A 57,671-nucleotide genomic window follows, 5' to 3' on the forward strand; every position below is an offset into this window, starting at 1 on the left:
AGGCGAGCACCGTGCACAGCGGGCTGCTGGCCGCCCGGCACGTGCTGCGCGCCGACGTGGCGATCGTCGCCCAGGGGCCGGGCAACCTGGGCACCGGCACCCGGTGGGGCTTCTCCGGGGTGGCCGTCGGCGAGGCCGTCAACGCCGTCGCCACGCTGGGCGGGCGCCCGATCGGTTCGCTGCGGATCTCCGACGCGGACCCCCGCCCCCGCCACCGCGGCGTGTCACACCACAGCCTCACCGCGTACGGCCGGGTGGCCCTCGCCCCCGCCGAGCTGGTCGTGCCCGACGGCCTGGCCCCGGCGCTGGCCGGCGAGGTGGACGCGGCACTGGCGCCCCTCACGGCGCGGCACACCGTCGTCCGGGTGCCGACCGACGGGCTCGACGCCGCGCTGCGGGCCGCGCCGGTGCCGCTGTCCACCATGGGCCGGGGCCTCGACGCCGACCACGCCTACTTCCTGGCCGCCGCCGCGGCCGGCCGGCACGCCGCGCGCCTGCTGTCCTGAGCCGCCCGTCCCCCGGGTGCCCCCGCGACGCTCCTCGGCGGCGGGGCGGGGCCGACGCTTCGGCGGACGGGGCGGGGTCCGCTTCGAGGCGGGCGGAGCGCAGGCCGGCCCGGCGGCGGTCCGGTCAGCCCGCGCCGTAGCCGTAGCGCACGATGTGCTCGGCGGTCCGCTCGTACACCGCCGGGTCCTCCGGGGCCAGCGTGCCCAGCCCGTCGACGTACCGGTTGAACATGCAGAACGCGGCCGCGATCAGGACCGTGTCGTGGATCTCCAGATCCGTCGCGCCGGCGACCCGGGCGGCCTTGACCAGCTCCGCCGTCACGTCCCGGCCGCTGCGCTGCACGGCACCGGCGATCTCCAGCAGCGCCCGCAACTTGTCGTTGACCTCGGCGGTCGCCGGATCGGCCCGGACCTGGTCGACGAGCCGCATGCCCGAGGGCAGCTGCGCCGCCGCGAACGCCGAGTGCGACGCGCAGCAGAACCGGCACTCGTTGAGCCCCGACACGTACGCCGCGATCAGTTCCCGCTCCCCCGGGGTCAGCGTCGGGTGCGGGGCGCGCAGCAGCGTCTCCGCCAGTTCGTTGAGCGGCTTGGCCGTCTCGGGGCGGAACCGCATCGGGCCGGTGATGCCCGGATGCGCCCGCTCGTCGAGGCCGAGGTCGATGTGTGCCATGCGGTCACCCTCCCTGCCGCGACCACGCAGCGTGCGCGGCCGGTCACCCGACAAAGTCGAACGGGCACGACGCTGCCAGTTTCGCCGCGGTCGGCACAACTTCGATGTTGCGGAGTTGCCGGGGCGGCAGGAACGGCGCCGGGGTGGCTCAGGACAGGAAGATCAGGGCCAGCCAGGCGCCCACGATCAACACCAGTGCGAGCGCCAGCACCCAGGTGGGCACCGTGTACTCGCCGCGCCGGTTGCGCTCGATCTCGGCGCGGATCTTCTCGCGGCGGCGCTCGGCCCAGTTCTGTCGCTGGCGGCCGCTCTCGGGAGGTTCGGAAGTCGTCATGGCGCGGTCAGCCTACCGGCCGGGCCGGCCCGGACGGCGGTCAGCACCGCACCGGGCCGGCGGCACCGTCACATGCTGGCGATCAGCCGCTCCACCCGCTCGTCGTACGCCCGGAACGGGTCCTTGCAGAGCACGGTGCGCTGCGCCTGGTCGTTGAGCTTCAGGTGCACCCAGTCGACGGTGAAGTCGCGCCGCTTCTCCTGGGCGTGCCGGATGAACTCCCCGCGCAACCGGGCCCGGGTCGTCTGCGGCGGGGTCTCCTTGGCCTCGAAGATCTCCGGGTCGGTTGCCACCCGGTCCACCTCGCCGCGCCGCTCCAGCAGCCCGTAGAGGCCCCGGCCCCGGCGCAGGTCGTGGTAGGCCAGATCCATCTGGGCCACCCGTGGGTGCGACAGCGGCAGGTCGTGCTTGCGCTGGTAGCGCTCGATGAGCCGCAGCTTGGTCACCCAGTCGATCTCCCGCGACACCGGTTCCAGGTCGCCGGTCTCCACCGCGCGCAGCACCCGGCCCCACAGCTCCACCACCCGCTTGGCGGTCTGGTCGCCGCCGCGCCGCTCCACGAACTCGGTCGCCTTGGCCAGGTATTCCTGCTGGATCTCCAGCGCGCTGACCTCCTTGCCCGAGGAGAGCCGCACCTTGCGCCGGCCGGTGATGTCGTGCGACACCTCGCGGATCGCCCGGATCGGGTTCTCCAGCGTCAGGTCACGCATCACCACCCCGGCCTCGATCATCCGCAGCACGATGTCGGCGGTGCCGACCTTGAGCAGCGTGGTGACCTCGTTCATGTTGGAGTCGCCGACGATGACGTGCAGCCGGCGGTAGCGCTCCGCGTCCGCGTGCGGCTCGTCGCGGGTGTTGATGATCGGCCGGCTCCGGGTCGTCGCCGACGAGACGCCCTCCCAGATGTGCTCGGCCCGCTGCGAGAGGCAGTAGACCGCCCCGCGCGGCGTCTGCAGGACCTTGCCCGCGCCGCAGATCAACTGCCGGGTGACCAGGAACGGGATCAGCACGTCGGCCAGCCGGCCGAACTCCCCGTGTCGCGACACCAGGTAGTTCTCGTGGCAGCCGTACGAGTTGCCGGCCGAGTCGGTGTTGTTCTTGAAAAGGTAGATCTCGCCCGCGATGCCCTCGTCGTGCAGCCGCTTCTCCGCGTCGATGAGCAGACCCTCCAGGATCCGCTCGCCGGCCCGGTCGTGCGCGACCAGGTCCACCACGGAGTCGCACTCCGGGGTGGCGTACTCCGGGTGCGAGCCGACGTCCAGATAGAGCCGGGCGCCGTTGCGCAGGAAAACGTTGCTCGACCGGCCCCACGACACCACACGGCGGAAGAGGTACCGGGCGACCTCGTCAGGGGACAGCCGCCGCTGCCCACGGTAGGTGCAGGTGACGCCGTACTCGGTCTCGAGGCCGAAGATTCGCCGCTCCATGATGAGACATTAGCCGCCCGAGGCCCCAGATGGGCAGCGCACACCGTGCCCGTCTCACACGGGATCGACGACGGTCTGCCCCGGGGCACCGCAGCGACAGGCCCGGCGAGCGCGCGACGGCCACGAGGCGCGGGATGGCCGGTCGCTCACGTACGCCCGCCGGGTGGGGGCGCCGCCACGCCGAGCGTCCCCGGTGGACCCTCGGCGCTGCGGACCCGCTCACGGGCGGCCGGGTTCGCACGTCGACGTCGGAGGCCCTGCGACGCCCCGGGTGAGGTCGGTGACCAGCTCGACGATCGCCGCACCGCGCCCGTGGTCCAGCGCGCTTCCGGGACGTAGGCGCCGGCCGGTGGTTGCGCGACGCGCGGGCCGGAGCCGACCGCTGGCAGGCCGGGCCCGGGAGGACGGTCCGGACGTGTCCACGCCCGGACCGTCCTCCCGGCACGTGCCCCGCTACGCCTCGGTGGTGTCCCGGCCCTCCAGGTCCGCCGAGCCGGCCGACGTGGTGGGCTTCTTCGCCTCCTCGGTCGGCGAGGTCGGCGTCTCCGGGCGGGCCGACACCGGGTCCTCGGCCTTGTCGCCGTCGAGCAGCGCGGTCAACGCGGCCCCGGTGATACGGCGGAACGTCCGCCCCACCCGGCGACGGTCCAGGACCGCCACCTCCAACTGGTTGGCGGCGATGGTCCGGGCGGCGCCGCCCTCTCCCCCGACGCTGCTCAGCGCCTGCATCGCGACCTTCACCGCCTCGCCCAGCGACATGTCCGGACGGTGGTGTGACTTCAGCACGCCGGTGATCGCCTCGGCCTGCCCGCCCATCGCCATCCGGCCCGGCTCGTCGTTGACGGATCCGTCGTAGGTGAGCCGGTAGAGCTCGTCGTCCTCGGCGGTGGTGCCGACCTCGGCCACGCAGATCTCCACCTCGAAGGGCTTCGACTGCTCGGTGAAGATGGCACCCAGGGTCTGCGCGAAGGCGTTCGCCAGGGCCCGGCCGGTGACGTCACGCCGGTCGTAGCTGAGGCCGTTCAGGTCGGCCATCCGCACGCCGGCGCGGCGCAGGTTCTCGAACTCGTTGTAACGGCCGACGGCGGCGAAGCCGATCCGGTCGTAGATCTCACTGACCTTGTGCAGGGCGCTGGAGAGGTTCTCGGCGACGAAGAGCACCCCGCCTTCGTAGCTCAGGACCACCGCGCTGCGGCCCCGGGCGATGCCCTTGCGGGCCAGCTCGGAGCGGTCGCGCATGATCTGCTCGGGCGAGGCGTAGAACTGCATGGCCACGGCGGCGGTTCTCCTTAGGGCGCTGTGCTGACGGCTGCTGACTGGTGCGGACGGGAACGGCTCAACCGCCCGGGTTCTCCATCCGGCCGGAGACCACGCTCTCGGCGATGGCCGACATCTCCTCGTCGTCGAGCCGGTGGGTGCCCTCCGCCGTCGCCGTCATCACCACCGGGTAGATCCGCCGGATCAGGTCCGGGCCGCCGGTCGCGGTGTCGTCGTCGGCCGCGTCGTAGAGCGCCTCGACCGCTAGCCGGACCGCCTCGTCGATGGAGAGCCCCGGCTGGAAGCGCTTCTTCAGCGCCGACCGGGCGAAGAGCGATCCGGAGCCGATCGCGTCGTAGCCGGTCTCCTCGTAGGGGCCACCGGTGACGTCGAAGCTGAAGATGCGGCCTGCCCGCGCCGGGTCCTTCGCGGCCAGGTCGTAGCCGGCGAAGAGCGGAATCACCGCGAGACCCTGCATCGCGGCGCCCAGGTTGCCACGGATCATGGAGGCGAGCCGGTTGGCCTTGCCGTCGAGCGAGAGCATCGCGCCCTCGATCTTCTCGTAGTGCTCCAGCTCCACCTGGAACAGTCGCATCAGCTCGATGCCGATCCCCGCCGTGCCGGCGATGCCGACCAGGGAGTACGCGTCGGCCGGGTGCACCTTCTCGATGTCGCGCTGGGCGATCAGGTTGCCCATGGTCGCCCGCCGGTCGCCGGCCATCACGACACCGCCGGCGGCCGAGATGGCCACGATGGTCGTCGCGTGCGGCGCCATGTCAGCGGCCATGCCCGGCGGCAGCGGCCGGCGGCCGGGCAGCATCTCGGGGGCCACCTTGCTCAGGAACGAGGTGAAGGAGGACGTCCCCGCGTTGGTGAACACATCTGGTAGACGCCCGGATGGATCAAAACCCGCTGCCACGTGGTTCCTCTCAGATATGTGATCGCCCCGGCCGGCCGCGACTGATCGTCACGGAACTGGCCGAGACCACCGTTGCAGTTGAAGCACAATATCCCGCGCACCCACCCGGTGCGATGATCGTGGTCGAGATGTTGGGGATCCGGCGTGCCGCAGACCGCGCAGACCCCGCCCTGCTCGGCCGGGAGCTCCTGGAACTCCTTCTCCCCGATGCCGTAGCGCCGCCGCAGGTGGTACTCGCGCGTGCCGCCGTACAGGCGCTGAGCGGTCTCCTGGCCACGCGCGTCGTGGCAGGGAGTGCAGTAGCCGTGCCGGCCGCTGCTCGTGGTGGCGCGCGGAAACTCGTCGACCGGCTTGACCTGGTCGCAGCCCGGGCACCGCCTGAACCCTTCGCCGACCGGGGCGGCCGACCGCTTCCGCGGCACGATGCCACGCCTGCGGCGGCCCGCCGTCGAGCGAGCCGCCGCACACGACTTGCCGTAGTGGGCGAGCCCGTCCGCCCGTCGCCGGTTGCGGTGGAACCCGGCGGCGGGCAGCAATCGGTCACACTGGGGGCATACCTTGCCCGACGCTTGGAGCGAATCGGGCATAAAGTATCACTCCCCCCCTTTCTGGACGTAGCCGCGCACGAACTCCTCGGCGTTCTCCTCGAGGACGGAGTCGATCTCGTCGAGCAGGTCGTCGACGTCCTCGGTGATCTCGGCGTGCCGCTCGGCGACCTCCGGGTTCGCCTCCGTGGTGACGTCCTCGATCTCCTCGCCCTGACGCGACTTGCCCGACTGCGACTGCCCGCCGCTGTCACGAGTGGCCATTGCTGCCTCCTCCACGATCGCCCTGCGATCAACTTACCTCGCGGAGGCGACGAAAAGCCCGCCGCGCGCCGGCTTCGGCACGCGACGGGCGTCCTGCGACGACGCCTCAGCCGCCGGTGAGGGTCTCCAACAGGTCCTTCGCGCTGGGGCAGCGGTCGAAGAGCGCGCCCACGTGCTTGCGGGTGCCGCGCTCCGGCTCCATCATCGGCACCCGCACCAGCGACTCCCGGCCGACGTCGAAGATGACCGAGTCCCAGCTGGCCGCGACGACCTCGGAGGCGTACTGGGCCAGGCAGCGGCCGCGGAAGTAGGCCCGGGTGTCCTCCGGCGGTTCGGTCATCGCGGTACGGGTCTGCTCGTCGTCGAGCAGCGTCTTCATCGCGCCCCGGGAGACCAGCCGGTGGTAGAGGCCCTTCTCCGGGCGGACGTCGGAGTACTGGAGGTCGACCAGTTGCAGCTTGTGCGAGCCCCAGCCGAGCTGCTCCCGCTCCCGGTAGCCCTCCAGCAGCCGCAGCTTGGCCACCCAGTCCAGCTCGTCGGCGCAGAGCATGACGTCGCGGCCCAGCCTGTCCAGCACGCGCTCCCAGCGGGCGAGCACGTCGAGGGTCTGCTCGTCGGCGTCGGTGCCGTAGCGGTCGTCCACGAAGGACCGGACCCGCTCGTAGTAGGCCCACTGCACGTCCAGGGCGGTCAGCCGCCGCCCGTCACGCAGCCGCATCCGGTGCGTCAGGCTCGGGTCGTGGCTGACGGCACGCAGCTCGCTGACCGGGTCGGCGATGCCCAGGTCGGGGCCGAGCGCCTTCTCCTCGATCATCGTGAGGATCAGCGCCGTGGTGCCGACCTTGAGGTAGGTGGAGATCTCCGACAGGTTGGCGTCGCCGATGATGACGTGCAGCCGGCGGTACTTGTCGGCGTCGGCGTGCGGCTCGTCGCGGGTGTTGATGATCGGCCGCTTGAGGGTGGTCTCCAGGCCGACCTCGACCTCGAAGAAGTCCGCACGCTGGGAGATCTGGAAGCCGCTCTGCCCGCCGTCCTGGCCGATGCCGACCCGGCCGGCGCCGCAGACGATCTGCCGGGTCACGAAGAACGGCGTCAGGTACGCGACGATGTCGGCGAACGGCGTCTGCCGGCGCATCAGGTAGTTCTCGTGCGAGCCGTAGCTGGCGCCCTTGTTGTCGGTGTTGTTCTTGTAGAGGTGGATCGGCTGGGTGCCGGGGATGGTGGCGGCGCGGCGGGCCGCCTCGGCCATCACCCGCTCCCCCGCCTTGTCCCAGCGCACCACGTCCAGCGGGTTGGTCACCTCCGGTGTGGAGTATTCCGGGTGGGCGTGGTCGACGTAGAGGCGTGCGCCGTTGGTGAGTATCACGTTGGCCAGCCCGAGGTCCTCGTCGGCGAGCGCCTCGGCCGGGTCGTACGCGGCGCCGGAGTAGGTGAAACCGCGCGCGTCCCGCAGCGGCGACTCCTCCTCGTAGTCCCAGCGGGCACGGCCGCCCCGGTTGAGTTCCGGGCGCGCCCCGTAGGCGTTGACCACCTGGGAGGAGGTGACCATGGGGTTAGCCCCGGCCTGGCCGGGAACGGAGATGCCGTACTCGACCTCGGTGCCCATGATCCGTCTTACGCTCATCGACCTACCTGCTTCGCTCGCCCGACCCGGTCCCCCGTCACGTCGAGCGTAGTCGGCCGCGCGGCGGAAGGGGGCGCGGCGGACCGGGGCGACGGGGCGGGGAGGCGGGCGCGCACGGGACGGGGCCCGTGACGCGTCGCGTCACGGGCCCCGTGCGGGTGTCCGTCAGAGGTACTGGCCGGTGTTGCTGGCGGTCTCGATGGACCGGCCGGCCTCCGCGCCCTTGCCGCCGGAGACGAGCGTGCGGATGTAGACGATCCGCTCGCCCTTCTTGCCGGAGATCCGGGCCCAGTCGTCGGGGTTGGTGGTGTTGGGCAGGTCCTCGTTCTCCCGGAACTCGTCGACGCAGGCGTCGAGGAGGTGCTGCAGGCGCAGGCCCTTGCGTCCGGAGGTGAGGAACTCCTTGATGGCCATCTTCTTGCCCCGGTCGACGATGTTCTGGATCATCGCGCCGGAGTTGAAGTCCTTGAAGTAGAGGACTTCCTTGTCGCCGTTGGCATAGGTGACCTCGAGGAAGCGGTTCTCCTCGGTCTCCGAGTACATCCGCAGCACGACCGCGTCGATCATCGCCGCGACGGTGGCCTGGGGGTCGCCGCCGTGCTCGGCCAGGTCGTCCGGGTGCAGCGGCAGCCCGGAGAGGATGTACTTGCTGAAGATGTCCTTGGCCGCCTCGGCGTCCGGCCGCTCGATCTTGATCTTGACGTCGAGTCGGCCGGGGCGCAGGATCGCCGGGTCGATCATGTCTTCCCGGTTGGAGGCGCCGATGACGATGACGTTCTCCAGCCCCTCGACGCCGTCGATCTCGCTGAGCAGCTGCGGGACGATGGTGTTCTCCACGTCGGAGGAGACGCCGGAGCCGCGGGTCCGGAAGATCGAGTCCATCTCGTCGAAGAACACGATCACCGGGGTGCCCTCGCCGGCTTTCTCGCGGGCCCGCTGGAAGATCAGCCGGATGTGCCGCTCGGTCTCGCCGACGTACTTGTTGAGCAGCTCCGGGCCCTTGATGTTGAGGAAGAAGCTGGTGTGCTTCTCCTTGCCCTCCCGCTCGGCGATCTTCTTCGCCAGCGAGTTGGCCACCGCCTTGGCGATCAGCGTCTTGCCGCAGCCGGGCGGACCGTAGAGCAGGATGCCCTTCGGCGGGCGGAGCTGGTGCTCGCGGAACAGGTCGGCGTGCAGGAAGGGCAGTTCCACCGCGTCGCGGATCTGCTCGATCTGCGAGTGGAGGCCACCGATGTCGGTGTAGTCGACGTCGGGCACCTCCTCCAGGACCAGTTCCTCGACCTCGCTCTTTGGGATCCGCTCGTACGCGTACGCCGAGCGGGGCTCGATCATGAGCGAGTCGCCGGCCCGGATCGGCGCACCGATCAGGGTGTCGGCGAGGTGCACGATGCGCTCCTCGTCGGAGTGCGAGACCACGAGGGCCCGGTCGCCCGGGCCGCCGTCGGGACCCGCGAGGATCTCCTTGAGCATCGCCACCTCGCCGACCCGCTCGAACCCGAACGCGTCGACGATGTTGAGCGCATCGTTGAGCAGGACCTCCTGGCCGCGCCGCAGTTCGGCGACGTCCAGCGAGGGCGAGACGGCGACACGGAGCTTGCGTCCGCCGGTGAAGACGTCCACCGTGCCGTCGTCGTGCCGCGCAAGGAAGACGCCGTAACCACTCGGCGGTTGCGCGAGGCGGTCGATCTCCTCCTTGAGCGTCACGATCTGCGCGCGAGCCTCCTTGAGGGTGCTCACGAGCCGGTCGTTGTTCTCGGTCAGCCGCGCCAACTGTGCCTGGGTGGCCGCCAGCCGCTCTTCGAGCTGCCGGACGTGTCGGGGGCTTTCGGTCAACTTGCGCCGCACCAGAGCGAGTTCCTCTTGAAGGAACGCGACCTGCGTGGAGAGATCGTGGGCCTCCTTCTCCCACCGTGCGGCGCGCGAGTCCGCGTCGTCGCTGCGTGCCACGTCCCACCTCCCCGGGGGGCTTGAACGTTCTGCCCTAACACTAGCCGCTATGAGGCCGATTCGGTCCCACGCAACGCGCTCGTCACCGAACCTTGATCGCGAAGGGTGGCCCGGGGGGCCGGTACGGGCGTTCGGGTACCGTCGGGGCGTGGGACGGGAGAACATGGGGGGTGCGCCGTGGCCGAGGTCGTGACGGACGAGTTGCAGGTCTGGGTCGACCAGGATCTCTGCACGGGCGACGGGCTCTGCGTGCAGTACGCGCCCGAGGTCTTCGAGTTCGACGTCGACGGGCTGGCGTACGTCAAGGGCCCCGACGGCGAGCTGCGGATGGCGCCGGGCAGCCGGGTCGACGTGCCGGAGCACCTGCGCCTCGAGGTGATCGACTCGGCGAAGGAGTGCCCGGGCGAGTGCATCCACGTGGTGCGCGGCAGCGACGGCGTCGAGGTGGCCGGCCCGGAGGCCGAGGAGGACTGACGGCCCGGTCCTCCCGCGCCGTCGGGCGCGGGAGGACGACACGTCCGGGAACCCCGCTCGACGCGGCCCACCCGGGCGTACGGCTTTCAGAGCATCGGGCGGCCGACCACCGAGGCGACGAGGCGGGCGAACTCCTCCAGGCGGGCGATCTGTCCGGCGCCGCCGTCGTCGAGGGTCTTGCCGAAGCGCAGCGCGTCGTGGCGGGGCGCGCCCACCGCCTCGTCGCTGGGCGGCGCCTCGTCCAACGACGTGAGCAGCAGATAGACGTCGATGCTGTCGACCCTGATCCCGCCGTCGTCGGCGCGGGTCAGCCGGCGCCGGCAGCCGACCTCGGTCACCGTGGAGACCGGCACCACCCGCAGCGACGAGGTCATCGACCCCGGTGGCCCGTCCTCCGGCGGCACGTCCTCGCCGTGCCAGAGGACGAGGCGGCTGCCGTCGCAGACCACGACCTCCTGCCACACCCCGTTGACCTCGTTGACGAAGCGTTCCAGGGTGAAGCCCAGCACCGAAGCGCCGCGCAGCACCCCGCCGAGCGCCTCGAGCGCGACGTCCGGGTCGCGCAGGTACGCCCGGGCCGCCGATTCGAGGTCCTGGTAGGGCGACCAGTCCGGGAACACCGCCGGCAGGTCACCCCCGCCGAAGCCGGGCCGGCTCATGCCACCTCCCCGTGCCCGGCCCGCCAGCACGCGCCGACGGGCGGGATCCGTCCGTTCACTCCTCGTCGCCCCGCCGCGCCGTCACGGCCGTTCCGGGTCCCCGGCGGCCGTGACCTGCCCTGTCCCGGTCGGCGCCCGCAGGGCCTCGGCCGCCGCCTGCCGTGGGGCCTCGGCGTCGGCCACCGGCGGGGCCTCGGCCGCCGCGCGCTTGGCGGCCTCGGCCTCGCGCAGCGCCTGGCGACGTTCGGCGTACGCCTCGGCGCCCTTGCTGGGCTTGCGGCGCCGCGGCGGTGCGGTGACGCCGGGGGCGAGCTTACGCGCGGAGACGAGGAACGCGGTGTGCGCGATCATGCGGTGGTCCGGTCGCACGGCCAGGCCCTCGGCGTGCCAGTCGCGCACCAGCGACTCCCAGGCCCGCGGCTCGGTCCAGCCGCCGCGCTCGCGCAGCGCCTCGACCAGCTCGGACAGCTGAGGCGTGGTGGCGACGTAGCCGATGAACACGCCACCGGGCACCAGCGCCCGCTCGACCATGTCGAGGGTCTCCCACGGGGTGAGCATGTCGAGGATGATCCGGTCGAAGCCGGTCTCGGCGCACCCGGCGACGTCGCCGACGTGCAGGTGCCACGCCGGGTGCGGCCCGTTGAAGAACGCCTCGACGTTGCGCCGGGCGATCTGGGCGAAGTCGTCGCGCACCTCGAACGAGTGCAGCTCGCCCCCGGTGCCGACCGCGCGCAGCAGCGAGCAGGACAGCGCGCCGGAGCCGGCGCCGGCCTCCAGGACCTTGGCGCCGGGGAAGATGTCGCCCATGGCGACGATCTGGGCGGAGTCCTTCGGGTAGATCACCTGGGCGCCGCGCGGCATGGAGAGCACGTAGTCCGACAGCAGCGGCCGCAGGGCCAGGAACGCGGTCCCGCCGCCGGTGGTGGTGACCACGCTGCCGTCGGGCAGGCCGATCAGCGCGTCGTGCTCCAGGATGCCGCGGTGGGTGTGGAACGCCTTGCCCGGCTCCAGGGTGACCGTGTGCATCCGCCCCTTGGGGTCGGTCAGCTGCACCCGGTCGCCGATCCGGAACGGGCCGCGGTGCACGGGAGGCAGCGCCGGGGTGTCGGCGGGCACCGGGGTGCCCGGGTCGGCCGGGGCGGCGGGGGTTGTTGCGGTCACGTGTTCATCTTCCGTTGAGGTTCGAGGAGCTGAGCCAGATCCGCGATGTGCAGAATGCCCACGACATCTTCGCCTGAGGTCACCACGTACTGCGCGCCCGGGTGGGTCTGCACGGTCTCCATCACGCGTTCCCCGTCGAGCCCGACCGGCATCGCGGGCAGGTTGGCCAGGGATCGGGCGACCGCGTCGACGGCCAGCCAGGGGCGGCGCTCCACGGGCACGGCCTCCGCCGCCGCCGGGTCGACCAGGGCGACCGGCCGGCCGGCGGTGTCGGTGACCACGAGGGCGGCGCCCGGGGTGCTCCCGTCGGCGCGCCGGCGGTGCGCCTCGGCCAGCGGCGTGCCGGTGGGCACGGCGAGCACGGGCCGGGCCAGCCGGGACAGGTCGATCAGCGGGAAGCGGCGGCTGATCCGAGCCATCCGGATCGACTGCCCGGCGCCGCGCCACAGGGTGAACGCGACGAGCAGCATCAGAGGCAGCGCCAGCGGCGCCAGGTCACGGGTGAGGGTGAGCAGGGCGACCAGCGCGGCGGTGCCGACGGCGACGACGCGTCCCACCCAGCCGGCGACCTCGGTGCCGCGGTGCCGGTCCCGGGTGACCGCCCAGACCGCCGCCCGCAGCGCCCGGCCGCCGTCGAGCGGCAGGCCCGGCAGGATGTTGAACAGCGCGACGATGACGTTGCTCACGGCCAGTTGGAAGGCGAGCTGGTTGGCCAGGGTGCGGTCGGGCAGGGCGAGGGTGGCGGCGACCGCGAGCACGCCGAGCACGGCGGAGACGGCCGGGCCGGCGAGCGACACCAGCAGGTCGATCCGGGGCGTCGGGGCGTCGCGGTCCATCTCGGTGTAGCCGCCGAGCAGCTCCAGGGTGATCCCGCGCACACCGATGCCGTAGCGGCGGGCGGTGAGGGCGTGGCCGAGCTCGTGCAGGAGCACCGAGCCGAGCAGGGAGACCACGAAGCCGAAGCCGATGAGGTAACCGGCGAGCTGGGACAGGTCGAGCTGGCGGCGGGCGAACTCGGCGTACAGCACGGTCACCAGCAGGGTGAGCAGCACCATCGAGCCGTTGAGGTGCAGCGGCACCCCGAACACCCGGCCCACGGTCAGGCCGGTCCGCGCGTCGGGCCGGCGGCGCGGTCGCCTCGTCTGCTCCATCGGATCGATGCTACGCGGCGGAGATCATGCGCCGGCGCGGCGACGGGACCACGCGCCGGCGGGGCGTGGCGATCATGCGCCGGTGCGGCGACGGCCGTGGTGTCACACCGGTGCCCTAACCTTCCGGGCATGACGGCGGAACCGGTGACCACGCAGCATTCCCCGACCCCGGCCGAGATCCCGGCGACGGTGCGGGCCTCGCTGTCGCCGTCGCGGGCGGCGGACTTCAAGACCTGCCCGCTGCTCTACCGGTTCCGCAGCATCGACCGGCTGCCCGAGCGGCCGACCGTCGAGCAGGCCCGGGGCACGCTCGTGCACGCGGTGCTGGAGCGGCTGTTCGACCTGCCGGCGGCCGGGCGCACCCCGACGGCGGCGGGCGACCTGGTGGCCCCGCAGTGGGACCGGCTGGTCACCGAGCAGCCCGAGCTGGCGGCGCTGTTCGCCGACGGCGACTCCGCGGCGGCGGCCGAGTTCCTCCGCTCCGCCGCCGGGCTGCTGGAGGGCTACTTCGCGGTGGAGGACCCGCGCCGGCTGGAGCCGGCCGAGCGGGAGAGCCTGATCTCGGCGGTGGTCGACGAGGAGCTGCTGATCCGGGGTTACGTCGACCGGCTCGACGTGGCGCCCGACGGGGCGCTTCGGGTGGTCGACTACAAGACCGGCGGCGCGCCGCGCGAGGCGTTCGAGGCCCGGGCGTTGTTCCAGCTCAAGTTCTACGCGTTGGTGCTCTGGCGCACCCGGGGCGTGGTCCCCCGGGTGCTGCGGCTGCTCTACCTCAAGGACTCGGAGGTCTGCGACTACGCCCCGGACGCCGACGAGCTGCTGCGCTTCGAGCGCACCGTGGTGGCGTTGTGGCGGGCGATCGAGCAGGCGACCGCCCAGCAGGATTTCCGCCCCCGGCCGAGCCGGCTCTGCGACTGGTGCAGCCACCAGGCGCTCTGCCCGACCTTCGGGGGCACCCCGCCGCCGTTCCCGACGCAGGCGGCGCCGGATCCGCTGCGCGACGCCCGGTCCCGCCCGACGCCTCCCGGCGCCGACGAGTGACCGGCTGACCGGCACCGCCACCCCCGTGAGGTCCGTCGACGCCGCCGCGCTGTGGGGCGCCCCCGTCCCCGGATTCCGCCGGCCGGCGCTGGTCTCGCGGTGAACCGCCGTCGATTCGACCGGTCGTGCGGGGCCCACGCGTCGGGTGGCCCCGCGCGGCCGGCCGCTCCGGCGGGGATGAGCTGCTCTCCTCCTGAGGGATGAGGCCGGGCTCACCGCCGGCGACGATCAATCGGCCGCGACGCCGGATAGCGTCGCGGTATGACTTCGGGCCCCCGGGCGTGGCTGCGCCGGCACCCCCTCGCCGCGGACGCGCTCCTCGCCGGCGGGCTCGTCTTGGCGGAGGTGGTGCTCATCGCGCTCACTCCCCGCGACTACTGGCCGGGGCGCCTGCTGGCGGCGCTGGGCTGGAGCGTGGTCTGCGCCGTGCCGGTGGCGTGGCGGCGGGTGGCGCCGTGGGCGGCGGTCGCGATGGCGGTGGCGACCCTGGCGGTGCCGCTCCTGCTCGGCCCCACGCCGACCACGCAGGGCATGACCTTCATGGTGCTCACCTACACGGCGGCCGCCGCCGGGCCACCGCGTACGGCGGCCGTGGCCGCGCTGGTGCTGTGGATGTCGGTCGGCGCCACCAGCGCCCTCGCGCCGCCACCGGACGAGCTGCTGGCGAACGTCAGTCCCGCCTACCTCGTGCTCAACAACCTGCTGGTCGGGGCGGTCTCGTACTCGGTGGGACGCGCGGTGCACGCCCGTCGGGCCTCCACGGAGGCACTGCGGGAGCGGGCCCGGGCGGCCGAGGAGAACCAGCGTTCGCTGGCCGAGCGGGCGGTCGCCGACGAGCGTCGCCGCATCGCCCGCGAGCTGCACGACGTCGTCGCGCACCACGTCAGCGTGATGGGGGTGCTGGCCACGGGCGCGCGTCGCGTACTGCCGAAGGATCCGGGCGCGGCCGACGGGGCGATCGCCACCATCGAGGAGACCAGCCGGGCGACGCTGCGGGAGATGCGCCGGCTGCTCGACGTGCTGCGTACCGACGCCGAGCCGGCCGCCGACCTGGCCCCGCAGCCGGGACTCGCCGGCATCGAGGCGCTGGTGGAGCAGGTGCGCGACGCCGGCCTGCCGGTGACCCTGCGGGTCGAGGGCACCCCGGGGCCGCTGGAGGAGGGGGTGGCGCTGACCCTCTACCGGATCACCCAGGAGGCGCTGACCAACGCGCTCAAGCACGCCGGTGCGGCCACCGCCCAGGTGCTGCTGCGCTTCGACGGGGACACGGTCGACGTGGAGATCGTCGACACCGGGCGCGGCCCCGCGCCCGACGGCGACCGGATCGGACACGGCCTGGTCGGGATGCGGGAGCGGGTCGCCCTCTACGGTGGTGTCCTGCGCACCGGGGCGCGGCCGGGCGGGGGCTTCCGGGTGTCGGCGAGGATCCCGGTGGAGCCGCGGGGCGCGGCGGCGTGACCGGGGATCGGGACGGGGGAATCAGGTGACCGACGCGACGGTGCCGGCACGGCCGGTACGCATCCTGCTCGCCGACGACCAGCCGCTGCTGCGTACCGGCTTCCGGATGGTGCTGGGCACGGAGGAAGACCTGGACATCGTCGCCGAGGCCGCCGACGGCCTGGAGGCGGTGGAGCTGTCCCGCCGGCTGCTGCCCGACGTGGTGCTGATGGACATCCGGATGCCGCGGATGGACGGGGTCGCCGCGACCCGGGCGATCGTCGACGCCCGGCTGCCCGTGCGGGTGCTGATCCTGACCACCTTCGACCTGGACGAGTACGTGGTGGGGGCGCTGCGGGCCGGGGCGAGCGGCTTCCTGGCCAAGGACGTGCCGGCCGACGACCTGGTGGCCGCGATCCGCACCGTGGCCGCCGGGGACGCGGTGGTGGCGCCGCGGATCCTGCGGCGCCTGCTGGACCGCTTCGCCGAGGCGCTGCCCGACCCCGCGGCCGCGCCGCCCCGCACGCTGAGCGCGCTGACCGAGCGGGAGCGGGAGGTGCTCGTGCACGTGGCCCGGGGGCTGTCCAACGCCGAGATCGCCCGGGCGTTGTCGGTCAGCGAGACCACCATCAAGACCCACGTCGGGCACGTGCTGACGAAGCTGGGGCTGCGCGACCGGGTGCAGGCCGTGGTGCTGGCGTACGAGTCGGGTCTGGTCCGACCGCGGGCGTAGCGCCTCGTCGCCGACGGCGCGGGCGGCGTACCCGGGGATGCGCCGCGGCACGGCGGCGTGGTTGCCGCCGTCACCTACCGTGACCGGAGACGTCGCCGCGTGGTTGACCCTGACGCGGCGTCACTGTGCAGGATCGGTCCCGGCCGGTCGGAGAGCCCTCGGCCGGCCGCCCACTCAGGGGCAACCCTGAGTCGGCATTGGGGGGCACCCGCAGCGCGAAATCCGCCACGGCTCCGACCGGAGTCGGACGGATCGGGGCCGGCGAGCACAGATGATGGGACTGCCGCGCCGGACCAGCGGGGGCGGCGCGGACCGAACAGACGGAAGAGGTAGATGACGTGACCGCGACGGTAGGCCAGCAGGCGCAGGCCGCGGCCCGGGCGAGCGACGTGTGGAAGGTGTACGGCAGCGGCGAGGCGCAGGTCGTCGCGCTGCGGGGGGTCAGCGCGGAGTTCGAGCGCGGCCGGTTCACGGCCATCATGGGGCCCTCGGGCTCGGGCAAGTCGACGTTGATGCACTGCCTCGCGGGCCTGGACTCGGTGACCCGTGGCACGGTGTCGATCGGCGACACGAAGGTCACCGGTCTGGGCGACGCGGGCCTGACGAAGCTGCGCCGCGACAAGGTCGGCTTCATCTTCCAGCAGTTCAACCTGCTGCCGACGCTGACGGCCAAGGAGAACATCCTGCTGCCGCTGTCGATCGCCGGGCGCAAGCCGGATCCGGCCTGGTACGACACGGTGATCGCCACGGTCGGGCTGCGGGACCGGCTGGACCACCGGCCGGCGCAGCTCTCCGGCGGCCAGCAGCAGCGGGTGGCGTGCGCCCGGGCGCTGGTCGCCCGGCCCGAGGTGATCTTCGCCGACGAGCCGACCGGCAACCTGGACTCGCGGGCCGGCGCGGAGGTGCTGAACTTCCTGCGCAACTCGGTACGCGAGCACGGGCAGACCATCGTGATGGTCACCCACGACCCGACCGCCGCCGCGTACGCCGACCGGGTGGTCTTCCTCGCCGACGGGCAGATCGTCTCCGAGCTGATCGAGCCGACCGCCGACACGGTGCTGGACACCATGAAGAAGCTGGACACCCCCGCCGAGGTGGGGCGCTGATGTTCCGCGCGACCCTGAAGAGCCTGCTGGCCCGCAAGGTCCGGCTGATCCTCTCCGGCCTGGCCGTGGTGCTGGGCGTCATGTTCGTCTCTGGTGCGTTCGTGCTCACCGACACCCTCGGCCGCTCGTTCGACGCGATCTTCGCCGACGCGTACGAGGGCGTGGACGTCAACGTCGCCGCCAAGCCGAAGATCGACATCGGCGAGACGGAGGGCATGCCGGTGGCCGCGCCCGTGCCGGCGGCCACCCTCGACAAGGTCCGGGCGGTGCCCGGCGTGGCCGAGGCCACCGGCATCGTCGGCGTCGACGGGGCGCGGCTGATCGGCGGCAACGGCAAGGTCGTCGCCTCGTTCGGCCCGCCGCAGCTGGGCGAGAACTGGACCGGCGAGAGCGACCTGGTGCAGTTGCGCGAGGGGCGGGCCCCGCAGGCCGACGACGAGATCGTCATCAACAAGGCGCTCGCGGTGGCCGGCAAGGTGAAGGTCGGCGACCGGGTCGGCGTGCTGACCCTCCAGCCCAAGCAGGAGTTCACCATCGTCGGCGTTTTCGGCTACAGCGGCGGCCGGGACTCCATCGGTGGCGCCAACGAGATCATGTTCACCACGCCGGTCGCGCAGCGGCTGATGCTCGGCGCGCCGGACACCTTCAGCAACATCTCGGTCACCGCCGCCGGTGGGACGTCGGACGAGGCGCTGCGCGACGCCGTGGCCGCCGCGGTGGGCGCCGACTTCGAGGTCAAGACCGGTGCGCAACTGTCCGAGGACGCGGCGGCCGGCATGAAGGAGGCGCTGTCCTTCTTCAACCGGATCCTGCTCGGCTTCGCCGCGGTGGCGCTGCTGGTGGGCACCTTCCTGATCCTCAACACCTTCTCGATCATCGTGGCGCAGCGCACCCGGGAGCTGGCGCTGATGCGCGCCGTGGGGGCCAGCGGGCGGCAGATCATCGGTTCGGTGGTGCTGGAGGCCGTCGCGGTGGGCCTGGTCGCCTCGGTGCTCGGCCTCGGCGCGGGCATCGGCATCGGCGCGCTGCTGGCGTACCTGTTCAGCACGTTCGCCGGCGGGCTGACCCTGGCGGGGATCGGCGTGCCGCTGTCCGCCGTGGTCGGCGCGTTCGCCGTCGGCCTCGTGATCACCGTGGTGGCGGCGCTGCTGCCGGCGCTGCGAGCGTCGCGGATCCCGCCGATCGCGGCGATGCAGGACGTGGCCACCCCCGACCGGCCGCTGACCAAGGTCACCGTGGCCGGGGCGATCGTCACGGCCGTGGGCGGCACGCTGCTGGCGCTGGGGCTCACCGGCAACTCCGGGGGCAACACCCTGGCCACCATCCTCGGCGGGGTGCTCTTCGCCTTCATCGGCGTGGCCCTGCTGACGCCGCTGATCAGCCGGCCGGTGGTGAGCCTGCTCGGCGCGATCTTCGCCTGGTCGGTGCCAGGCAAGCTGGGCCGGCTCAACTCGGGGCGCAACCCGCGCCGCACCGCCATCACCGCCGCCGCGCTGATGGTCGGCATCGCCCTGGTCACCGGGGTGACGGTGATCCTGGACTCGGCGAAGAGCAGCATCGGCGGGCTCGCCCAGGACAGCCTGAAGGCGGAGCTGGTGATCGCCGGGGCGCAGAGCGGTCCCCGGCCGCCGAGCTTCGACCCGGAGGTGCTCAAGAAGGCCGCCGCGATCCCCGGGGTGCGCCTGGCCGACGGCGAGTACGGCGACCTGGCGATGGTCGGCGGCGAGCGCACCTGGGTCGCGGCGAGCAGCGACGTCGCCGCGCTGCGGCAGATCTTCGGGGTCGAGCCGACCGCCGGCGACATCGACCGGTTGGCGCCGGACGGGATGCTGGTCAGCTCCGACACCGCGACGGCGCGCGGCCTCTCCGTGGGGTCGAAGGTGCCGGTGCAGACGTCCCGGGGCGAGGCGCGGACGTACACGGTGACCGGCATCTACGCCAGTTCCCAGCTGACCAACCCGGTGGTGCTGCCGGCGGAGGCGGCGAGCGGCTTCGCCATCCCGCAGCCGATCCAGGGCTTCATCCAGCTGGCGCCCGGCACCCGGGTGGCCGACGTGCAGCCGCAGATCGAGGCGCTGCTGGCCGACTCCCCCGAGGTGTCGGTGGCCGACCGGGAGGCGTTCATCGAGCAGCAGACCGGTCAGCTGGACGGCCTGCTCACGATGATCCAGATCCTGCTGGCGCTGGCCATCGTGATCGCCGTGCTCGGCATCATCAACACCCTGGCGCTGTCGGTGCTGGAGCGCACCCGGGAGCTGGGGCTGCTGCGGGCCATCGGCCTGCGCCGGTCGCAGACCATGCGGATGATCACCGTGGAGGCGGTGGTGATCTCGGTGTTCGGCGCGCTGCTCGGCGTCGTCGTCGGCGCCGGCCTCGGCGCGGCCGTGGTCGAGGCGCTGCGCGACGAGGGCATCACCGACCTGGTGCTGCCCTGGACCCAGATGGGGATCTTCCTCGGCCTCGCCGCGATCGTCGGGGTGATCGCCGCGGCGCTCCCGGCGGTGCGGGCCGCCCGGATCAACGTGCTCGGGGCCATCGCCCACGACTGATCCCGACGCACGACGAGGGGCCCCGCCGCTCGGCGGGGCCCCTCGTCGGTCAGGCGCCGGGCGGTGGCGCGCCGAGCAGGGCGGCCAGCAGCTCCAGGTCCGCGCCGGTCAGGCTCTCCAGCTGGTGTACGCCGTCCAGCGGCCCGATCGGCACCTCCGCCGGTACGGCCAGCACCGCCGCGCCGGCGGCGAGCGCGCTGGCCACCCCCGTCGGCGAGTCCTCGATCGCCACGCAGCGGGCGATCGGCACGCCGAGCAGCCGGGCGGCGGTCAGGTACGGCTCCGGGTGCGGCTTGGCCGCCTCGACCTCGTCGCCGCAGACGACCGCGTCGAAGCTGTCCCGCCCGAGGGTGTCCAGCGCCACCTCCACCAGGGGCCGGCCGCTGGAGGTCACCAGAGCGGTCGGGATGCCCGCCGCCCGGACGGCCCGCAGCAGGTTCAGCGCGCCGGGGCGCCAGCGCAGCCCGGTGCGGAACAGCTCCAGGATGCGGGCGTTGATCCACGCCGCGCTGGCCTGCGGGTCGCGCCCCGGCTGGCCCAGGTCGTCGTGCAGGATGCGCATCGACGCGGCCATGCTGGAGCCGATCATCGCCTTGCGGGCCGGGTCGGAGAGGGTGCCGCCGTACTGCGCTGCCAGCTCGCGCAGCGCGACGTCCCACAGCTTCTCACTGTCGACCAGGGTGCCGTCCATGTCGAAGAGCACGGCGGCGGGGTGGTGGCTGTTCAGCGGGTCCTCCCTCGGGTGCGTACCCGGGGATCCTCTCAGCCGGCACGCCACCGGCGTGCGCCCCGGTGCCGCGGGGTGACCTGGCCGACGGGTTGCGCGCGGGCGCGAGACTCGGGGACAACCGGCCGCCGGCACGGTGGCCCCTCGCCCGGAGGTCGCCATGCGCGTCCGATCCCTGGTCTCCCGGTGCACCGTGATCCTGCTGGCCGCCGCCGCCGCGATCTGGCCGGCGGGGCCGGCCGCCGCGGCGAGCCTGCCGCTCGATCGGTGCTACGACCTGGAGACCCCCCAGCACGAGGACGAGCGGGACTGGTTCGCGCCGGGCAACGTGCACACCACGTGGCCCTCCCCGGTGGGCATGGTCGACCGGGACGTGTTCCGGGTGACCGCCCTGGGCAAGGTCCGCATCGACCACTGGGGCACCCAGAAGTCGATCTCCGGCGAGCTGCCGCTGGCCGGCACCGGCTGGCCCGCGCCGGACGCTCCCCGGTACGCGCTGATCGCGAGGGTGACGTCGGGGTCCATGCTGGTGCTGAGCACCGGGCTGTTCTACGGCTCGGGCCGGTGGTTCCCGGTCGGCGCCGACAGCGGCTGCCTGCTCTACTACAACGCCGGTGCGCCGTCGCGGCTCGTCTTCTCCTTCAACGACCCGAACCTCGGCGACAACGGCGGCGGCGCGGCGGTGTGGGTGCGGCAGTGGTGGAACTAGCGCTGCCCGGCGGGCTCAGGTGAGGTCGCAGGCGCCCAGGGAGCGCTCGTAGCCGCGGAAGAACGACTCGGTGCGCTGCTCGGCGGTGCCGTGCGCGCCCTCGGCGAACCACGGCTGGTCGGGGGCGTCGCCGACCGCCAGCAGCCCCTCGCGGAACTCCTCCAGGTCGCCGTCGTCGAGCTTGAGCGCCTTCGCGCGTACCGAGTCGCCGAGGTACGCCCCGGCCATGCAGTCGGCCTGCAACTCCTGCTGGATGGTGTAGGAGTAGCGGATGCCGAGCCGGGCTTGGATGCCGTGCGCGTACTCGTGGCCGAGCAGGTAGAACACGAACGCGTCGCCGACCTGGCGGAACGCGCCCACCGACCAGTTCACGTCGTAGGCGATGAAGTCGCCGGCCGAGCAGTAGACGGCGTTGTTGCGCGGCAGCGCCTGCCCGCCGCAGGACACCTCGCCGGCCCGCCGGTACGGGATGACGCGGCGGATCGGGCGGAACCGCTCCCCCGAGGCCTGGAACTGCGCGGCCCAGTACCGCTCGGCGATCGTCTTCGCGTCGGCGACGTCCTGCTGGAACTCCTCGACGCTGGTGGTGCCGTCGGCCCGGGTCTGCGCGGCGCCCGGCGAGGCCGGGGCGTCGGGCCGCTGCGGGGCGGGCTGTCGTCCCTCGGGTTCGGACACCCCGCCGACCACGCACCCGGCCGCCGCGACGAGGGCCACCACGAGGCCGGCCAGCGAGCTTCGCGGTCGGCGTCCCACGCGCGTCGTCACAGTGCCCTCCCCGGCGTCGCCGTTGCGGCGTCCAGTACCCCGGCGGCGGGTCCGTCATGCCGGGGCACGGACGCGGTCCGGCGCACGCCGGGTGAGGCCGCGCCGTCCACCAGCGGCCCACGGGGTCGCCCACGGCGCGGCTGCCGTGGGCGCCGGCCGGGTGGTGACGGCTGACCGGCGGACGAGCACGAACCCGTCGGCGCGTCCGTCGGCGGTTGGTCAGGGGCTGGCGGCGAGGAAGACGAAGGCCGCGAGCAGCACCAGGTGCACGCCGCCCTGGAGCACGGTGGCCCGCCCGGGCACCACGGTCAGCACGCCGGTGACGACGGTGAGGGCGAGCAGGGTCACCTGGGTGCCGCCCAGGCCGAGCAGCAGCGGGCCCTCCAACCAGATCGAGGCGAGTGCTATCGCCGGGATGGTCAGCCCGATGCTGGCCATGGCAGAGCCCAGGGCCAGGTTCAGGCTGATCTGCACGCGGTCGCGGCGGGCGGCCCGGGCGGCGGCGATCGTCTCGGGCAGCAGCACCAGCAGCGCGATGACCACGCCGACGAACGACGGGGGCAGGTTCGCCCCGGCGACGGCGGACTCGATCGCCGGCGACACCGACTTGGCGTCGCCCACCACGGCGACCAGGGCCACCAGCAGCAGGCCGAGGCTGAGCAGGGCGGACCGGTCCGACGGCGGTTCGGCGTGCCCCTCCGTGCCGAGCACCCGTCCCTGGCTGTTGACGGGCAGGAAGTAGTCGCGGTGGCGGCCGGTCTGCACCATGACGAACAGGCCGTAGAGGGCGAGCGAGACCACGGCGGCGAAGGCGAGCTGTGCCGGGGTGAACTGCGGGCCCGGCCGGCTGGTGGTGAAGGTCGGCACCACGAGGCTCAGCACGGCGAGGGTGGTCACGGTGGCCAGGGCGCCGCCGGTGCCCTCCGAGTTGAAGACCGCCACCCGGCGGCGCAGCGCCCCGATCAGCAGCGACAGTCCCAGGATGCCATTGCAGGTGATCATGACGGCGGCGAAGACGGTGTCGCGGGCGAGGGACTGCGTCTTCTCGCCACCGCTGATCATGAGCGTGACGATCAGGGCGACCTCGATGACGGTGACGGCCACGGCGAGCACGAGCGAGCCGTACGGCTCCCCCACCCGGTGGGCCACCACCTCGGCGTGGTGCACGGCGGCCAGCACCGCGCCGGCCAGCAACACGGCCACCACGACCACGACGGGGCCGGACAGGTCGCGCCCCCAGGTCAGGATCAACACCAGGATCGCCAGCAGCGGGGTGACGACGGTCCAGTCGGTCAGACGGGTGCGGAACAGCGCGGCCATGCCCCAACCCTTCCAGAGGCAACGATCACCTGACCCCCGACCGGCGGACCTCGACCTGCGCCTCGGCGAGCCCTGCGACGTCCACGAGCCGGCGCGGCGGGCACGCGTTCGTCGAGTTCGCGCCCGCGGGCGACCCGGACGAGTTCACGAACACGGGTGGTTGCCGGGCCGACGGCAGGAGACCGTCCCCTTCCGCGCCGGTCACGGGCAGGGCCGCGCGGTCGACCCGACGGGCGACGGGGAAGTGACAGGACGCTGCACACGAAGCCGCTGCGACGCCGTGCCACCCCACAGGGGGACGGAGCGGCTGGTGCGCGCCAACGGTCGCCGGCGGGCAGGGTCCCTCCATCATGGACGGAAGACCTGTGGTCCCATGTGACCATGATCAGTCCCACACCTCTCATGCGTCTGGTGGCCGGCGTCTGGGGATTCAAGACCCTCGCCGTCGGCGTCGAAATCGGCCTCTTCAACCGCCTCGCGAACGGGCGGACCCTCACGGTCGACGAGGCCGCCGCCGAGTTCGGGCTGGCCGACCGCCCGGCGGATCTGCTGTTGGCCGCGTCCGCCTCACTGGGCCTGTTGGAGAAGGCCGGCGACGGCTACCGCAACTCCGAACTTGCCGAACAGTTCCTGGTCGAGGGCCGCCCCTACTACTTCGGTGCGCAGATCCGCTACTCCGACCTGCGGACCTACCTGCCCTGGCACCGCATCGGCGAAGCTCTGCGCACCGACCGGCCCCTCACCTGGGACCCGCAGGCCCAGCAGTCGATGTTCGACACCACCGACCCGGAGATGCTGGCGCAGTTCTGGGACGCCATGTTCTCCACTTCCAGCTTCACCGCCCGCGCGCTGGCCGACGCGTACGACTTCGGCGCGCACGCCCGGCTGCTCGACGTCGGCGGTGGGGCCGGGGCGTTCCCGATCGAGTTCTGCCGCCGGCTGCCCGGCCTGCGGGCGACCATCCTCGACCTGCCGCACGTGTGCGTCCGCGCCGAGGAGCGGATCGCGGCGGAAGGCCTGAGCGGGCGGATCGGCACGGTCGGCGGCGACTTCCTGGCCGACGCGGCGCTGCCGGGCGGGCACGACGTCATTCTGTTGAGCATGATCCTGCACGACTGGGACGAGTCGACCAACCGGGCGCTGCTGGCCAAGTGCCACGCGGCGCTGCCGCCCGGTGGGGCGGTCGTCATCTGCGAACTGCTGCTCAACGACGAGCGCACCGGTCCGCCGGAGGCGGCTCTGATGGGCATGAACATGCTGGTGGAGACCGAGGGCGGCAGGAACTACTCCGGTGCCGAGTACGCGGCCTGGCTCACCGACGCCGGCTTCGTCGACGTCCGCACCGTGCCGTTCGACGCCCCGGGCGCCAACGGAGCGGTGGTCGCCCGCCGGGCCTGACCGTCGGCGTGCCCGTTCCGGCGCCGACGATCCCCGCCGCCCCGGTTCCGCCGCCTCGCCCGGCCACGGGCGTGCTGTCGGCGGGTGCGGTCGGCCGGCTCGTCGGCGCCGGTGGCATCCGGGCGGTCCGGAGACGCCGCTCGGCGAGGGACGTCAGTCCGGGTCCGGCAACCACGGCCCGAGTACGGCGGGCTCGGCGACCGACTGCCGCACCCGCTCACGCTCCGGGGCGCTCAACGGGAGGGTCGTGAGTCGAGCGCCCCAGTCGGGCACCGACTCCGGCTTCTCCAGCGCGACCGACAGCTCGATCAACCCGGCCAGCGCCAACGCCTGTTCGACGGCCGGCGCGGCGTCGCCGTGCCGACGCAGCCCCGAGTTGAGCGCCCGGAAGGCGGCCAGGTCGTCGCTCTTGAACTCGCGCAGGATCCGCGCGTTGTCGAGGACCCGGGTCAACCCCCGCAACCGCTTCGAACCGCCGTACTCCAGCTCCGCCGGCTCGTCGCGTTGGATGAAGATGATGGTGTTCCCCGACGGATCGACGACGCTGAACCGCGACGCGCCGGGGCGGTAGCGGGTCATCCGGGGGCGCCCCTTGGCGAGCACCTTGCCGTGGGTGCGGCGCATCGCCTCGCTGAACGCCGCGTGGTAGGGCGCGACCGCGTCGACCATCACCAGGCAGCCGCCGGTGTTCTCGGCCGAGGGGTCCACGCCGCTCGGCGCGCCGCCGTAGTGCAGCTCGAACCCGCTCCACCGGAACGCCAGGTAGACGTACGGCTTCGTCTGCTCGTAGGTGACCTCGAACCCGAGCGCACACCAGAACGCCAGGGTCTCCTCCGCCGACACGCAGTGCAGCAGCGGCACCGTGGTCTCGTTCGGCTGGACGTGGTCCTCGGTCATCGTCGGCACCCACTCCCCGTCCGGGTCGACAGCCCGGCCATTGTGCCAACGCGCGTGGCGCTTCGCACGCCTCCGGCCGGGCGACGACGGGCGTGACGGCTCACCGGGTGGGATGACGCCCGAGGGTCGAGGTGTGGGCTCAGTGCGCCGACTGGGCACCGAGTTCGACGAGGAGCACGCCGGCGGCGATGAGACCGATGCCCAACATCATGACCTTGGTGAGCGGGTCGTCGAAGGCGAGCCGCGCGATGACCGCGGTCAGTGCGATGCCGGCCGCGGCCCAGACGCCGTAGGCGACGCCGACGGCCATGCCGGCGCGGAGGGCCAGGCTGAGGAAGACGAAGCACGTCACGTAGCCGCCGACGACGACGGGCGCCCACGCCTTCTTGCGCAGCCCCTCGGAGGCGCGCAGTGCCATGGTGGCGGTGACCTCGAAGGCGATCGCGGCCGCCAGGAAGACCCAGCTCATCGTGCCCCCTCGGGCTCGTGGTGGACGTCGTGCGGCGCGGCCTGTCCCGGTTCCGCCTGGTGGGAGCCGAGTTCGACGAGCAGGACGCCGGCGACGATGACGGCGAAGCCGAGCCCCATCACCCAGGTCAGCGCGTCGCCGAACAGCAGCGCGGCCAGCAGCGCGGTGAGGGTGACGCCGCTGGCGGCCCAGATGCCGTACGCGACGCCGATCGGCATGCCCTCGCGCAGGACCAGCGAGATGAGCACGAAGGAGAGGGTGTAGCCGACGACGACCAGCGCGATCCACGCGGCGTGGTCGTTGGCCGCGCGCAGGGCGAGGGTCCCGCTCACCTCCAGGCCGATGGCTCCGGCGAGGTACAGCCACTGCTTCACGAGTCGTCGCCTTCCGCGGTCAGGTCCTCGATGAGCGCGACGAGGGCGTCGCGGTCCTGCGGTTCCGGTGGAAACAGGCCGGTGGCGAACGCGCTCCAGAGGCCGTCGGCGGCCAGCCGGGCCAGGGTGAGCCGGGCGCGCGTGGCCGGTGGCAGGTTCGCTGGCAGGTCGAACCACTTGGCGAGCCGCCCGATCCAGGGCCCCGACAGCGCCGGCCGGTAGGCGGCCTCCGCGGCGACCGCGTACTCCGCGCGGCTGGCGTCGCCGCCGTACGCGACGCGCGCGTACGCCCGGATCCGCGCGGCGGGGCTCGCCCGGTCGAACGGCACCGCGAGCGTGGCGAGCATCGCGTCCTCGACCCGGCCGGCGGCGTGGTCGACGATCGCCAGCAGGAGGGCGTCGCGGGTCGGGAAGTGGTACATCAGTCCCGGCTTGGTCATCCCCGCCCGCCGGGCGACGGCGTCGAGGGTGATGTTCGCGCCCTCCTCGGCGGAGACCAGGGTCATGGCGGCGTCGAGGATGGCGGTTCGCTGGCTTGGTCGCACCTGGTTACTTTACCGTCCGGACGGTAAAGTAACCGGGTGCACGCGAGCACGCTCACGATCGGGGAGCGAGCGCCCGGGGGACCGACCGCACGGACTTCACCACCGGGAACGGCCGTGCCGAGCGGACCAGCCCAAACAGGCGTAGGCTGGGGCCATCCCGGAAACGACGGCATCCCACTCCGGTGGTGCCCGCCACGCCGGCTCCCACCGAGGGCATGCGACGTCCGCACCCGATCCGCGGTGGCACGAGCGACCGTCCGGGACACCGTTCCCACCCTCCCGGGGCCCACGGTGCCGTCGACCCCGTCGGCGCGTCCACGGCACGGCACCCGCGGTCGACACCCCGGTGACCCGCACGCCCGCACCCGGCCACGGGCGCAGGCCGTCCGCGGTGACGAGGCCCCACAGCGCCGCCCCGGGCGGGGCGAGCGACCCGGGCGCCCCGCCCGGCGCACGACGCGACCTGACGCACGACCCCACCGCTACGCCGCGGTCACGGCGATGAGGATCCGACATGACGCCATCGCCCCACGCCCCCGCTCCCCCGTCGACGCCGCGTCTGCGGATCGAACCCACCCGGTCCACACGTACGCTGCTCGACGGTGGCTGGTGGCCCCGATCGACAGACCCGCTCGCGGAACTGCCCGGCCTGGTCCTCGCCATCGACCTGCTGCACGGGCCGATCGTCCGGCTGGTCCTCAACGCCGACGCCTGGGACGGCAACCCGCGCCACCTGGCCGTCGACGGCAGGGTGCTGCGGTTGGGCTACTTCACCAGCCAGCCCGCCACCCTGCTGACCGCGATCTGCCGCAACGACGACCGCGTCGACCTGCTGGTCGTACCGCCGGAGACCCCGGCGGGACTGGCCGAGGCGGCGATGGCGCTCGCCGCCACCGCCGGCAACCTGGTCCACTCCCCGCAGCTGCTCGTCGCCGCGGGCACGACCTCCGACGCGAGGACCGCCAGCGCGGACAGGCACAGCTGGGAGAGCGAGGGCGGTCGACTGCGCAGCGCCCCCCGCTCCCCTGCCGCCGGCGCCGCCCGTCCGGCCGGCGCCGAGCAAGCCCGAACGTCCGCGCCGACAGCGCCCCCGCCGAGGCAGCGGCGCACCGGAGACCATCCGACCATCACCACCGAGGAGCAGACCATGACAGTCTCCAGACACACCATCGTGGCCGCGCTGCGTCGACGCGGCCAGCACACCAGGGCCGACTGGGTCGAGCGGGAACTACCGGCGCAGGTCGACACCACCCGGCACGCCGGGCTGCTCGCGACCCTGCGTCTCGACCTCACCGAACTTGGCGGGTCGACCGCGCGGTGAGAGTGGCCCTGCTGGGCCCGGTGGCCTGGCGGACGCCGCCGCGCCACTACGGCCCGTGGGAACAGGTGACCGGTCTCCTCGCCGAGGGCCTCGTCGCGCGGGGCGTGGACGTGACGCTCTTCGCCACGTCGGACTCGATCACCTCCGCCACCCTGGACGGGGTGTGCCCGCGCGGCTACGCCGAGGATCCGGGCATGGACGGGCGGGTCTGGGAGGCGATGCACGTCTCCCACGCGTTGGCCCGCTCCGCCGAGTTCGACCTCGTGCACAGTCACCTGGACTGGTTGCCGCTCGCCTTCGGCGAGCACTGCGACGCCCCGCTGCTGACCACCGTGCACGGCTTCTCCGGGGCGGGGATCCTGCCGGCGTACGAGAAGGGCCGCTCGGCCTACGTCTCCATCTCCGACGCCGACCGGGTCCGCGGGCTCGACTACCTCGCCACCGTCTACCACGGGGTCGACCTGGACGGACTGCCGTTCACCCCGGATCCCGGTCCCGGGCTGGTGGCCTTCGGCCGGATCCACCCCGACAAGGGCACCCACACCGCCATCGAGATCGCCCGGCGGGCCGGCCGGCCGCTGACCATCTGCGGCATCGTGCAGGACGAGCGGTACTTCCGCGAGCAGGTGGAGCCGCACGTCGACGGCGAGCGGGTCACCTTCCTCGGCGCCGTGGGCCCACGCCGCCGCGGCGACGTCCTGGGCGGCGCCACCGCGCTGCTGCACCCCGTCGCCTTCGACGAACCGTTCGGCCTGTCCGTGGTGGAGTCGATGGCCTGCGGAACGCCGGTCGTGGCGTACGCCCGCGGGTCGATGCCCGAGGTCGTCGACGTGGGAGTGACGGGCCTGCTCGTGCGGACCGTCGCGCAGGCCGTCGAGGCCGTCGGCCGGGTGGCGGCGATCGACCGCGCCGCCTGCCGGGCACGGGCCCGGCACCGCTTCGGCGCAGACCGGATGGTCGCCGACTATCTGGCCGTCTACGACGACCTCATCGGCCGACCGGAACGCTGACACCGTCCAGATGCCGACAATTCGCTCCGAATCCGGCTCCACTCGATCCAGGGTCACCGCCGGCCCCACCCCCCCGCTGACGCGGCGGCCGCCCCCTGAACCCGTTCCGTCGGCCGGCCACGTCGGCCGACGCGCGCCGTTACCACGTGAGGCCCGCCCCGTCCCTCGGTGGCGGCCGACAACCGGAAGGCACGGCACCCGATGTCCACCCGATACGGCTTCCTGAGCACCCACCCGCCGACCCGCTGCGGACTGGCCACCTTCAACTCGGCCCTCGCCGCCCATCTCACCGCCGGCGGCCCACCCGGCGGCGTCGTGCGGGTCACCGCCCCCGGCGACGACCAGCGCCCGGACCCCTCCGTGGTGCACACCTGGTCGTCACGGAACGCGGCCGGGTGGCGGGGCGCGGCCACGGCGCTCAACGCCTTCGACGTGGCCGTGGTGCAGCACGAGTACGGCATCTACCCCGGGACCGACGGCGAGGACGTCCTGCCGTTGCTGCGCCGGCTCACCGTGCCGAGCATCGTGGTCCTGCACACCGTGCTCCGTCAGCCCTCGGCCCGGCAGAAGACCCTGCTGGAGCAGATCGTGGCCGCCGCCGGCGCGGTCGTCACGATGACCGGCACCGCCCGCGACCGGCTGCTCGTCGGCTACGCGGTGGACCCGGCGAAGGTGTCGGTGATCCCGCACGGCGCCGCCGACGCCGTGGGCGGCCCTATCCTGCGGCGGACCCGACCGCACCTGCTCACCTGGGGACTGCTCGGGCCCGGCAAGGGGATCGAGTGGGCGTTGCGGGCGCTGGCCCGGTTGCAGGACCTCGACCCGACCCCCACGTACACCGTCGCCGGCCGGACCCATCCGAAGGTGATCGAGCACCAGGGCGAGGCGTACCGGGCCGGCCTGCACCGCCTCGGCGCCGAGCTCGGCGTCGCGCACGCCGTGGACTACCAGGCCGCGTACCACGACGCGGCCACCCTCGGGGCGCTGGTGCGCTCCGCCGACGTGGTGCTGCTGCCCTACGACTCGGCCGAACAGGTGACCTCGGGCGTCCTGATCGAAGCGGTGGCCGCCGGCGTCCCCGTCGTCGCCACGCCCTTCCCCCACGCCGTCGAGCTGCTCACCGGCGGCCCGGGTCTGGTCGTGCCCCATCGGGACCCGACGGCGCTGGCGGCCGCGATCCGGCGGATCCTCACCGAACCCGGCCTGTCCGCCAACCTCGCCGGCCGCTCCCGACCGATCGTGGCGGACCTGCGCTGGCCGGCGGTGGCGGCGCGGTACGAGGCCCTCGCCGGACGGCTCATCGCCGGCCGGACACTCACGGTCACCCCGGCAGCGGCGTGACGCCGCGCGACCGGGCCGGCCACGGCACCGGGATGCCGGCACCCGTGCCGAGCTTCACCCACCTGGCCCGGCTCAGTGACGACACCGGCCTCTTCGAGCACGCCCGGCACGCCATCGTTCGTCGGGAACACGGCTACTGCACCGACGACGTGGCCCGGGGTCTGCTGGTCGTCAGCCGCGAGCCGGAGCCGTCGGCGCAGGTGCTCGCGCTGGCCGAGCGCTATCTGGCCTTCCTGACCCACGCGCAGGACGGTCGCGGCGCCTTCCACAACCGCCTCGGCCACGACCGGCGCTGGACCGACCAGCCCGGGCTCGGTGACTGGTGGGGGCGTGCGCTGTGGGGGCTGGGGACGGCCGCCGCCCGCAACCCCGCCGACTGGATCCGCACCGAGGCGCTCGTGGCCTTCAGCCGCGGCGCCACCCGACGCTCGGCCGCGCCGCACGCCATGGCCTTCGCCGGCCTGGGCGCCGCCGAGGTGCTGCGCCGTCATCCCGGGCACGCCGCGGCCGGGGCACTGCTCGACGACGCCGCCGGAGCCGTCGGCCCCGTCGGCCCCGATCCAGGCTGGCCGTGGCCGCAGCAGCGGCTCAGCTACGCCAGCGCCGCCCTCGCGGAGGTCGTCATCGCCGCCGGCCAGCTACGCGGAGACGCCGCGCTGCTCGCCGACGGGCTGCGCATGCTGACCTGGCTGTGCGAGATGCAGGTACGCGACGGGCGGCTCTCCGTCGTACCCGTCGGCGGCTGGCGACGCGACGGCGCTCGTCCGCGCCACGACCAGCAACCCATCGAGGTCGCCGCCCTCGCCGACGCGTGCGCGACCGCCGCCGCGATCACCGGCGACCCGGCCTGGAGGATCGGGCTCGGGCGGGCCGTCGGATGGTTCCTGGGGGACAACGACCTCGGCATGGCCATGTGGGACCCGGCGACCGGCGGCGGCTACGACGGGCTCACCCCGCACGGCCCCAACTTCAACCAGGGCGCCGAGTCGACCCTGGCGCTGATCTCCACCATGCAGCACGCCCGGCAGTGGTCGTGACCGGGATCCTGGCCACCCGCCAGAGCCTCACCCTCGCTCCCGACCCCCGGCGGGTCGTCGTCAAGCTCTTCGTCCCGGGTGAGGACGCCGCCGTGGCGCAGACCCGCGCGCACGATCTCGTCGACCGGATCGCCGGCCTCGACGCCGACGAGACGCAGATCCTGCTCCGACAGACGCTGCACGACTTCGGCGGCCGGCACCGCGACCTGGAGGGCACCTTCCGGCACCACTACGAACTCGTCCGGCACCGGGTCGCCCGCACCCGGCAGCTCTCCCCCACCGCGCGGCTGCTCGTGGGCGCCTACTTCAGCCACGAGTACGCCGTCGAGGCCGCGGCGCTGTGCAACCCGTCCATGGTGGCCCACCCCGACCAGTCGGCGCTGCGCCCGGGGCAGCTGCGGGTGGCGGTCAGCCTGCGCCAGATCGGTGAGGGCCACCTCTCCTCCGTCGGGTTCGCCAGCGCCGTGCTGGGGCCCGGGAGCCGCCTCGCCGTGCAGGGGCGGTCGGGACCGTTGGTGAGCGGCCGGCGCGGCCACGTGCGACACCGACGGGACCTGCTGGCTGCCGGGCTACGCGAGGAGGGCTGGGACAACGAGGTCTGCGCCACCGTGCTGGCCGCCCTCCCGGAGCAGTACGACGAGGCAGGTTTCGAACGGGTACTGGCCGCCCTGCCGCCCGACCTGTTCTACCGCCACACCACCCCGGACACCCTGGAACAGCTGCGCCGGATATCGGCGGCCAGCTACGCCGTCGCCTTCCCGGCCGACACCCTCCTGCACGAGCGGGTGCTCTGGCCGGCCACGTCGGCGGAGAGCAACGGCATGGAAGACGCCCGGTTCGTCAGATTCGTCGACGACGCCGGCGTCGCGACCTACCAGGCGACGTACACCGCATACGACGGTCGACGCATCGCCGCCCGGAGGTTGGCCAGCGACGATCTGAGCCGGTTCCGGATCGACCCGATGCGCGGACCGGGTGCCCGCAACAAGGGCATGGCACTCTTTCCCCGGACCGTCCACGGCCGGCACCTGGCCCTCTGCCGCGCCGACGGCGAGACCATCGGACTGACCGTCCTGGCCGATGACGGGACCTGGCAGGCCCCCGTGCCGCTGCACGGGCCGCGCCGCAGCTGGGAGTTGATCCAGGTCGGCAACTGCGGGTCGCCCGTCGAGACCGCGGCGGGCTGGCTGGTGCTCACCCACGGCGTCGGCCCGATGCGCCGCTACGCCATCGGGGCCCTGCTGCTCGACCTGCACCGCCCGGAGCGGGTGATCGCGGAGCTGCCCGGGGCGCTGCTGGCCCCCGACGACACCGAGCGCGAGGGGTACGTGCCCAACGTCGTCTACTCCTGCGGCGGTCTGCTCCACGACGAGCTGCTCTGGCTGCCGTACGGTGCCAGCGACGCCCGGGTCGGCTTCGCCACCGTGCCCTTGGACGCGCTCGTCGCGGCGATGGTCGGGCAGCGGTCCGGCTGAGTGCCGAGCGGCCGGCGCGCACCGCCGGCCGGCCAGTCTCGCGTCTGTCGAGAAGGGCGGGTCAGGACGGCGCGCGTCGGTGTCGGACCCACCTGGTCGAGCCGTGCGGACCCCGGCGGCCGGTGCGCGGCCGCCGGGGTCTCCCCGGTCAGGACTCGGAGTTCCTGCGGCGGTAGAGGAAGAGCAGGCTCGCGCCGGTGCCGACGGCGAGGCTGCCGAGGCCGGTCAGGACGGGTACGAGCGCACCACCGCCGCTAGCACCGGTCACCGGCAGCTGCGTGCGGCTCGGGGTCGGGATCCCGGTCGGGGTTCGCGTGGGCTGTCCCGTCGGCGAGCCGGTGGGGCTTCCGGTGGGTTGACCGGTCGGAGTGCCCGTCGGAGTACCGGTCGGGGTGCCGGTGGGAGTGCCCGTCGGGGTGCCGGTGGGAGTGCCCGTCGGAGTGCCGGTGGGAGTGCCCGTCGGAGTGCCGGTGGGCTGACCGGTCGGAGTGCCCGTCGGAGTGCCCGTCGGGGTCCCCGTCGGAGTGCCTGTGGGCTGACCGGTCGGAGTGCCCGTGGGGGTGGTGGTCGGGCTTCCTGTCGGCTGGAGGCAGGCGGGGGTGTTGATGGTGTTGGTGTCGAGGGTGACGGCACCGGTCTGGGCCAGGGCCCGCCCCTGGAGGGTCGCGCCGGTGTTCATGGTGATCGAGGTCTGGGCCAGGATGTTGCCCACGAACCGGGTGCCGGTGCCGAGGGTCGCCGAGCTGCCCACCTGCCAGTAGACGTTGCAGGGCGAGGCGCCGTTGATGAACACGACGCGGCTGTTCGCGGCGGTGACGAGGGTGGAGGCGATCTGGAAGATGAACACCGCCGCCGGGTCGTTCTCACTGTCGAGCGTCAGCTGACCGGTCAGTTGCGCGGCGCCGATCCGGTACACCCCGGGGGTCAGCGTGGCGCCGCCGAGTTCCGACGGCCGGTTGGTGAAGGGAGTCCGACCAGCGGCGTCGTTGTACGCGGTGGTCAGGTCGTTCTTGGCCTGCAGGGCGACATCGTCGGCGAGATGGATCTCGCCCTCGACGCTGCCCGGTGGGAAACCGGTCGCCTGGCTGCCGGGGTGGACGCCGAGGCTCTGCTCCAGGATGGTCGGACCGGTGTTGGTCACCTCCGAGCCGGCCAGTACGGAGAAGTTCGCCGCTGTGCCCAGACCGACCGGCGCCTCGGCCGCGCTGGCACCGGTGCCACTGACGATCAGCACGGCAGCGGCCGCGGTGGCGGCGGCGACTGCTGCGAGCGCCGGCATGGCCGCGCGCCGAAGATGACGGATTCGGGTGACTGTCACGATGTTGCCCTCTCATGGTGCGTCTCCGGCCGGCGCTGTCGCGGCAGCGCGCCGAAGTCACACACGTGCGACATTAGGTAATCGGACTTTTGCACGCAGAAGACGTAAATGCGCCGGAAATCCCAAAATCCTCGTCCATCGACCGATGAGAAGTTCCGGCTCGGCCCGGCGGCGCCAAAGCTGAAAATCCAGAACGAGTCTCACGTCAATCGCGGATGCACCCGGAAACGCCTTCTCCCTTACGGCCCGATCTCGCCGCCGCGGGCTCCATCCAGGACGCCCGTCAGCCGCAGCGGCCGCCCCCTTCGACGCCTCCTGTCGGAGGCGGCCGCGCTGCCGCCCCCGGCACAGCACCACCACCCGCATGACCCGACCGTGTCGAATGCGCCGAATCGCCCCTCGCCGCCCCCGTGGTGTCTCCACGATGTGAGGAAGGTCGGACTCAGAACTGAGAGGGGTAGTGCGCGATGAGGCGTCGACGCAGCAGGAGGGTGCCGCTGCTACAGGCGGCAGCGATGTCGCTGGCAGCGATGGTGGCGGCGGCGGCCGTCGTACGGGCCCGGCGCCGGCGCGCCGCCAACGACGCGGCGGCCGGCGATCTTTCGGCCCTGCGGGACGGCGCGTTCGCCGACGCGGGCACCGGCGGGCTACCGGTCCCCGGTGGCGCGACCGCCCGGGACAGGCAGACGACGTCACCGGCGGCCGCGGCGCGGTGAGGACGGGGAGCGCCGCCCCGCGCCCGGGCCGGCACTGGCGCCGGCCCGGCGTGACCGGGCGGCGCCCGCCCGACGCCTCGGATGCGTGCGCCCTGGCGCGCCACGCCCGTCCGCGCGGACGAGGGAGGACGAGTGCCCCGCCCCGCGGCGACCGGGCCACGGGAGCAGGTCACGGTCGGCCCCGACCCGGGCCCGCTGCTGACCACACTCGCCATGAAGGACCGCCTGTCCGACGACGACAGGCCGAGAACGCCACACGCACGGAGCCGCGACGATGAGCGATGCGACCCTCGACACCCGACGTCACGGTGGCAGTCAGTACGCGGAACTGGCGCGCCTGATCCGGCGGGCGGGACTCCTCGATCCGCGGCGCGGCTACTACGCGCTGCGCATCGGTGCCCTCGGCGGGTGCTACGTCGGCGCCTGGGCGCTGTTCGGGTGGCTCGGCGAGTCGTGGTGGCAACTGGCCGTCGCGGCCGTCCTCGCGGTGATCTTCGCGCAGGCCGGGTTCATCGGTCACGACGCCGGCCACCGCCAGGTCTTCCGCACCCGTCGCGCCAACGACCTGGTCGGCCTGGTCCACGGCAACCTGCTGATCGGTCTCAGTTACGGCTGGTGGGTCGGCAAGCACAACCGCCATCATGCGCACCCGAACACCGAGGGCCACGACCCGGACATCGTCGTGCGGCCGTTGTCGTTCACCCCCGGGCAGGCGCGGGGGCAGCGCGGGCCCGGCGCGCTGGTGGTCCGTCACCAGGCGTACCTGTTCTTCCCGCTACTGCTGCTGGAGGGCCTGCACCTGCACGCCAGCAGCGTCAGGGCCCTCGTCGGCGCGAGCCGGATCAGGCGCCGCCCCGTGGAGGCCACGCTGCTGGCCGTGCACGCCGTCGGATACCTCGGGGCTGTGATGCTCGTGCTGAGCCCGGCGCAGGCCGTCGCGTTCGTCCTCGTCAACCAGGGCCTGCTCGGCCTCTACCTCGGCAGCGCCTTCGCCCCCAACCACAAGGGCATGCCGATCCTCGCCGCCGACGACCGGCTCGACTACCTCCGGCGCCAGGTGCTCACCTCCCGCAACGTGCGCGGCAACTGGTTCATCGACGCCCTGCTCGGCGGCCTGAACTATCAGATCGAGCACCACCTCTTTCCCAGCATGCCGCGACCCAACCTCCGTCGCGCCCGGCCACTGGTCCGACAGTTCTGCGCCGACCACGACATCCCCTACCACGAGACCAGCCTGACGCGCTCGTGGCGCCAGGTGCTGGGGCACCTGCACGCGGTCGGTTCGGGCCGATCGGCCGACGACGCCGGCCCGCGCTGAGGCGCCGACCGCTCGCCGGATCCCGCCGCGCCGGCCGCCGGCGACGGCCCCGCCTCGCCGGGGCCCGGAGACGCACGCGTGTCACCGGGCCTACCGCGTGTTCTCCAGGGCCGCGTTCCGAGGGTCGGCCCCGGGCCGCTCGGCGGGCGCGGAATGCGCCGGCACCCGTGCGGTGACGTACAGTTCCGGGTCGGACTTGGCGTGAGCCGGGAAGACACGGCGCGGAAACGGGACGAGACAACGACGGCATGACGGCGGACAACATCACGGAAACCGGCCACAACGGCATCGACCGGACCCAGCTGGAGACCTGCCTCAGCGTCTTCGAGGCGTTGGAGGACCTGCCTCCCGATCACCCCGACGTGGTACGGGTGCAGCGGGCCACCGCGCGGCTCTACAAGGTGATCAAGCAGCGCCGACGCGAGGAGCGGCGGGACGCCATCGCGGCGGCCGACCGCGCGGTGACGGCCGCCACCGCCACGGGCGCGCCGGGCCGGATCGACGACGAGACCCAGGGGATCCCGCTCGCCTCCCCCACCGAGGGCACGACGGCCGGCTTCCTGCACAACCCGCGCGGCTGCTACATCTGCAAGCAGCGCTACCGCGAGGTGGACGCCTTCTACCACCAGCTCTGCCCGTCCTGCGCCGCGTTGAACCGGGAGCGCCGCGACGCCCGCACCGACCTGACCGGCCGGCGTGCGCTGCTCACCGGCGGCCGGGCGAAGATCGGCATGTACATCGCGCTGCGGCTGCTGCGCGACGGCGCGCACACCACGGTGACCACGCGGTTCCCGCACGACGCGGTACGCCGGTTCGCGGCGATGCCCGACAGCGGGGAGTGGCTGCACCGCCTGCGGATCGTCGGGATCGACCTGCGCGACCCCGCCCAGGTGATCGCGCTCGCCGACTCGGTCAGCGAACAGGGCCCCCTCGACATCCTGATCAACAACGCGGCGCAGACCGTGCGGCGCAGCCCCGGGGCGTACGCGCAGCTCGTCGCCGCGGAGGCGGCGGCCCTGCCGGAGGGCCCCCTGCCGGAGGTCGTCACGTTCGCCAAGACGGCCGGCCGGGGCGACCCGGCGGGCGGCCTGACCGCCTCGCCGCAGTCGACCCCGCTCACCCCGCACGCGCTCACCGCGCTCGCGCTGACCAGCGGCTCCGCCTCGCCGGAACGGATCGCGGCGGCCACCGCCATCGACGCCGGCGGCCTGGTGCCGGACCTCGACCCGGTCAACAGCTGGGTGCAGCGGGTGCACGAGGTCGACCCGGTGGAGCTACTGGAAGTGCAACTGTGCAACGTGACGGCCCCGTTCGTGCTGGTCAGCCGGTTGCGGCCGGCGATGGCCGCGGCGACGGCCCGCCGCAAGTACGTCGTGAACGTCTCGGCGATGGAGGGCCAGTTCGGGCGCGGCTACAAGGGGCCGGGGCACCCGCACACCAACATGGCCAAGGCCGCGCTGAACATGCTGACCCGCACCAGCGCCCAGGAGATGCTGACCGACGGCATCCTGATGACCAGCGTCGACACCGGCTGGATCACCGACGAGCGGCCCCATCCGACGAAGATGCGGCTGGCGGACGCCGGCTTCCACGCCCCGCTGGACCTGGTCGACGGCGCGGCCCGGGTCTACGACCCGATCGTCCGCGGCGAGCAGGGCGAGGACCTGTACGGCTGCTTCCTCAAGGACTACGCGCCCTGCGCCTGGTAACGGCGCGTTCACCAGATCGTCGCTATTGCCAACCTTCGATGCGTGTGTAAAAGTTCTTCACTGACTTCAACCTCGTGCAAGAAATCCTTCGAGGGGGACCGATGAGAAGGACCACCACCTGGCTGGTGGGCCTCGCCACCACGGCGGGGCTCACCATCACACTCGGCTCGGCGGCTGTGGCCCAGTCGGCGCCGGCCCCGCGGCCGCAGGCGCAGTCCGTGGCGGTGTCGGCCGTCGGTCCGCAGCCCGGCACCTTCGTCGGGAAGGGCTTCGACACCTGCACCGCCCCGTCGCAGTCGGCGATGGACGCGTGGCGCGCCAGCTCGCCGTACCGCGCGGTGGGCATCTACATCAGCGGGGCCAGCCGCACGTGTGCGCAGCCCAACCTGACCGCGACCTGGGTCACCAACCAGACCGCCAACGGTTGGCGGCTCATCCCCATCGAGCTCGGCTACCAGGCGCCCTGCGGCACCCGCACGCCGAAGATGTCGGGTGATCCCGGCACCGCGCGGTCGCAGGGCCGGACCGCCGCCGACAGCGCCGCCAACGCCGCGCGGGCGCTGGGCATCGGCGCCGGCAGCACCATCTACAACGACATCGAGCACTATCCGACGACCACGGCGTGCCGCGCCGCGGTGCTGTCGTTCCTGTCCGGGTGGGTCGAGCAGCTGCACACCCGGGGCTACCTGGCCGGCATGTACTCCAGCGGGTCTTCCGGCATCAGGGACGTCTGCCTGGAGTACCACAACCCGAGCTACACCAGGCTGGACCAGATCTGGATCGCCTGGTGGAACGGCGTGGCCGACACCGACGCCGGCGCCTACTGCTCGGACGCGTACTACGCGAACCACCAGCGGCTGCACCAGTACGCCGGGGACGTGACGGAGACCTGGGGCGGCGTGACGATGAAGATCGACCGCAACTACCTGGACGTGAGCACGTCTGAGCAGCCGCCACCGCAGCAGTGGAGCACCACGATCGACAACACCACCTCCGGCCGGTTCACGGCGAGCGCCAACTGGAGCACGTCGTCGTACTCCGGCAGCCGGTTCGGCACGGACTACCGGTTCGCGAACCCGACGTCGGCCAGCGACGTCGCCTGGTACCGGGCGAACATCCCGGCGACGGGGAGCTACGAGATCTCGGTCTGGTACCCCGCCGACCCCGGATACAACAGCCAGACGCCGTACCTCGTCGCCACCGCCTCGGGCAACCAGTCGGTGACGGTCGACCAGCGGGTCAACGGCGGCCGGTGGGTGTCGATCGGCGTGTTCACGCTCGCGGCCGGCGACGCCAACAAGGTCGGGGTGAGCCGCTGGACCAGCGGCAGCGGCTACGTGGTCGCCGACGCGGTCAGGATCACCCGGGCCTGACCCGCCGTCTCCCGGTTGACGTGGTCCGGGCGGTGTCCCCGACAGGGGTCGTCCGCGCCGCCGGCGTCACTTGCCCGCTCCTCCCCCGCGCCCTGCGGTGCTCAGGGACGACCGGTCGCCGGGCTCGGGGGACCGAGGGTCTCACCCTCGACCAGCTCGCAGGGCAGCAGGCGCTGGTGCTCGCTGCTCCGGCCGTGCAGGATGTCGTCGAGCACCTCGATGGCCTGCCAGCCCATCTCCCTGCGGGCGATGTGGAAGCCAGTGAAATCGAGGTCGGTCTCGGCCTGACGGGTGGGATCGCCGAGGGCCACCAGGGACAGGTCACCGGGCACGGACAGACCTCGGGCCCGCGCCGCCTCGGCCACCGCCGCCGCCTCGACCAGTTCCTCGCAGAAGACGGCGGTGACCCCGGTCGGGCGCAGTGCGTCGAGCAGTTCCGCCGAGGTCCTGCCGCCGACCGGCTCGTGTCGACCGTCCACTCCGGTCTCCCGGACCGCGGCGGTGAAGCCGGCGAGCCGGTCGGTGGCCGACTCGGCGCCCGCACCGGCGCCGACGTACGCCAGCACCCGGTGTCCAAGGTCGACGGCGCGGCGGACGAGGGCGGCGGTGGCCTGGGCGTAGTCCGCGCCGACATAGGGCACCGGACCGCCCTCACCGGAGGGTAGGTGGGCGTCGTCGCGTCGACCGACGGACACGAAGGGCATGTCGCCGGCGACCATCCGGGCCAGCTCGTCGCGGGGAATCTCCCGACCGAGCAGTACGCATCCGTCGGCGAGCCGGATGCGGTTGTTGTCGTGGAAGATCCGCCGGCTGCCGCCGCGCACGGGGGCGCTGGTGAACAGCAGCAGGTCGCATCCGATGCTCTCCGCGCACGCCTCGATGCCGGACAGGAACGGGTGGTAGAAGTTCGCGCTGGTGCTCGGGAACACCGACTCGTAGGTGAACACGCCCAGGATCTGGTTGTGCTGTCGCAGCAGCCGCCGGGCGAGCGGGTCGGCGACGTAACCCGTCTCGCGGATGACGCGCAGCACCCGTTCCCGGGTCTCCGGGGCGATCCGCCAGGCCGCCTCACACCGGTCGTTGAGCACGAGTGACACGGTCGTCTGGCTGACCCCGGCCATCCGCGCGATCTCGTGCTGCGTCAGCCTGCCCCGCCCTGCGGACACGAATATCGGCCACCTTCTGAAGCGTCGCGTATCGAGGATTGTCGCCGTGGATGCTGCCGGGCCCGCAGAACCGGTGTCAAGGGCGACCAGCGAGAGTAATACGTATTACGGGCTCCGGCGGTCTTGACCCGGGGTTCTTGTTGATCCAAGACTCAGCGCATCCCCCGGCAACGCAAGGAGCCGACATGCCTGATCACACCCTGTCCCGCCGCGGCCTGCTCCGGGCAGCCGGCCTCGCCGGCGCCGGCCTCACCGGACTCGCCGCCCTCGGATCCCCGGCGCACGCCCGGCCGAAGACCCCCCGGCTCGGCCGGATCGCCCTGGTCCCGCTCGACGACCGGCCCTACACCTGGTACGCCCCGCAACAGATCGCCACCGGCGCCGGCTACGACACCGTGCTACCGCCCCGGGAGACCCTGGGTCGGCACTTCACCCCCGGCGACGGCCGCGCCGTCGGCCGGTGGCTGACCTCGTCCACCACCCAGGCCGACGCGCTGGTCGTCGCCCTACCGATGCTCGCCTACGGTGGACTGCTCAACTCCCGCAACAGCTCGGTACCGGAGGCCGAGGCGTTCGCCCGGCTGACGGCGGTACGGGCCGTCCGGGGGCGCCGCCCGCACCGGCGGCTCTACGCCTTCGACACCATCATGCGGCTCACCCCCGAGGGGCCGTGGCGCAACGAGCTGCGGGCGTGGGCCACGGTGAAGGACGAGGTCGACAACCTCGCCATGGTGGAGAAGCGCCCGCAACTCGACGCGTTGGAGTCCCAGATCCCGGCCGACGTGCGCGACGACTACCTGGCCACCCGGGCGCGCAACCACCGGCTCAACCTGACGATGATCGAATGGGCGGCCGAAGGGATCTTCGACTTCCTCGTGGTGGGCCAGGACGACGCGACCGGCCACGGCCTGCACCGACCCGAGTCCCAGGCACTCGCCGCCCGCATCGCCGAGCTGGGCGTCGAGGACCGGGTGGTGATCTACCCGGGTGCCGACGTGGTGGCCGCCCTGCTCATCACCAAGATCGCCGTCCGGGACGCCGACGTGCGCCCCCGGGTGAGCGTCGAGTACTCCCGGGCGCCGGGCGAGACCTGGACCGCCCCCTACCAGAACATCCCGTACGCCCGGCTCATCCAGGGCTACGTCGACATCCTCGGTGGCACGGTCGTGGACCGGCCGGAGCACGCCGACCTGGTCCTGATGGCCAACACGGGTGGCAGTTCCGCGTCGGTGGCGCCGTTCGCCGACCGCCTGGTCGCCCACGTGCGGGCCGGACGCCCCGTGGCCCTGGGCGACGACGCGATCGCCGGGCACTCCGACCGGCGTCTGCTGTCCCTGCTCAACGGCCGGATCCGGTACGTCGAGCTGGCCGGATACTCCGGCTGGAACGTCGGGATCAGCCTTGCCCAGGCGACGTCCCGCTGGGCGCTGCGGCAGCGCTCGGTCCGCGGTGACCTGCCGCCCGGTGCGCCCGGCACCCTCGGCGAGCCGGTCCTGGCCGCCCGGCGGGCCCTCCTGCACGACGCGGCCCGAGCCAGCATCGAACTGTCCGTCTCGGAACTGGTGCAGACCGATTCGTACCGCAACGACGTCCGCGCGGCCACCACCGCCTACGCGTCCGCGCTGGGCGAGCCGGACCCGCAGAACATCGCGACCCACTTCCCCGAGATCAACGCGTACGCGGTCGACAACACCACCCGGCACGCGCAGAAGCTGTTCGCCGACGAGTTCGCCGGGGCCACGCTCGTCCTGGGCAGCGACGGACGGGCGCCGGTGACGGCCCGCGTGGACCGGCTCGACGCCTGGCACCTCTACCTGCCGTGGAACCGCACCGGCGAGATCGCCGCCGAGCCCCGGATCGTCCTGACCCCGGACGGGGGGCCACGGTGAGGGCGCGGGCGGCCGCGCTGCTGGCCGCGCTCGTCGTCGGCGTCGCGCTGCCGGTCCCGACCGCGCCGGCCGCCGCCTCCGCTGCCGTCCCCCTCGTCGACAGCTACTTCGACTGGCTCGTGGCGTCGTACGACGGGGTCCGCAACGGGTTGCGCCGGGACGTCGAACACGTCCACGGCGACCAACTCGTGATAGCCGGCCGAGCGTGCACCACGGCGAGTCCGTGCACCATCGGCGGACCGCGGCAGAGTACCGCCGCCTGCACCTCGCTGCAGTTCATCTCGGTCTATCTGGACCAACGGGCGGCGTACGAGCAGCGGTCGCTGTCGAGCGTGGAGACCGGACTGGTCGACGAGTTCGCCGGCGCGGTGCTCGCCCACCGGCTGCCCAAGGACCCGAACGCGCCGAAGATCTTCGACGACGCGGTGGCGAGCACCCCGGACGGCCAGATCCGCTACTTCACCTCGTTCGGCAACGCGGCCTGCGGAGAGGCGCTGCTGGCCGCCCACGAGGCGACCGGCGCCGCCACCTACCTCGACGCCGCCACCGGCATCGGCGAGTTCCTGCTGCGGATGCAGGACCCGCGCGCCTACTACCAGGCCTACGGCGTGCATCCGTTCGTCGACGGGCTCGGCCAGCCCACCACCCCGCCGGGCGGCTACGTCGACCAGATCTCCAGCTGGAGCAACCTCTACTCGACGATGTCCACCTGGAACCTCACCGCGATCGCGTTCCTGCAACGGCTGGAGACGGCCGTGGCGCCGCCCGACGACCGGTACGGCCAGTCGGCCGCCACCGCCCGGCAGTTCCTCGGCACGGGACTCCAACTCGGCGCGGACTGGTACACCTTCGACTTCGACTCCCCCACCACCAGCCAGAACCGGGTGGTCGCGCAGAGCGCGTACAGCGCGGACTGCCGTGACAACCGGTGGCACCGCAAGGGCTCCTGCGCCTACACCGGCGGCCAGATCGCGGGCGGGACCCTGGGCACCGACATGATCGAGTACGGGCTGGCCGGACTCTACGACCACGAACGCCAGCTCCACGGCGCCAGTGCCGCGGCTGCCGCCGTGACGAGCCTCTACACCACGTACACCAGCCTCCCGGGCTGGCACACCGCCTCGGCCAGCGACCCGCTCGACTGCGTCGACGACACGGCGGCCGGCGCCGTGGACCCGTACTACCCGCCGGACAACCAGGGTCCGACGCCGTCGGGTGACGCGCGGGACTACGACCCGCACCTGTCCTTCGGCGGCTTCTTCCGCCTCACCCCGCCCAACGAGAACGCCGAGGCGAAGTACTACGACATCGTCGGCTTCGGCATCCTCGCCGAGCTGCGCGAACAGGTGGTGCCAGCCAAGTTCGCCGCGGGTTACCAACGGTTGCAGCAGGCGGACCGTCAGGACGCCCTCTACGCCCTGCTCGACCGTTCGCTGGCCGCGATGTTCCTGCCCGCCGGGGACGCCGACGACCTCGACGGTGACGGCGACACCACCGAACAGCTGTGCAAGGGCACCCGGGGCACCCTCCCCGTCGCCCACAACGGCCTCGGCATCCTCAAGGCGGTCGGATACGCCGGCACCCGGTGACCGCGCCACCGAGCGCCGAACGATGACCCCGTGCACCACCACCACGACGAAAGTGAACCGATGCGTCGCGACAGACGACTGACATCCCGTGTCCTCAGCATGATCACCACGACCGCGGTGACCCTCACCCTCGCGGTCGCCCCGCCGGGCTCACCGGCCGCGGCCGCCGCGGCGCCGGCAAACCTGGGCCGGCTCGCCGTCGTACCGCTGGACGACCGGCCGTTCACCGCGCACACGCCGGTGGCGGTCGCCGAGGCCGGCGGGCACGAGGCGCTGACACCCCCGAAGGACCTGCTCGGCGAGTACTTCACCTACGGTCAGGCCGATGCGGTCGGCGCCTGGTGGCGCAAGGCCGCCGCCGACGCGGACGGCTCGGTCGTCGCAGCCCCGATGCTCGCCTACGGCGGCCTGGTCGCCTCCCGGACCTGCCAGACCAGCCTGGCCGACGCCCGGCGGCGGCTCTCCGTGCTCGACGAGGTGAAGCGGAGCAACCCCGACAAGCCCCTGTACGCCTTCGACGTGATCATGCGCCTCACCATCGAGCCGACCAGCAGCTACCCGGGCGTCCACTCCGGCCCGATCCGGCGCTGGGCCGTCTTGATGGACCAGGTGGAGAACCTCGGCCAGGAGGAGCGCCGGGCCGAGTACGAGCAGGTCGCCAGCGAGATCCCCGAGGAGATCAAGGCGGACTTCCTCTGCGCCCGGGCCCGGGACCACCAGATCAACCGGGACATGGTCCAGCGGGTCGCCGACGGCACCATCGACTACCTGATCCTGGGCCAGGACGACGCCACCGAGCACGGCCCGCACCGCCTGGAGAAGGCGGCCCTGGCGGCGCTCGCGGCGAAGCTCGGGGTCGAGGACCGGGTCAGGATCTATCCGGGCGCGGACATCCTCGGCGCGCTGCTGGTAGCCAAGCATGTCACCGAACGGCTCGGCGCCGCCCCGACGGTCGACGTCGAGTGGTCCCGCACCCCGGGCGAGAAGTGGGTGGCGCCCTACCAGGACGTCCCCTACGCCACCCTGGTCGACGAGTACGTGCGTACCCTCGGCGCCCGACGCTCGGACGGTCCCGACGCCGACATCCTGCTGATGGCGAACACCGCCGGCGGCGGAAACCTGGAACCCTTCGCCGACCGGATCCACGACGCGGTGGCCCGGGGCCGGCTCGTAGCGGTCGGTGACGACGCGCTGGCCGGAAAGGTGGACGGCGAGCTACGTACGCTGCTCGCCCCCCGGGTCCGCTTCGGGGAACTGGCCGGGTGGTCCGGCTGGAACATCGGTCTGTCGATCTCCCAGTCGGTGGTCCGCGCGGCGCTGTTGCAGGCGAGCCGGACCGGACGCCTGCCGGGCTTCCCGGGCCAGGCGAAGGGGATCCCCTTCCAGGAGGCGCGCCAGGGCATCCTGCTGCGTGCCGCCACCGCGCACGTCGAGTTGACGCTGCAGGAGTTGGCCCACACCGACGTCTACCGCAACCAGGTGCTCAGCCAGGTCCAGGCGTACGCCCGGGACAACGGCGACGATCCGCAGTACATGACGAAGGTGTTCGAGGGCGCCAACCAGCTCGCGGTGCAGCGGACCAGAGGCCTCGCCGACCAGCTCTTCGCCGACGAGTTCGCCGGCACCCCGGTCCGCGCCGGCAACGACGGCCGGCACGAGGTGACCGCGGTCGTGCACCGGCTGGAGTCCTGGCAGATGACGCTGGCCTGGTCGCGCTACCAGGAGCTGGAGGCCTTCCCCACGCTCGCACTGAGCACGGCCCCGGCCGATCGCGGTGCGCTGCTCACCGTCTCGGCCCTGCCGGTGCGCATCACGGTCCGGCCGGACTCGGACGTGGACACCCGGATCACCGCGGTGCTGCGCAACGACGTCGGCGCACCGGTGACGGCCCAGCTCGGCGCCGTCGTCCCCGAGGGGTGGGTCGCCCCGGCGCCGACCGAGGTACGGCTCGCGCCGTTCGCGGTGGTGGAGGTCCCGTTGACGGTGGGGGTCCGCGGGCTCGCGGCGGAGCAGAGCGCCACCGTCACGGTCGACGCCCCGCACGGGACGCGGCCGGACCAGCCCCGCCAGTTAGCCGCGAGTGCCACCACGACCGTCGGTGCGGTGTGGCGCAACGTGGCGCTGGCCGCCGAGGGCGCCGAGGCGACCGCGTCGGGCTGGTGGCGGCAGTACGTGCCCTCGCACGTGATCGACGGCAACCGGGTCAGCTCCGGCAGCCGCTGGATCACCGAGCCGGCCGACAGCCACTGGCTGCAGGTCGAGTTCGCCGGTGCGGAGCTGGTCGACACCGTGCGGTTGCACCAGTACGGCGGGTACGAGCTGACCTCGTACCGGATCTCCGGGCTGGTCGGCGGCGCCTGGCAGGTGCTCGGCGAGGTCACCGGAAACACGACCCAGGTCACCACGCACACCTTCGCGCCGGTCCGCGCGACCGCGGTCCGCCTCGACGTCCTCGCCAGCCGGGACAGACAGGCCCGGCTGTACGAGGTCGAGGTGACCTGCCGCGACGCCTCCTGCGGCTGACGCCGACACCGCCGGTCCCGCGGGCCGACGTCGACGGCACCGTTTCGCCCAGTCCGGTCACCGGGTGGCTCCCCGCCGCCCGGTGACCGGACGGGCGGTCGGTGCGCGTGCCGCCGGGTCGGCCGTGCGGGGCGCCGTGCCGACAGGTGGACGACGGCCGCCCCCTCCGACGCGGGCCAGGACGCCCAAGAGAAATCGATTCCCTGCCATATAGGATCTCAGGGCCGACCACTCTCGGACGGCGGGCCGCAACGGACGGTGGTGCCCGCGCGGTCGCAGCCGGGGTCCGGTGCGGGACAAGGACGTGAGACACCGACAGGGGACGACCGCATGACGACCATCTATGACGTGGCGCGGGTGGCCGAGGTCTCGGCGTCGACGGTGTCCCGGGTGCTCAACGGGCACTCGTCGGTGGATCCGGACCTGGCCGCGCGGGTCCGCCAGGTGATGCTCGACCTGGACTACCGGCCCAACGCGGTGGCCCGCAGCCTGCGCCGGCAACGCACCAGCCTCTGGGCGGTGATCATCTCCGACATCGGCAACCCGTTCTTCACCTCGCTGGTGCGCGGCATCGAGGACGTGGCGCAGGAGGCGGGCTTCTCCGTGGTCCTCTGCAACGGCGACGAGGATCCCGAGAAGGAGACCCGCTACGTGACGGCGGCCCTGGCCGAGCGGATGGCGGGCGTGATCATCTCGCCGTCGGGGCGACCGGCCCTGATCAACCGGCTCACCGAGGCCGGGATGCCGGTCGTGGCCATCGACCGGCAGCCCCACGGAGTGGCCGTGGACACCGTGCTGGTGGACAACGTCCACGGCGCCGAGACGGCCACCGCCCACCTGATCGCCAGCGGCTACCGCCGGATCGCCTGCGTCACGGGACCGCGTCGGATCTCCACCGCCGTGCAGCGGCTACGCGGATACCAGCAGGCCCTGCGCGCGGCCGGCCGGAGCGTGCCGGAGGACCTCATCCGGTACGCCGACTTCCGGGAGGACGGCGGCTACCAGGCCATGGCGTCCCTGCTGAACGCGGCCGAGCCGCCGGACGCGGTCTTCGTCACCAACAACCTGATGACGGTGGGCGCGGTGGAGTGCCTGGTCGACAGGGGTGTCGTCGTGCCCACCCGGTGCGGCGTGGTCGGGTTCGACGACATCCCCTGGGCCCACCTGGTGCGGCCCTCGCTGAGCACCGTCGCGCAGCCCACGTACGACCTGGGGCGGGCCGCGGCGTCGCTGCTCACCGAGCGGATCGCCAACCCCGCGAAGGCGTCCTCGACCGTCACCCTGCGCACGACCCTGCGGGTCCGCGAGAGTTCGGTCCGGTCCCTGCCCCGGGCGAACGGGCAGCCCGCGGACGGCGCGGGTGGGTCCGCCCGGGCCCGGTGAGCCGGCGTCGCGGAGGCCCGCCCGGGATCACAGCGCCACGTCGCCACACAGGTGCACCCGTACCCCCATCGCGTCGAGCATCGCGGCCTTGACCCGCAGGGCGCGGTCGGCGGCGTCGGCGTCGTCGGCGTAGACCACGTTGACGTGGTTGGCCTTGTGCCGGGCCATCAGCTGGTCGCGGCCCACGCCGTGCAGCACGGCGTGCATGATCGGCCACTGCGGGGTGGTGGCCCGCAGCCGGCGCCGCGTCTCGGCGGCCGGCAGCTCCACCACGGTGCCCCGGCCCAGGTCGGCGTGCAGCACCCCGTCCATGATGAAGATCCGCGACCAGACGATCTCGCCCGGCCGGGAGACACCGCTCAGGGTGCCTCCGCCCAGCGGGAAGTACATCGGCGGCTGCCGCATGCTGTACGACCGGTCGTAGCCGCCGTTGTGCGAGGCGGGCACCGAGCCGGAGATCTCGAACACCCAGACGAAGTCCGACCCGTACGACTCGCCCCAGCGGATGTCGTGCAGGGTGGTGGCCGGGTCCATCCCCATCGCGGTCCAGATCCGGTTGGTGACCAGCGAGTCCACCGCCACGCCCTCGTCGACCTCGTTGAAGTGCGGCAGGGCCCGCCCCGCGTACAGCTCGCGCGAGCCGTCCCGGCTGGTCACCGGCGGCCGGGTCACGTCGTTGAGCAGCCCCTCGGCCAGGTCGCTCGCCGGGACGGTGTCCTTGAGTCCCTGCTGGTACTGGATGCCGACGGCGTCCAGGCCGAAGTCGTCGGCGATGCGCAGCGCGGCGACGTACATCTTGAACTGGCTGAGCAGTTGGGCGTCGGTCAGTTCGGTGGCCTCGTCCGTGCCGGTGTGGAAGGTCATCCCGGCGGCGTCGAGCCAGGCCCGCACCGCGTGCGCCTCCTCGTCGGGCACCCGCGACATCTCCGCGACCAGCGCGCTCTGCGACAGCCGCTCCTTGTAGATGCCGAGCGGGTTGAGCAGTTCGTCGTCGATGATCGCGTTGTACATGCCCATGCAGCCCTCGTCGAAGACGCCGATGACGGCCGGTCGGCGCCGCAGCTGGCGGGCCAGTGCCACGCCGAGTTCGACCTCGTCATCGGAGGGCAGCGGCGGCAGGTCCCGCACGTGGCTCTCGTCGTGGACCACCTCACCGGTCTCCAGCCAGGCCTTCAGCCCGTCGCGCGCCCACTCGTCGGTGAAGTCCTCGCTCCACAGCGCCGAGTACCGCACGCCCGCCTTGGTGAGGCTGCCGGCGAGGTTCAGCAGGCCGACCAGGCCGGGAAACTCCCCGCTCCAGTTCGCCACGAGCAGGATCGGGCCGCGGTGGGCGCGCAGCCCGGCCAGCACGTGGTGGCTGTACTGCCACACCGCCTCCACGACGACGAGCGGGGCGTCGACCGGGATCTGTTGGAAGATCTCGATGCCGGCGCGCTGGCTGTCGATGAAGCCGTGGCCCGCGTCGGCGTCCACCGGATGGGCCCGCCGGGTCTGCCAGCCCAGGGCGGTGACCGCGTCGGCGAGGTCCGCCTCCAGGCGTTGCTGGGTCGGCCAACCGGTGACGTTCGCGGCCGGGCGAAGGTCGCCGCTGGCGACCGTGTAGACCGTCCGGGGGGCGGCGGCCGGCGGATCGACCAGCACCGGCATGGTGTAGTTGCTCACGGGTTGACTTCCTCCACTGGCTCGTCGGTACCTGGCTGGGGCGGGGTCGCGAGGCGCGTCTGCCGGGCGGCCAACGCGTGGGCGACGGATTTCGAGCCGGCGTACAGCTGCCGGTATAGCCCGTACAGCTCCGCGTAGTCGGCGGCGAGGGCCGGGCGCGGCTCGCGGACCTCCCGGATCGGGTTCCACCGGTGGATGTCGACCCGCCGCACGGCGCCGGCGGCGAGGTACGCGGCGCCGTAGCTCGCGCCGATGGTGACCGACGGGATGTGCTGAGCCCGGCCGGTGACGTCCGAGACGATCTGCGTCCAGAGGCCGCCCCGGGTGCCGCCGCCCACCGCCACGACGCGTCGGATGTCGCCGCCGGCCGCCTCGATCGTCTCGATGTTGTGGCGCACCGCCAGCCCGGTCGCCTCCAGCGCCGCGCGGTAGATGTCGCCGCGCCCGTGCGAGAGCGTCAGGCCGGCGATCACGCCCCGGGCGTCGGGATCGAGGATGGGGGTCCGCTCGCCGGCGAAGAACGGCAGCATGAGCAACCCCCGCGCGCCCGGCCCGGACAGCTCGGCCAGGCGCAGCAGCTCGGGGTAGTCGGCCTCGTCGAACAGCTCCCGCAGCCATCCGGTGATCGCGCCGGAGGTCGCCATGCCGCCGGCCAGGTTGCGGGTGCCCGGCAGCGCGCCGACCGTGCCCCACAGCGACGGGCTGGTCAGCCGGTGCGGCACCGTGTGCACGAGGAACATCGTGGTGCCGTACATGAGCATCAGGTCGCCGACGCCCTGCGCGCCCACGCTGACCGCCTCCGACCAGGCGTCGATCGTCCCGGTCACGACCGGGGTGCCGGCCGGCAGCCCGGTGGCCGCGGCGGCCCCGGCGGTGACCGCGCCGGCCACGTCGCCGGGCCACCGCAGCTCGGGCAGCTCCAGCCCGGGGGCGATCTCGTCGACCCAGGGCCGGTACCAGCCCTGCGCCGCGCTGTCGTACAGCGGCGTGCACTGGCTGGCCGAGTGCTGGTCGAGCAGGTACCGGCCGGTCAGCCGGAAGACCAGCCAGGAGCTCGGCATGAACAGCCGCCGGGCCCGGGAGAACAGCTCCGGCTCGGCGTCGGCGACCCAGGCGACCTTCGCCCCCGCCGCCTGGGTCGACAGCGTCGAGCCGCACCGGCGCAGGATCTCGTCCGCCCCGAAGCGCTCGGTGAGCCGGGCGATCTGCGGTGTGGAGCGGGTGTCGACGCCGTAGAGGATCGCCGGACGCAGGGGCGTGCCGGCGGCGTCGGTGAGCAGCACGCACGGCCCCATCCCGCTGACCCCGACCGACACCACGTGGGCGTCGCCGGGGGCGAGCAGCTCACGGGTGAGGGCGACGAACTCGTCCCACCAGACGCGGCCGTCCATCTCCACCCAGCCGGGTCGCGGCCGGTCCACCCGGTGCTCCCGCACCGCGGCGCGCAGCACGCGCCCGGTCAGGTCGACCAGGACGCCCTTGCTGCTGGACGTGCCGATGTCGACCCCGAGCACCGCGGCCACCGTCATGCAGGTCTCCCCCGATCTTCCAGGTCCGGGTCGTGGCCCGTCGGGCCGTGCCGGCTCGGCGGTCAGGCGACGCCACCGAGCTTCGCGTACGTCTCGGCGGCGTTCTCCCTGGTGATCCGCATCGTGTCGAGGGTGGTGGCACGCGGGACGTCCTTGTCGCACTCGACCAGGATCCGGCGGGCGAGGTCGACGGCCTCCCGGCCGCCCGTGGCGTACTGGAAGGTCGCCGCGAGCCGGCCCTGCTCGACGGCCTTGATGCCGCCCGACGGCACCGGCAGCGCGTCGATGCCGGTGAACTTCACCCTCGTGTGCAACCCGGCCGCCTTCGCGGCCAGGTACGCGCCCTCGGCCATCGGGTCGTTGTGGGCGTAGACGGCGGCGGCGTCCGGATGCGCCTTGAGCAGCGCGTCGGCGACCGACTGGCCCTTCTCCCGCAGCCAGTCCCCGGGCTGGGAGGCGACGACCTCGATCTTCGGGTTGCCCGCGATGCCCTCCCGGAAGCCCTGGGCGCGTTCGGCCGCCGGCGTGGAGCCGGGCAGCCCGGCGATCTCGATGACCTTGCCGCCGGCGGGCAGCAGCGTGCTGGCGTAGAACTCGCCGGCGGCCCTGCCGATGGCGACGTTGTCGCCGCCGATGAAGGCCGTGTACGCCTCGCCCTCCACCTTGCGGTCGAGCACGATCACCGGGATGCCCCGGTCGTACGCCTTGCGCACCACCGCGGTCAGCGGCTTCGCCTCGTTCGGCGAGATGATCAGCAGGTCGACCTTCTGGGTGAGGAAGTTCTCCACGTCGGCGACCTGCTTGCTGTTGTCCTGCGCCGCGTCGGAGACCACCACGGTGAACCCGGGGACGGACTTCGCCGCCGTCTGCACGTCGTTGTTCATGACCTGCCGGTAGGGCTCGGCGTTGTTGGCCTGCGACATGCCGATGAGGAAGTCCTTGCCGGCGCCGCAGTTCGCGGCCGCGGCGTCGCCGCCGTCGGACGGCTTCTCCACGCTGCACGCGCTGGAGGTGACGAGCGCGCCGGTGCACAGCAGCGCGAGAAGGACGGTACGGGTGCGCATGATGACGCTCCTTGTTCGGTGGCGGTTCAGACGATGCTGCGGCGTAGCTTCTGCAGCCCGGCGGCGGCCACGATCACCAGTCCCTTGATCAGTAGCTGCACGTTGGCGTCGATGTTGTTGAGCGCGAGGATGTTGTTGAGGATGCCGAGCAGCAGCGCCCCGGCGAGCGTGCCGCCCATCGAGCCGGTGCCCCCGGCCAGGCTGGTGCCGCCGATGACCACCGCGGCGATGGCGTCCAGTTCGTAGCCGGCGCCGTCGTTGGGGCTGCCCTGGTTGAGCTGCCCGGCGTGGATGATGCCGGCCACCGCGGCGAGCAGGCCCGCGATCGCGAAGACCGCGACCTTCACCCGCAGCACGGGCACGCCCGAGAGCCGGGCGGCCTTCTCGTTGCCGCCGATGGCGTAGACGTGGCGGGCGAACGCCGTCTTGCGCAGCACGACGATCGCGGCCACGCCGATGCCGATGAACAGCACCGCCGGGACGGGCAGCACCCCGTTGACGGTGCCGTTGAGGATCTCGAACGCCGGGGGTGCCTCCTGCGGGCCGTCGCCGTAGGCGATCGGGATGCCGAGCCCGCCCGACCAGATCCGGGCGAGGCCGCGCGCGACCTGGAGTCCCGCGAGGGTGACGATGAACGACTGGATGCCGAGCCGGGCCGTCGCGTAGCCCTGCAACGCACCGAAGAGGGCGCCGATCAGCAGGACGACGGTGACCGCGGGCAGGATGCCGAGCCCGGAGTCGACCATCAGCGTCGCGGTGCCGACGGCGGAGAGACCGAGGACGGCGCCGACGGAGAGGTCGATGCCGCCGAGCAGGACGACGAACGTCATGCCGATCGCGATGATCCCGATCTCGGACACCGCGCGGACGATGTTGCCGAGGTTCTCCGTGGACAGGAACAGGATCTCGCCGTTGCGGCGGGGCGACACGGCGATGGCCAGCACGAACACCAGCAGCAGCGCGAAGAGGCTCTGCACGGCGAAGAGCCGCTCGACGAGGTCGCCCCGGCCGCCGGGCCGACGCCACCGGCCGGCGCCGGCCGCCGGGCCGCCGCCAGCCGGCGCGAGCGGGGTGCCGGGCCCCTGGTCCGGTGCGCGCAGGTGGGTCATCGGTCGTCCCTTCCGGCGGCCGTGCCGCCCATGGCCGCGGTCAGGATGTCCTCGCCGGTGCACCCGTCGGCCGGGAGTTCCGCGACGGTCCGCCCCCGCCGCAGGACCACGATCCGGTCGCAGACGCCGGTCAGCTCGGGCAGCTCCGACGAGGCGAGCAGGATGCCCATCCCGTCGTCGGCGAGCCGGCGCAGCAGCCGGTAGATCTCCGCCTTGGCGCCGACGTCGACCCCGCGGGTCGGCTCGTCGAGCAGTAGCAGGCGGGGGCGGGTGAGCAGGTGCCGGGCGAAGACGACCTTCTGCTGGTTGCCGCCGGAGAGCGAGCCGACCGGCGCGGCGGCCGACAACGTCTTGATCGCCAACGTGGCGACCTGCTGGCGCACCGCGTCCCGCTCGCGTCCGTTGCGGACGACCCCGACGGTGCTGAGCCGGCGCAGGGCGGCCAGCACGATGCTGCGGCCGACGGGATGTTCGAGGACCAGGGCGGAGCGGCGGCGGTCCTCCGGGACGAAGCCGACGCCGGCGCGCAGCGCGGACCGGGGGCCCCGCGGGGCGTACGGGCGGCCGGCGAGTCGGACCAGGCCGCTGCGGCGACCGGGCGGGCCCGCGCCGTACAGGGTCTCCAGCAGTTCGGTGCGGCCCGCCCCCATCAGGCCGGCCAGGCCGACGATCTCCCCGGCGCGGACGGTCAGGGTGACGCCGGCGGGTTCGCAGCGCCCGGGCCGGGTGCCTCGGGGCCGTACGGCGAGGTCGTCGACCTCCAGCACGGCGGGCCCGGCGGGGCTCGCCGCACCGGCGCCGCCGGATCCCGCGCCGAACAGCGTCTCCGCCGGGCGGCCGACCATCAGGGTGATGATCCGCTGCCGGTCGGCGCGGTCCGGGCGCAGCGTGCCGGCCACCTCGCCGTTGCGCAGGACGGTGGCCCGGTCGGCGATGTGTTCGATCTCCTCCAGCCGGTGGGAGATGTAGACGACGGCCACGCCGCGCTCGCGCAGCGCGCGGATGGTGGACATCAGCCGCCGCACCTCGGCGTCGGCGAGCGCGGCGGTCGGCTCGTCCATGATGAGCACGCGGGCGTCGAGGGAGAGCGCCTTGGCGATCTCGACGAGTTGCTGCTCGCCGACGCGCAGCGAACCGACGGGTCGGCGCGGATCGATCTGCGCGCCGAGCGGGCCCAGCCAGTCCCGGGCGGCGCGGGTCATCGCCCGCCGGTCGAGCGTCCGCAGCCGGGTGCGCGGTTCCCGGCCGAGCACGAGGTTCTCGGCCACGGACAGCGCGGGCACCAGGTCGAGTTCCTGGTGGATCGTGGCGATGCCGGCGGCCTGGGCGGCGGCCGGGCCGGCGAAGCGCGCGGGCGCACCGCCGATCGAGATCTCCCCGTCGTAGTCGGTGACGACGCCGGAGAGGATGTTGATCAGGGTCGACTTGCCGGCCCCGTTCTCCCCCAGCAGGGCGTGGACCTCGCCGGCGCGCAGGGTGAGGTCGACGCCGCGCAGGGCGTGCACCCCGCCGAAGCGCTTGGCGATGCCGGACATGGCGACGATCACCTGGTCGCTCATGCGGGCCTCCGAGGGAGATCGGAAATCGATTTCTGGCGAAACATAGAGGAGCGTCTAATTGATGTCAAGGCCCCGGTGCTCACGGCACGGCGTTGACTGCCGCGTGGACGGTCTCGGCGAACGCGGTGTCCCGCGCCGTCCCGCTGGCGGCGAACCGCCACGTCCCACCCGGGTACGACCCCGCCGGCCACGCGGTGCCCCCGTTGCGCCACAGCGGCTGCCAGGCCGCCATCGCGTGGCCGGCGTCGTACCAGGTGTTGTCGCCGCGCCACGCCGAGGCCCAGCGGTGGGCGGCCACGAGGGACAGGTTCGCCCCGGAGGTCATCGTCCAGGTCGGCATCCCCGTGACGTCGCCCGTCGGCCGCGCCGCGACGGCGGGATCGCCGACCGACGGCAGGGCACCGTCGACGTTGAACGCCACCTCCCAGACCGGCGCGGTCGTCGGACCCGTCACCGACCAGGTGACGTCGCTCTGCAACGCCGGCCCGCTCCAGCGCGGCGCCACCGTCAGCAGCCAGTCGGCGGTGACCGGCTCGTCGCCCATCCGCATGCCGACCAGGTTGATCCGGGAACCGTCGGCGGAGACGTCGACCCGGGCCGGCGGGCCCGCCCGGTCCGTGACGTCGAAGCGGCCGACCGCCAGGTAGGGCCCGGTCCCCCGGTGCGACGAGTCCAGCGCCGGCCGGTACGCCCCGCCGCCGGCCGGATCGACCGCCAGCGACGCGATGCGGGTGTGCGGCCAGGTGCGTACGTCGGCGCGCAGGAAGCCGGTGCTCACCTGGTAGCCGCGGGCGACGACCTGAGTGGACCAGGTCAGCGGAGCGAGCCACAGCCCGCCCTGGCCCCAGCCGGCGTGGCTCAGGTACCAGTTCCCACCGTCCACCACGACCTCCGCGGCGTGCGCGTCGAGCACGGTCACCTTCTCCGCCCCGTCGAAGCGCAGGGGGTCGCGGCTGCGGTAGACGGCGGTGCGCCGGTACGCCGCGCCGTAGTCGGTGCCGTCGCAGCAGACGAAGAGGTACCACCAGTCCCCCCGGCGCACCACGAACGGCGACTCCGTCTGCCCGGCGGCGCGTCCGGTGTGCGGCGACGCGTACGCGACGCCCCGCCCGCTCCAGGTCCGCAGGTCGGCGCTGGTGCGGTACGCGACCACGTGGTTGCCGCCCTGCGGGTCGGAGGTCGCCGTGTAGTACATGACCCAGCGGTCACCGACCCGGGTCACCATCGGGTCGCGCCCCTCCCAGCCGTCGGTGAACAGCGGGTTGGCCGGGCTGCGGGTCCAGGTGAACAGGTCGGTCGAGGTGGCCAGGTGCATGCGGTAGTTCGCGTAGTCGGGGCTGCCGGCCGCGTAGAACATGTGGTAGACGCCCTGGTCGTAGACGACGTGGGGTGCCCAGATCCACTGTTCGCCCCTCGCCGGGTCGGCCGTCAGCGCCGGTCGTTGCTTCGTCCACGGCCCGGTGGGCGTGGGCGCCGTGGCGTGGCCGAAGCTCTTCTCGTCCTGGGGCGCGCCGGGCTCCGCGTGGGCGATGGCGAAGGCGTGCCACAGCCCGGTCCGCTGGTCGCGCACGATCGTGTGGTCGTTGTAGTACCACGCCGTCGGCTCCCCCACGCCCGGGTCGTAGACCCGGGTCAGCGGGCCCCGCGCCGGCGTCTCGGCCACCGTCTCGTACGCCGTGGTGGTGACCGCCGCCAGCGGGCCGACGCGGCGCAGGGTGACCGTGTCCAGGCCCGCGAGGAAGCCAGTCGAGGACGCCGAGCGGCCGGTCACGGTCACCGTCAGCCGGTGGGTGCCGGCGGCGAGCGAGGCAGACCCCAGCGGTACGGCCTCGACGCGCCGCACGGTCGGGGCGTAGCCGTCGAAGAGTTGACCGACGGCCACGCCGTCGACGGCGAAGCGCAGGGTGCCGTAGTCGGCGGCGCGGGTGAGCACGCCACCGATGTCGTACTGCCCGGCCGGCACGGACGGCAGCGACACGGTGACCGAGTCCCCCGCCCGGACGGCGCGCAGCCACAGCTGGCGGCCGGCCGACCAGGCGATTCCGCAGCAGTTGGCCTGCGCCTCGACCGGGGCGGTGGACGAGGTCACCGCCAGCGACTCCGCCTCGGCCCGTACGACGTCCTCCGCGGCGGCCGGTCCGGCCGGGACGGTCACCAGGGCGGCGCCGAGCAGGAGCACCGCGAGCATCCGGGGCGCGCGCATCACGACACGCTCGGCCGGGGCAGGTCGGTGCCGGGCGCGAACTGGTCGTGCCACCGGACGCCGGCGCCGAAGCCGCCGCCGGTCGACAGCGCCACGTACGTGTCCGCTCTGGTTCCCCGGGTGTACGTCACCACGTCCGCCCTTCCGTCTCCGTTGAAGTCACCGATGCCGGGCAGCTCGTCGCCCACCGCGAACCAGTCGTGCCACCTGCCGGCCTGCGCGACGAACCGCGTGCCGTCGGAGAGCGCCACGAACACGTCGCCGGTGGTGCCCCGGGTGAAGGTCACGACGTCGTCGCGCCCGTCGCCGTCGACGTCGCCCAGCGCCGGGATCTGGTCGCCGGGCGCGAGCGAGTCGTGCCACTTC

Annotated in this window: 48 protein-coding genes and 2 pseudogenes (2 of these 50 only partly in view); 22 read left to right on the plus strand and 28 right to left on the minus strand. The window is 73.2% G+C overall.

All coding sequences use genetic code 11. The features are described 5' to 3' along the window. Positions 1-506: the 3' portion of a DUF3866 family protein gene (locus AB0883_RS24310; protein ID WP_366643540.1), read on the plus strand. It extends 580 nt beyond the left edge of the window; 506 of the gene's 1,086 nt are visible here — the last part of the coding sequence; the start codon falls outside the window, past its left edge; it ends in the stop codon at positions 504-506. A 124-nt stretch (positions 507-630) separates the two neighbouring features. On the opposite strand, the gene AB0883_RS24315 is transcribed toward AB0883_RS24310, so the two are convergent. From AB0883_RS24315 to arc, 9 genes are all read right to left on the minus strand, one after another. Next, entirely contained in the window at positions 631-1,179 is a 549-nt protein-coding gene (locus tag AB0883_RS24315; protein WP_366643542.1) for a carboxymuconolactone decarboxylase family protein, read from the minus strand. A 148-nt stretch (positions 1,180-1,327) separates the two neighbouring features. Beyond that, complete coding sequence (locus AB0883_RS24320; protein ID WP_121398242.1) at positions 1,328-1,513, minus strand: hypothetical protein; 186 nt, start codon at positions 1,511-1,513, stop codon at positions 1,328-1,330. Positions 1,514-1,581: 68 nt separating this feature from the next. Continuing rightward, a complete protein-coding gene (gene pafA, locus AB0883_RS24325; RefSeq protein ID WP_121398241.1) occupies positions 1,582-2,940 on the minus strand; it encodes a Pup--protein ligase in 1,359 nt (452 codons plus the stop codon). Positions 2,941-3,393: 453 nt separating this feature from the next. Then, a complete protein-coding gene (gene prcA, locus AB0883_RS24330) occupies positions 3,394-4,215 on the minus strand; it encodes a proteasome subunit alpha (RefSeq protein ID WP_366643543.1) in 822 nt (273 codons plus the stop codon). Between the two features lie 61 nt (positions 4,216-4,276). Beyond that, positions 4,277-5,116: a proteasome subunit beta gene (gene prcB / locus AB0883_RS24335; RefSeq protein ID WP_366643544.1), complete on the minus strand. Its 840-nt coding sequence runs from the start codon at positions 5,114-5,116 to the stop codon at positions 4,277-4,279. Beyond that, positions 5,035-5,652: an endonuclease VII domain-containing protein gene (locus tag AB0883_RS24340; RefSeq protein ID WP_366643545.1), complete on the minus strand. Its 618-nt coding sequence runs from the start codon at positions 5,650-5,652 to the stop codon at positions 5,035-5,037. Before AB0883_RS24340 ends, prcB begins: the two co-directional genes overlap by 82 nt. 57 nt (positions 5,653-5,709) lie before the next feature. Beyond that, positions 5,710-5,925 (minus strand): ubiquitin-like protein Pup, encoded by a 216-nt coding sequence (locus tag AB0883_RS24345; RefSeq protein ID WP_088993750.1) that lies wholly within the window; start codon positions 5,923-5,925, stop codon positions 5,710-5,712. A 106-nt stretch (positions 5,926-6,031) separates the two neighbouring features. Continuing rightward, a complete protein-coding gene (gene dop, locus AB0883_RS24350) occupies positions 6,032-7,549 on the minus strand; it encodes a depupylase/deamidase Dop (protein ID WP_121398237.1) in 1,518 nt (505 codons plus the stop codon). 165 nt (positions 7,550-7,714) lie between these two features. Beyond that, positions 7,715-9,496, minus strand: a complete 1,782-nt coding sequence (gene arc, locus AB0883_RS24355) for a proteasome ATPase (protein WP_366643546.1) — start codon at positions 9,494-9,496, stop codon at positions 7,715-7,717. Positions 9,497-9,673: 177 nt separating this feature from the next. Between arc and AB0883_RS24360 the strand changes: the two genes are divergently transcribed. Continuing rightward, positions 9,674-9,970 carry a ferredoxin gene (locus AB0883_RS24360; RefSeq protein ID WP_366643547.1) on the plus strand — a complete coding sequence of 99 codons (297 nt, stop codon included), beginning with the start codon at positions 9,674-9,676 and terminating at the stop codon, positions 9,968-9,970. Positions 9,971-10,056: 86 nt separating this feature from the next. Here AB0883_RS24360 and AB0883_RS24365 read toward each other — a convergent pair whose 3' ends face one another. The 3 genes and pseudogenes from AB0883_RS24365 to AB0883_RS24375 all read right to left on the minus strand — a co-directional run bounded on the left by AB0883_RS24365 (position 10,057) and on the right by AB0883_RS24375 (position 12,941). Continuing rightward, complete coding sequence (locus tag AB0883_RS24365; RefSeq protein WP_121398234.1) at positions 10,057-10,629, minus strand: hypothetical protein; 573 nt, start codon at positions 10,627-10,629, stop codon at positions 10,057-10,059. A gap of 219 nt (positions 10,630-10,848) precedes the next feature. Next, positions 10,849-11,745 (minus strand): annotated as a pseudogene (locus AB0883_RS24370) (tRNA (adenine-N1)-methyltransferase); the annotation flags it as partial. A gap of 41 nt (positions 11,746-11,786) precedes the next feature. Further along, positions 11,787-12,941 carry a site-2 protease family protein gene (locus AB0883_RS24375; RefSeq protein WP_366643548.1) on the minus strand — a complete coding sequence of 385 codons (1,155 nt, stop codon included), beginning with the start codon at positions 12,939-12,941 and terminating at the stop codon, positions 11,787-11,789. Between the two features lie 129 nt (positions 12,942-13,070). Here AB0883_RS24375 and AB0883_RS24380 point away from each other — a divergent pair, with 129 nt between their 5' ends. The 5 genes from AB0883_RS24380 to AB0883_RS24400 all read left to right on the plus strand — a co-directional run bounded on the left by AB0883_RS24380 (position 13,071) and on the right by AB0883_RS24400 (position 19,807). Further along, a complete protein-coding gene (locus AB0883_RS24380; protein ID WP_366643549.1) occupies positions 13,071-13,982 on the plus strand; it encodes a PD-(D/E)XK nuclease family protein in 912 nt (303 codons plus the stop codon). Between the two features lie 261 nt (positions 13,983-14,243). Then, the gene (locus AB0883_RS24385; RefSeq protein ID WP_366643550.1) at positions 14,244-15,440 is read left to right on the plus strand and encodes a sensor histidine kinase; all 1,197 of its coding nucleotides are present in this window, start codon (positions 14,244-14,246) and stop codon (positions 15,438-15,440) included. 25 nt (positions 15,441-15,465) lie between these two features. Then, positions 15,466-16,152, plus strand: coding sequence for a response regulator transcription factor (locus AB0883_RS24390; protein WP_366643551.1), 687 nt, complete (start codon positions 15,466-15,468; stop codon positions 16,150-16,152). Between the two features lie 338 nt (positions 16,153-16,490). Continuing rightward, a complete protein-coding gene (locus AB0883_RS24395) occupies positions 16,491-17,258 on the plus strand; it encodes an ABC transporter ATP-binding protein (protein WP_121398229.1) in 768 nt (255 codons plus the stop codon). Beyond that, on the plus strand, positions 17,258-19,807 hold the full coding sequence (locus AB0883_RS24400) for an FtsX-like permease family protein (RefSeq protein WP_366643552.1): 2,550 nt from the start codon (positions 17,258-17,260) through the stop codon (positions 19,805-19,807). The genes AB0883_RS24395 and AB0883_RS24400 overlap by 1 nt, the downstream gene beginning before the upstream one ends. 49 nt (positions 19,808-19,856) lie before the next feature. Here the strand turns inward: AB0883_RS24400 and AB0883_RS24405 are convergent, their stop codons facing one another. Further along, positions 19,857-20,510, minus strand: a complete 654-nt coding sequence (locus AB0883_RS24405) for an HAD family phosphatase (protein WP_121398227.1) — start codon at positions 20,508-20,510, stop codon at positions 19,857-19,859. A gap of 184 nt (positions 20,511-20,694) precedes the next feature. On the opposite strand from AB0883_RS24405, the gene AB0883_RS24410 reads away from it, so the two are divergent. Further along, positions 20,695-21,243: a hypothetical protein gene (locus AB0883_RS24410; protein WP_366643553.1), complete on the plus strand. Its 549-nt coding sequence runs from the start codon at positions 20,695-20,697 to the stop codon at positions 21,241-21,243. A gap of 15 nt (positions 21,244-21,258) precedes the next feature. Here AB0883_RS24410 and AB0883_RS24415 read toward each other — a convergent pair. Together AB0883_RS24415 and AB0883_RS24420 are read right to left on the minus strand one after the other, a co-directional pair. Beyond that, positions 21,259-22,026, minus strand: a pseudogene (locus tag AB0883_RS24415) (neutral zinc metallopeptidase); the annotation flags it as partial. A 201-nt stretch (positions 22,027-22,227) separates the two neighbouring features. Continuing rightward, positions 22,228-23,328, minus strand: coding sequence for an ionic transporter y4hA (locus AB0883_RS24420; protein WP_366643554.1), 1,101 nt, complete (start codon positions 23,326-23,328; stop codon positions 22,228-22,230). 381 nt (positions 23,329-23,709) lie between these two features. Between AB0883_RS24420 and AB0883_RS24425 the strand changes: the two genes are divergently transcribed. Further along, positions 23,710-24,726, plus strand: a complete 1,017-nt coding sequence (locus AB0883_RS24425; RefSeq protein WP_366643555.1) for a methyltransferase — start codon at positions 23,710-23,712, stop codon at positions 24,724-24,726. A gap of 153 nt (positions 24,727-24,879) precedes the next feature. Here the strand turns inward: AB0883_RS24425 and AB0883_RS24430 are convergent, their stop codons facing one another. The 4 genes from AB0883_RS24430 to AB0883_RS24445 all read right to left on the minus strand — a co-directional run bounded on the left by AB0883_RS24430 (position 24,880) and on the right by AB0883_RS24445 (position 27,011). Next, positions 24,880-25,623: a glyoxalase gene (locus AB0883_RS24430; protein ID WP_366643556.1), complete on the minus strand. Its 744-nt coding sequence runs from the start codon at positions 25,621-25,623 to the stop codon at positions 24,880-24,882. A gap of 139 nt (positions 25,624-25,762) precedes the next feature. Then, positions 25,763-26,092 (minus strand): multidrug efflux SMR transporter, encoded by a 330-nt coding sequence (locus AB0883_RS24435; RefSeq protein WP_366643557.1) that lies wholly within the window; start codon positions 26,090-26,092, stop codon positions 25,763-25,765. Further along, positions 26,089-26,466, minus strand: a complete 378-nt coding sequence (locus AB0883_RS24440; RefSeq protein ID WP_366643559.1) for an SMR family transporter — start codon at positions 26,464-26,466, stop codon at positions 26,089-26,091. The genes AB0883_RS24435 and AB0883_RS24440 overlap by 4 nt, the downstream gene beginning before the upstream one ends. After that, positions 26,463-27,011, minus strand: a complete 549-nt coding sequence (locus AB0883_RS24445; protein WP_366643560.1) for a TetR family transcriptional regulator — start codon at positions 27,009-27,011, stop codon at positions 26,463-26,465. The genes AB0883_RS24440 and AB0883_RS24445 overlap by 4 nt, the downstream gene beginning before the upstream one ends. 514 nt (positions 27,012-27,525) lie before the next feature. On the opposite strand from AB0883_RS24445, the gene AB0883_RS24450 reads away from it, so the two are divergent. The 5 genes from AB0883_RS24450 (at position 27,526) to AB0883_RS24470 (ending at position 33,195) form a co-directional block, all read left to right on the plus strand. Continuing rightward, positions 27,526-28,332: a DUF5994 family protein gene (locus AB0883_RS24450; protein ID WP_366643561.1), complete on the plus strand. Its 807-nt coding sequence runs from the start codon at positions 27,526-27,528 to the stop codon at positions 28,330-28,332. After that, on the plus strand, positions 28,329-29,342 hold the full coding sequence (locus tag AB0883_RS24455) for a glycosyltransferase family 4 protein (RefSeq protein ID WP_366643562.1): 1,014 nt from the start codon (positions 28,329-28,331) through the stop codon (positions 29,340-29,342). Before AB0883_RS24450 ends, AB0883_RS24455 begins: the two co-directional genes overlap by 4 nt. Positions 29,343-29,543: 201 nt before the next feature. Further along, complete coding sequence (locus AB0883_RS24460) at positions 29,544-30,683, plus strand: glycosyltransferase (RefSeq protein WP_366643563.1); 1,140 nt, start codon at positions 29,544-29,546, stop codon at positions 30,681-30,683. 32 nt (positions 30,684-30,715) lie between these two features. Then, positions 30,716-31,720: a glycosyltransferase gene (locus AB0883_RS24465; protein ID WP_366643592.1), complete on the plus strand. Its 1,005-nt coding sequence runs from the start codon at positions 30,716-30,718 to the stop codon at positions 31,718-31,720. Then, positions 31,717-33,195, plus strand: coding sequence for a glycoside hydrolase family 130 protein (locus AB0883_RS24470; RefSeq protein ID WP_366643564.1), 1,479 nt, complete (start codon positions 31,717-31,719; stop codon positions 33,193-33,195). The genes AB0883_RS24465 and AB0883_RS24470 overlap by 4 nt, the downstream gene beginning before the upstream one ends. Before the next feature lie 148 nt (positions 33,196-33,343). On the opposite strand, the gene AB0883_RS24475 is transcribed toward AB0883_RS24470, so the two are convergent. Further along, the gene (locus AB0883_RS24475) at positions 33,344-34,513 is read right to left on the minus strand and encodes an ice-binding family protein (protein WP_366643565.1); all 1,170 of its coding nucleotides are present in this window, start codon (positions 34,511-34,513) and stop codon (positions 33,344-33,346) included. 515 nt (positions 34,514-35,028) lie between these two features. On the opposite strand from AB0883_RS24475, the gene AB0883_RS24480 reads away from it, so the two are divergent. The 4 genes from AB0883_RS24480 (at position 35,029) to AB0883_RS24495 (ending at position 39,629) form a co-directional block, all read left to right on the plus strand. Beyond that, positions 35,029-35,229, plus strand: a complete 201-nt coding sequence (locus AB0883_RS24480) for a hypothetical protein (RefSeq protein WP_366643566.1) — start codon at positions 35,029-35,031, stop codon at positions 35,227-35,229. 274 nt (positions 35,230-35,503) lie between these two features. After that, a complete protein-coding gene (locus AB0883_RS24485; RefSeq protein ID WP_366643567.1) occupies positions 35,504-36,547 on the plus strand; it encodes an acyl-CoA desaturase in 1,044 nt (347 codons plus the stop codon). 248 nt (positions 36,548-36,795) lie between these two features. Further along, positions 36,796-38,256, plus strand: a complete 1,461-nt coding sequence (locus AB0883_RS24490; protein ID WP_366643568.1) for an SDR family NAD(P)-dependent oxidoreductase — start codon at positions 36,796-36,798, stop codon at positions 38,254-38,256. 101 nt (positions 38,257-38,357) lie between these two features. Next, a complete protein-coding gene (locus tag AB0883_RS24495) occupies positions 38,358-39,629 on the plus strand; it encodes a glycoside hydrolase domain-containing protein (protein WP_366643569.1) in 1,272 nt (423 codons plus the stop codon). Positions 39,630-39,730: 101 nt separating this feature from the next. Here AB0883_RS24495 and AB0883_RS24500 read toward each other — a convergent pair whose 3' ends face one another. Continuing rightward, positions 39,731-40,795: a LacI family DNA-binding transcriptional regulator gene (locus AB0883_RS24500; RefSeq protein WP_366643570.1), complete on the minus strand. Its 1,065-nt coding sequence runs from the start codon at positions 40,793-40,795 to the stop codon at positions 39,731-39,733. Between the two features lie 185 nt (positions 40,796-40,980). Between AB0883_RS24500 and AB0883_RS24505 the strand changes: the two genes are divergently transcribed. From AB0883_RS24505 to AB0883_RS24520, 4 genes are all read left to right on the plus strand, one after another. Continuing rightward, a complete protein-coding gene (locus AB0883_RS24505) occupies positions 40,981-42,684 on the plus strand; it encodes a DUF4127 family protein (protein WP_366643571.1) in 1,704 nt (567 codons plus the stop codon). Continuing rightward, positions 42,681-44,273, plus strand: a complete 1,593-nt coding sequence (locus AB0883_RS24510) for a hypothetical protein (RefSeq protein WP_366643572.1) — start codon at positions 42,681-42,683, stop codon at positions 44,271-44,273. The genes AB0883_RS24505 and AB0883_RS24510 overlap by 4 nt, the downstream gene beginning before the upstream one ends. Positions 44,274-44,372: 99 nt before the next feature. Further along, on the plus strand, positions 44,373-46,796 hold the full coding sequence (locus AB0883_RS24515) for a DUF4127 family protein (protein ID WP_366643574.1): 2,424 nt from the start codon (positions 44,373-44,375) through the stop codon (positions 46,794-46,796). Between the two features lie 330 nt (positions 46,797-47,126). Beyond that, positions 47,127-48,179, plus strand: coding sequence for a LacI family DNA-binding transcriptional regulator (locus tag AB0883_RS24520; RefSeq protein ID WP_366643575.1), 1,053 nt, complete (start codon positions 47,127-47,129; stop codon positions 48,177-48,179). 27 nt (positions 48,180-48,206) lie between these two features. Here the strand turns inward: AB0883_RS24520 and AB0883_RS24525 are convergent, their stop codons facing one another. The 7 genes from AB0883_RS24525 to AB0883_RS24555 form a co-directional block, all read right to left on the minus strand. Beyond that, on the minus strand, positions 48,207-49,841 hold the full coding sequence (locus AB0883_RS24525; protein WP_366643576.1) for a fucose isomerase: 1,635 nt from the start codon (positions 49,839-49,841) through the stop codon (positions 48,207-48,209). Further along, complete coding sequence (locus AB0883_RS24530) at positions 49,838-51,370, minus strand: FGGY family carbohydrate kinase (RefSeq protein WP_366643577.1); 1,533 nt, start codon at positions 51,368-51,370, stop codon at positions 49,838-49,840. The genes AB0883_RS24525 and AB0883_RS24530 overlap by 4 nt, the downstream gene beginning before the upstream one ends. A 62-nt stretch (positions 51,371-51,432) precedes the next feature. Next, the gene (locus AB0883_RS24535) at positions 51,433-52,434 is read right to left on the minus strand and encodes a substrate-binding domain-containing protein (RefSeq protein WP_366643578.1); all 1,002 of its coding nucleotides are present in this window, start codon (positions 52,432-52,434) and stop codon (positions 51,433-51,435) included. Positions 52,435-52,460: 26 nt separating this feature from the next. After that, positions 52,461-53,543, minus strand: coding sequence for an ABC transporter permease (locus AB0883_RS24540; RefSeq protein ID WP_366643579.1), 1,083 nt, complete (start codon positions 53,541-53,543; stop codon positions 52,461-52,463). Then, on the minus strand, positions 53,540-55,102 hold the full coding sequence (locus AB0883_RS24545; RefSeq protein ID WP_366643580.1) for a sugar ABC transporter ATP-binding protein: 1,563 nt from the start codon (positions 55,100-55,102) through the stop codon (positions 53,540-53,542). Before AB0883_RS24545 ends, AB0883_RS24540 begins: the two co-directional genes overlap by 4 nt. Positions 55,103-55,181: 79 nt before the next feature. Then, entirely contained in the window at positions 55,182-57,305 is a 2,124-nt protein-coding gene (locus AB0883_RS24550) for a family 43 glycosylhydrolase (RefSeq protein WP_366643581.1), read from the minus strand. After that, positions 57,305-57,671, minus strand: the final stretch of a protein-coding gene (locus tag AB0883_RS24555; protein ID WP_366643582.1) for a DUF2961 domain-containing protein. The gene runs 2,909 nt beyond the window's last position; the window shows 367 of its 3,276 coding nt (coding positions 2,910-3,276); the start codon falls outside the window, past its right edge; the stop codon is at positions 57,305-57,307. Before AB0883_RS24555 ends, AB0883_RS24550 begins: the two co-directional genes overlap by 1 nt.

It is taken from the genome of Micromonospora sp. NPDC047812, assembly GCF_040704175.1.
Taxonomy (GTDB): domain Bacteria; phylum Actinomycetota; class Actinomycetes; order Mycobacteriales; family Micromonosporaceae; genus Micromonospora.

What these genes read in the sequence shown, in the direction of transcription:
- AB0883_RS24315 (WP_366643542.1), bottom strand. Translation starts at nt 1,179, where the DNA reads ATGGCACACATCGACCTCGGCCTCGACGAGCGGGCGCATCCGGGCATC.
- AB0883_RS24320 (WP_121398242.1), bottom strand. Translation starts at nt 1,513, where the DNA reads ATGACGACTTCCGAACCTCCCGAGAGCGGCCGCCAGCGACAGAACTGG.
- pafA (WP_121398241.1), bottom strand. Translation starts at nt 2,940, where the DNA reads ATGGAGCGGCGAATCTTCGGCCTCGAGACCGAGTACGGCGTCACCTGC.
- AB0883_RS24345 (WP_088993750.1), bottom strand. Translation starts at nt 5,925, where the DNA reads ATGGCCACTCGTGACAGCGGCGGGCAGTCGCAGTCGGGCAAGTCGCGT.
- dop (WP_121398237.1), bottom strand. Translation starts at nt 7,549, where the DNA reads ATGAGCGTAAGACGGATCATGGGCACCGAGGTCGAGTACGGCATCTCC.
- AB0883_RS24365 (WP_121398234.1), bottom strand. Translation starts at nt 10,629, where the DNA reads ATGAGCCGGCCCGGCTTCGGCGGGGGTGACCTGCCGGCGGTGTTCCCG.
- AB0883_RS24375 (WP_366643548.1), bottom strand. Translation starts at nt 12,941, where the DNA reads ATGGAGCAGACGAGGCGACCGCGCCGCCGGCCCGACGCGCGGACCGGC.
- AB0883_RS24380 (WP_366643549.1), top strand. Translation starts at nt 13,071, where the DNA reads ATGACGGCGGAACCGGTGACCACGCAGCATTCCCCGACCCCGGCCGAG.
- AB0883_RS24385 (WP_366643550.1), top strand. Translation starts at nt 14,244, where the DNA reads ATGACTTCGGGCCCCCGGGCGTGGCTGCGCCGGCACCCCCTCGCCGCG.
- AB0883_RS24400 (WP_366643552.1), top strand. Translation starts at nt 17,258, where the DNA reads ATGTTCCGCGCGACCCTGAAGAGCCTGCTGGCCCGCAAGGTCCGGCTG.
- AB0883_RS24410 (WP_366643553.1), top strand. Translation starts at nt 20,695, where the DNA reads ATGCGCGTCCGATCCCTGGTCTCCCGGTGCACCGTGATCCTGCTGGCC.
- AB0883_RS24420 (WP_366643554.1), bottom strand. Translation starts at nt 23,328, where the DNA reads ATGGCCGCGCTGTTCCGCACCCGTCTGACCGACTGGACCGTCGTCACC.
- AB0883_RS24425 (WP_366643555.1), top strand. Translation starts at nt 23,710, where the DNA reads ATGATCAGTCCCACACCTCTCATGCGTCTGGTGGCCGGCGTCTGGGGA.
- AB0883_RS24430 (WP_366643556.1), bottom strand. Translation starts at nt 25,623, where the DNA reads ATGACCGAGGACCACGTCCAGCCGAACGAGACCACGGTGCCGCTGCTG.
- AB0883_RS24435 (WP_366643557.1), bottom strand. Translation starts at nt 26,092, where the DNA reads ATGAGCTGGGTCTTCCTGGCGGCCGCGATCGCCTTCGAGGTCACCGCC.
- AB0883_RS24450 (WP_366643561.1), top strand. Translation starts at nt 27,526, where the DNA reads ATGACGCCATCGCCCCACGCCCCCGCTCCCCCGTCGACGCCGCGTCTG.
- AB0883_RS24460 (WP_366643563.1), top strand. Translation starts at nt 29,544, where the DNA reads ATGTCCACCCGATACGGCTTCCTGAGCACCCACCCGCCGACCCGCTGC.
- AB0883_RS24465 (WP_366643592.1), top strand. Translation starts at nt 30,716, where the DNA reads ATGCCGGCACCCGTGCCGAGCTTCACCCACCTGGCCCGGCTCAGTGAC.
- AB0883_RS24480 (WP_366643566.1), top strand. Translation starts at nt 35,029, where the DNA reads ATGTCGCTGGCAGCGATGGTGGCGGCGGCGGCCGTCGTACGGGCCCGG.
- AB0883_RS24485 (WP_366643567.1), top strand. Translation starts at nt 35,504, where the DNA reads ATGAGCGATGCGACCCTCGACACCCGACGTCACGGTGGCAGTCAGTAC.
- AB0883_RS24490 (WP_366643568.1), top strand. Translation starts at nt 36,796, where the DNA reads ATGACGGCGGACAACATCACGGAAACCGGCCACAACGGCATCGACCGG.
- AB0883_RS24495 (WP_366643569.1), top strand. Translation starts at nt 38,358, where the DNA reads ATGAGAAGGACCACCACCTGGCTGGTGGGCCTCGCCACCACGGCGGGG.
- AB0883_RS24505 (WP_366643571.1), top strand. Translation starts at nt 40,981, where the DNA reads ATGCCTGATCACACCCTGTCCCGCCGCGGCCTGCTCCGGGCAGCCGGC.
- AB0883_RS24515 (WP_366643574.1), top strand. Translation starts at nt 44,373, where the DNA reads ATGATCACCACGACCGCGGTGACCCTCACCCTCGCGGTCGCCCCGCCG.
- AB0883_RS24520 (WP_366643575.1), top strand. Translation starts at nt 47,127, where the DNA reads ATGACGACCATCTATGACGTGGCGCGGGTGGCCGAGGTCTCGGCGTCG.
- AB0883_RS24530 (WP_366643577.1), bottom strand. Translation starts at nt 51,370, where the DNA reads ATGACGGTGGCCGCGGTGCTCGGGGTCGACATCGGCACGTCCAGCAGC.
- AB0883_RS24535 (WP_366643578.1), bottom strand. Translation starts at nt 52,434, where the DNA reads ATGCGCACCCGTACCGTCCTTCTCGCGCTGCTGTGCACCGGCGCGCTC.
- AB0883_RS24540 (WP_366643579.1), bottom strand. Translation starts at nt 53,543, where the DNA reads ATGACCCACCTGCGCGCACCGGACCAGGGGCCCGGCACCCCGCTCGCG.
- AB0883_RS24545 (WP_366643580.1), bottom strand. Translation starts at nt 55,102, where the DNA reads ATGAGCGACCAGGTGATCGTCGCCATGTCCGGCATCGCCAAGCGCTTC.
- AB0883_RS24550 (WP_366643581.1), bottom strand. Translation starts at nt 57,305, where the DNA reads ATGCGCGCGCCCCGGATGCTCGCGGTGCTCCTGCTCGGCGCCGCCCTG.